49 protein-coding genes and 2 pseudogenes (1 of these 51 only partly in view) are annotated in these 55032 nt (G+C 71.5%); 32 read left to right on the forward strand and 19 right to left on the reverse strand.

From position 1 onward, the window contains the following. Positions 1-149: 149 nt before the first annotated feature. Both PSEJ35_RS16035 and PSEJ35_RS0110705 read right to left on the reverse strand, forming a co-directional pair. Complete coding sequence (locus PSEJ35_RS16035; RefSeq protein ID WP_084635518.1) at positions 150-527, reverse strand: helix-turn-helix domain-containing protein; 378 nt, start codon at positions 525-527, stop codon at positions 150-152. Between the two features lie 48 nt (positions 528-575). Next, positions 576-1802 (reverse strand): citrate synthase family protein, encoded by a 1227-nt coding sequence (locus tag PSEJ35_RS0110705; protein WP_037083094.1) that lies wholly within the window; start codon positions 1800-1802, stop codon positions 576-578. Between the two features lie 101 nt (positions 1803-1903). Between PSEJ35_RS0110705 and prpB the strand changes: the two genes are divergently transcribed. The 3 genes from prpB to PSEJ35_RS16040 all read left to right on the forward strand — a co-directional run bounded on the left by prpB (position 1904) and on the right by PSEJ35_RS16040 (position 4608). Next, positions 1904-2788, forward strand: coding sequence for a methylisocitrate lyase (gene prpB, locus PSEJ35_RS0110710; protein ID WP_028917786.1), 885 nt, complete (start codon positions 1904-1906; stop codon positions 2786-2788). 52 nt (positions 2789-2840) lie between these two features. Then, a complete protein-coding gene (prpC, locus tag PSEJ35_RS0110715; protein ID WP_028917787.1) occupies positions 2841-4001 on the forward strand; it encodes a 2-methylcitrate synthase in 1161 nt (386 codons plus the stop codon). Between the two features lie 175 nt (positions 4002-4176). Continuing rightward, a complete protein-coding gene (locus tag PSEJ35_RS16040) occupies positions 4177-4608 on the forward strand; it encodes a hypothetical protein (protein WP_232207637.1) in 432 nt (143 codons plus the stop codon). Between the two features lie 52 nt (positions 4609-4660). Here the strand turns inward: PSEJ35_RS16040 and PSEJ35_RS0110725 are convergent, their stop codons facing one another. From PSEJ35_RS0110725 to PSEJ35_RS0110740, 4 genes are all read right to left on the reverse strand, one after another. After that, complete coding sequence (locus tag PSEJ35_RS0110725; RefSeq protein WP_028917788.1) at positions 4661-5272, reverse strand: glutathione S-transferase N-terminal domain-containing protein; 612 nt, start codon at positions 5270-5272, stop codon at positions 4661-4663. 114 nt (positions 5273-5386) lie between these two features. Continuing rightward, positions 5387-5851, reverse strand: coding sequence for a cell wall hydrolase (locus PSEJ35_RS0110730; RefSeq protein WP_028917789.1), 465 nt, complete (start codon positions 5849-5851; stop codon positions 5387-5389). 491 nt (positions 5852-6342) lie between these two features. Next, the gene (locus PSEJ35_RS0110735) at positions 6343-8391 is read right to left on the reverse strand and encodes an NADPH-dependent 2,4-dienoyl-CoA reductase (RefSeq protein ID WP_028917790.1); all 2049 of its coding nucleotides are present in this window, start codon (positions 8389-8391) and stop codon (positions 6343-6345) included. A 378-nt stretch (positions 8392-8769) separates the two neighbouring features. After that, on the reverse strand, positions 8770-9798 hold the full coding sequence (locus PSEJ35_RS0110740) for a zinc-binding alcohol dehydrogenase family protein (protein WP_028917791.1): 1029 nt from the start codon (positions 9796-9798) through the stop codon (positions 8770-8772). A gap of 351 nt (positions 9799-10149) precedes the next feature. Here PSEJ35_RS0110740 and PSEJ35_RS0110745 point away from each other — a divergent pair. From PSEJ35_RS0110745 to PSEJ35_RS16045, 5 genes and pseudogenes are all read left to right on the forward strand, one after another. After that, positions 10150-11169, forward strand: a pseudogene (locus tag PSEJ35_RS0110745) (OmpA family protein); the annotation flags it as partial. 256 nt (positions 11170-11425) lie between these two features. Further along, a complete protein-coding gene (locus PSEJ35_RS0110750; protein WP_028917793.1) occupies positions 11426-11893 on the forward strand; it encodes a hypothetical protein in 468 nt (155 codons plus the stop codon). A 16-nt stretch (positions 11894-11909) separates the two neighbouring features. After that, positions 11910-12728, forward strand: a complete 819-nt coding sequence (locus PSEJ35_RS0110755; protein ID WP_028917794.1) for a pseudouridine synthase — start codon at positions 11910-11912, stop codon at positions 12726-12728. A gap of 235 nt (positions 12729-12963) precedes the next feature. Further along, positions 12964-13278: a hypothetical protein gene (locus tag PSEJ35_RS0110760; protein ID WP_028917795.1), complete on the forward strand. Its 315-nt coding sequence runs from the start codon at positions 12964-12966 to the stop codon at positions 13276-13278. A 133-nt stretch (positions 13279-13411) separates the two neighbouring features. After that, on the forward strand, positions 13412-13750 hold the full coding sequence (locus tag PSEJ35_RS16045) for a hypothetical protein (protein ID WP_051412650.1): 339 nt from the start codon (positions 13412-13414) through the stop codon (positions 13748-13750). A gap of 50 nt (positions 13751-13800) precedes the next feature. On the opposite strand, the gene kbl is transcribed toward PSEJ35_RS16045, so the two are convergent. Next, positions 13801-15000 carry a glycine C-acetyltransferase gene (gene kbl, locus PSEJ35_RS0110770; protein WP_028917796.1) on the reverse strand — a complete coding sequence of 400 codons (1200 nt, stop codon included), beginning with the start codon at positions 14998-15000 and terminating at the stop codon, positions 13801-13803. Positions 15001-15171: 171 nt separating this feature from the next. On the opposite strand from kbl, the gene PSEJ35_RS0110775 reads away from it, so the two are divergent. From PSEJ35_RS0110775 to PSEJ35_RS0110805, 7 genes are all read left to right on the forward strand, one after another. After that, positions 15172-16623 carry a porin gene (locus PSEJ35_RS0110775; RefSeq protein ID WP_028917797.1) on the forward strand — a complete coding sequence of 484 codons (1452 nt, stop codon included), beginning with the start codon at positions 15172-15174 and terminating at the stop codon, positions 16621-16623. 26 nt (positions 16624-16649) lie between these two features. Further along, positions 16650-17675: a sulfate ABC transporter substrate-binding protein gene (locus tag PSEJ35_RS0110780; RefSeq protein ID WP_037083097.1), complete on the forward strand. Its 1026-nt coding sequence runs from the start codon at positions 16650-16652 to the stop codon at positions 17673-17675. Between the two features lie 34 nt (positions 17676-17709). After that, positions 17710-18609, forward strand: coding sequence for a sulfate ABC transporter permease subunit CysT (cysT, locus tag PSEJ35_RS0110785; protein ID WP_232207638.1), 900 nt, complete (start codon positions 17710-17712; stop codon positions 18607-18609). Between the two features lie 49 nt (positions 18610-18658). Next, positions 18659-19576 (forward strand): sulfate ABC transporter permease subunit CysW, encoded by a 918-nt coding sequence (gene cysW, locus PSEJ35_RS0110790; RefSeq protein ID WP_028917800.1) that lies wholly within the window; start codon positions 18659-18661, stop codon positions 19574-19576. 10 nt (positions 19577-19586) lie between these two features. Next, a complete protein-coding gene (locus PSEJ35_RS0110795; protein WP_028917801.1) occupies positions 19587-20630 on the forward strand; it encodes a sulfate/molybdate ABC transporter ATP-binding protein in 1044 nt (347 codons plus the stop codon). Positions 20631-20830: 200 nt separating this feature from the next. Next, complete coding sequence (locus PSEJ35_RS16050) at positions 20831-22396, forward strand: FAD/NAD(P)-binding protein (RefSeq protein WP_232207639.1); 1566 nt, start codon at positions 20831-20833, stop codon at positions 22394-22396. Between the two features lie 82 nt (positions 22397-22478). Beyond that, complete coding sequence (locus tag PSEJ35_RS0110805; protein WP_028917802.1) at positions 22479-23180, forward strand: TorF family putative porin; 702 nt, start codon at positions 22479-22481, stop codon at positions 23178-23180. A gap of 78 nt (positions 23181-23258) precedes the next feature. Here PSEJ35_RS0110805 and tdh read toward each other — a convergent pair whose 3' ends face one another. Further along, positions 23259-24293: an L-threonine 3-dehydrogenase gene (gene tdh, locus PSEJ35_RS0110810; RefSeq protein WP_028917803.1), complete on the reverse strand. Its 1035-nt coding sequence runs from the start codon at positions 24291-24293 to the stop codon at positions 23259-23261. 172 nt (positions 24294-24465) lie between these two features. On the opposite strand from tdh, the gene PSEJ35_RS0110815 reads away from it, so the two are divergent. The 7 genes from PSEJ35_RS0110815 to PSEJ35_RS0110845 all read left to right on the forward strand — a co-directional run bounded on the left by PSEJ35_RS0110815 (position 24466) and on the right by PSEJ35_RS0110845 (position 32926). Beyond that, positions 24466-26628: a S46 family peptidase gene (locus PSEJ35_RS0110815; protein WP_028917804.1), complete on the forward strand. Its 2163-nt coding sequence runs from the start codon at positions 24466-24468 to the stop codon at positions 26626-26628. Between the two features lie 157 nt (positions 26629-26785). Beyond that, positions 26786-27430: a histidine phosphatase family protein gene (locus PSEJ35_RS0110820; RefSeq protein WP_028917805.1), complete on the forward strand. Its 645-nt coding sequence runs from the start codon at positions 26786-26788 to the stop codon at positions 27428-27430. A gap of 137 nt (positions 27431-27567) precedes the next feature. Continuing rightward, on the forward strand, positions 27568-28824 hold the full coding sequence (gene folC / locus PSEJ35_RS0110825; protein WP_028917806.1) for a bifunctional tetrahydrofolate synthase/dihydrofolate synthase: 1257 nt from the start codon (positions 27568-27570) through the stop codon (positions 28822-28824). Positions 28825-28885: 61 nt separating this feature from the next. After that, positions 28886-29914, forward strand: coding sequence for an SPOR domain-containing protein (locus PSEJ35_RS0110830; protein WP_028917807.1), 1029 nt, complete (start codon positions 28886-28888; stop codon positions 29912-29914). 34 nt (positions 29915-29948) lie between these two features. Next, on the forward strand, positions 29949-30590 hold the full coding sequence (locus PSEJ35_RS16055) for a CvpA family protein (RefSeq protein WP_028917808.1): 642 nt from the start codon (positions 29949-29951) through the stop codon (positions 30588-30590). A gap of 23 nt (positions 30591-30613) precedes the next feature. Further along, positions 30614-32083 (forward strand): amidophosphoribosyltransferase, encoded by a 1470-nt coding sequence (gene purF, locus PSEJ35_RS0110840; RefSeq protein WP_028917809.1) that lies wholly within the window; start codon positions 30614-30616, stop codon positions 32081-32083. Between the two features lie 39 nt (positions 32084-32122). After that, positions 32123-32926, forward strand: coding sequence for a ferritin-like domain-containing protein (locus PSEJ35_RS0110845; protein ID WP_028917810.1), 804 nt, complete (start codon positions 32123-32125; stop codon positions 32924-32926). 7 nt (positions 32927-32933) lie between these two features. On the opposite strand, the gene PSEJ35_RS17630 is transcribed toward PSEJ35_RS0110845, so the two are convergent. From PSEJ35_RS17630 to PSEJ35_RS17495, 6 genes and pseudogenes are all read right to left on the reverse strand, one after another. Continuing rightward, entirely contained in the window at positions 32934-33626 is a 693-nt protein-coding gene (locus tag PSEJ35_RS17630) for an EAL domain-containing protein (RefSeq protein WP_028917811.1), read from the reverse strand. Positions 33627-33754: 128 nt separating this feature from the next. Continuing rightward, a pseudogene (locus PSEJ35_RS17850) lies at positions 33755-36064 on the reverse strand (diguanylate cyclase); the annotation flags it as partial. Further along, complete coding sequence (gene lpxH / locus PSEJ35_RS0110860; protein ID WP_028917812.1) at positions 35952-36689, reverse strand: UDP-2,3-diacylglucosamine diphosphatase; 738 nt, start codon at positions 36687-36689, stop codon at positions 35952-35954. The gene lpxH and the pseudogene PSEJ35_RS17850, both read right to left, overlap by 113 nt. 40 nt (positions 36690-36729) lie before the next feature. Further along, positions 36730-37605 (reverse strand): hypothetical protein, encoded by an 876-nt coding sequence (locus PSEJ35_RS17485; protein ID WP_028917813.1) that lies wholly within the window; start codon positions 37603-37605, stop codon positions 36730-36732. Continuing rightward, positions 37506-38438 (reverse strand): serine/threonine-protein kinase, encoded by a 933-nt coding sequence (locus PSEJ35_RS17490; protein WP_028917814.1) that lies wholly within the window; start codon positions 38436-38438, stop codon positions 37506-37508. Before PSEJ35_RS17490 ends, PSEJ35_RS17485 begins: the two co-directional genes overlap by 100 nt. A 68-nt stretch (positions 38439-38506) precedes the next feature. Further along, positions 38507-38839 carry a hypothetical protein gene (locus PSEJ35_RS17495; RefSeq protein WP_028917815.1) on the reverse strand — a complete coding sequence of 111 codons (333 nt, stop codon included), beginning with the start codon at positions 38837-38839 and terminating at the stop codon, positions 38507-38509. A 137-nt stretch (positions 38840-38976) separates the two neighbouring features. Here PSEJ35_RS17495 and gltX point away from each other — a divergent pair, with 137 nt between their 5' ends. Both gltX and PSEJ35_RS0110885 read left to right on the forward strand, forming a co-directional pair. Further along, positions 38977-40380 (forward strand): glutamate--tRNA ligase, encoded by a 1404-nt coding sequence (gltX, locus tag PSEJ35_RS0110880; RefSeq protein WP_028917816.1) that lies wholly within the window; start codon positions 38977-38979, stop codon positions 40378-40380. Positions 40381-40393: 13 nt separating this feature from the next. Next, on the forward strand, positions 40394-40879 hold the full coding sequence (locus tag PSEJ35_RS0110885) for a transcriptional repressor (protein ID WP_028917817.1): 486 nt from the start codon (positions 40394-40396) through the stop codon (positions 40877-40879). Between the two features lie 32 nt (positions 40880-40911). Here PSEJ35_RS0110885 and PSEJ35_RS0110890 read toward each other — a convergent pair whose 3' ends face one another. The 3 genes from PSEJ35_RS0110890 to PSEJ35_RS0110900 form a co-directional block, all read right to left on the reverse strand. After that, positions 40912-42123 (reverse strand): MFS transporter, encoded by a 1212-nt coding sequence (locus PSEJ35_RS0110890; RefSeq protein WP_028917818.1) that lies wholly within the window; start codon positions 42121-42123, stop codon positions 40912-40914. After that, positions 42120-42554, reverse strand: a complete 435-nt coding sequence (locus tag PSEJ35_RS0110895) for a MarR family winged helix-turn-helix transcriptional regulator (protein ID WP_028917819.1) — start codon at positions 42552-42554, stop codon at positions 42120-42122. The genes PSEJ35_RS0110890 and PSEJ35_RS0110895 overlap by 4 nt, the downstream gene beginning before the upstream one ends. Positions 42555-42655: 101 nt before the next feature. Next, on the reverse strand, positions 42656-44818 hold the full coding sequence (locus tag PSEJ35_RS0110900) for a TonB-dependent receptor (protein WP_037083101.1): 2163 nt from the start codon (positions 44816-44818) through the stop codon (positions 42656-42658). A gap of 46 nt (positions 44819-44864) precedes the next feature. Between PSEJ35_RS0110900 and PSEJ35_RS0110905 the strand changes: the two genes are divergently transcribed. Next, the gene (locus PSEJ35_RS0110905) at positions 44865-45314 is read left to right on the forward strand and encodes a MerC domain-containing protein (RefSeq protein WP_051412652.1); all 450 of its coding nucleotides are present in this window, start codon (positions 44865-44867) and stop codon (positions 45312-45314) included. Positions 45315-45388: 74 nt separating this feature from the next. Continuing rightward, positions 45389-45571 (forward strand): 30S ribosomal protein THX, encoded by a 183-nt coding sequence (locus PSEJ35_RS0110910; protein WP_028917822.1) that lies wholly within the window; start codon positions 45389-45391, stop codon positions 45569-45571. Between the two features lie 67 nt (positions 45572-45638). Here PSEJ35_RS0110910 and hutI read toward each other — a convergent pair whose 3' ends face one another. Next, positions 45639-46868 (reverse strand): imidazolonepropionase, encoded by a 1230-nt coding sequence (gene hutI, locus PSEJ35_RS0110915; RefSeq protein WP_028917823.1) that lies wholly within the window; start codon positions 46866-46868, stop codon positions 45639-45641. A 100-nt stretch (positions 46869-46968) separates the two neighbouring features. On the opposite strand from hutI, the gene PSEJ35_RS0110920 reads away from it, so the two are divergent. From PSEJ35_RS0110920 to PSEJ35_RS0110940, 4 genes are all read left to right on the forward strand, one after another. Then, on the forward strand, positions 46969-48312 hold the full coding sequence (locus tag PSEJ35_RS0110920; RefSeq protein WP_028917824.1) for a formimidoylglutamate deiminase: 1344 nt from the start codon (positions 46969-46971) through the stop codon (positions 48310-48312). Positions 48313-48696: 384 nt separating this feature from the next. Beyond that, positions 48697-50358 carry a serine hydrolase gene (locus PSEJ35_RS0110925; protein WP_028917825.1) on the forward strand — a complete coding sequence of 554 codons (1662 nt, stop codon included), beginning with the start codon at positions 48697-48699 and terminating at the stop codon, positions 50356-50358. A 109-nt stretch (positions 50359-50467) separates the two neighbouring features. After that, positions 50468-51694, forward strand: coding sequence for a histidine kinase (locus tag PSEJ35_RS0110935; RefSeq protein ID WP_028917826.1), 1227 nt, complete (start codon positions 50468-50470; stop codon positions 51692-51694). After that, positions 51691-52479 carry a LytTR family DNA-binding domain-containing protein gene (locus PSEJ35_RS0110940; protein ID WP_028917827.1) on the forward strand — a complete coding sequence of 263 codons (789 nt, stop codon included), beginning with the start codon at positions 51691-51693 and terminating at the stop codon, positions 52477-52479. The genes PSEJ35_RS0110935 and PSEJ35_RS0110940 overlap by 4 nt, the downstream gene beginning before the upstream one ends. Before the next feature lie 729 nt (positions 52480-53208). Here PSEJ35_RS0110940 and trxA read toward each other — a convergent pair. Next, the gene (gene trxA, locus PSEJ35_RS0110945; RefSeq protein WP_028917828.1) at positions 53209-54066 is read right to left on the reverse strand and encodes a thioredoxin; all 858 of its coding nucleotides are present in this window, start codon (positions 54064-54066) and stop codon (positions 53209-53211) included. Positions 54067-54208: 142 nt separating this feature from the next. On the opposite strand from trxA, the gene PSEJ35_RS0110950 reads away from it, so the two are divergent. Together PSEJ35_RS0110950 and PSEJ35_RS0110955 are read left to right on the forward strand one after the other, a co-directional pair. Beyond that, positions 54209-54433, forward strand: coding sequence for a helix-turn-helix transcriptional regulator (locus PSEJ35_RS0110950; RefSeq protein ID WP_028917829.1), 225 nt, complete (start codon positions 54209-54211; stop codon positions 54431-54433). After that, positions 54430-55032: the 5' portion of a DUF998 domain-containing protein gene (locus tag PSEJ35_RS0110955; RefSeq protein WP_028917830.1), read on the forward strand. It continues 21 nt past the right edge of the window; the window shows 603 of its 624 coding nt (coding positions 1-603); the start codon lies at positions 54430-54432; the stop codon falls past the right edge of the window. Before PSEJ35_RS0110950 ends, PSEJ35_RS0110955 begins: the two co-directional genes overlap by 4 nt.

A 55032-nucleotide genomic window follows, 5' to 3' on the forward strand; every position in this document is an offset into this window, starting at 1 on the left:
ACCAACTGAGATGGTTGCCGCCTAACAGTTCCGTGGGGAGCTTCCCGTCAACCCGGGGTGCATGACGTCCTTGCCTTGAGCTTCAGGCATTGCTGCTTCCTCGTTGTGGTGTTGTTGCTCTGCTGCTCTGCTGCGGTGCTGCTGTTCGCTCAGTGGTCGGTGGCAACGAAAGCCAGACTGCATTTCCGTGGACGGTCTTGTTGGATCGATGTCGCCGATCCGGACCAGGGCAAAAACCGCACCCGAAGGCCTCTCTCATTCATCGGGTCGCGAACCCGGGTGTAGAGCGCGCTGCCCTCGACCAGCTTGCAGGCCCGTCCGCAGGCCTCGCGGCGCTCGCGGTAGGCCCTGCCGGCGAGCGTCGCATCGTAACGCCCGCCCTGCGCATTGCGCCGCAGCTCGCGCGCCACCGTCGACGGGAAACGACCCAGCATCCGGGCAATCGCCGCCCCGGTGCTCCCTCGGAGCGTCTCGGCCATGATCAAGCCGCGCTCCTCGGCTGACAGGTGTGTGTATGCTCGAGCCATGCCTGAACCTTAAGGGTTAGGCGTTGCACTTGGAAGTTGAGACTAGCCTCAATCGTGCGGCACGTCCGCGTCCGCGTCCGGCTGCAGGCCGGTGTAGCGGGCGCGCGGCCGGATCAGGCGGCCCAGGCTCTGCTGCTCCAGCGCATGCGCGAGCCAGCCGGCAAGACGTCCGGCGGCGAACATCGACAGCGCCGGCGCCGGTCCGAGGTCGTGGGTCCAGCAGATCGCGGCGAGCAGGAAATCGACGTTCGGCTTGCGCCCGCTGGCCTTGGCCGCCGCTTCGATCACCGCTTCGAGCAGGCACATCTTCCCCGGGTCCACCGGCGCCTCGCGCAGCATCGCCAGCAGCGCGCCGGCGCGCGGGTCGCCGTGCGGGTACAGCGCGTGGCCGAAGCCGGGCAGGTCCTCCCCGCGCTGCCAGCGGCTGGCGATGAAGCGCTCGAGGACGTGGCTGGCGCTGGCGTCCTCGACCAGGGCGAATGCGCGCGCAGTGGCGCCACCATGGCGCGGGCCGGACAGCGCGGCCAGGCCGGCGCAGACGGTGGCATGCAGGTGCGCGCCGGTGGAGGCGACCACGCGCGCGGCGAATGCGGACACGTTGAGCTCGTGGTCGGCGCACAGCACCAGCGCCGCGCGGACCAGGTTGGCGAAGGCCGCGTCGCCGGGGCGCCAGGCTTCGCCAAGCAGGTGGTGCACCGGGCCGGCCGGGCGCTGCGCGACCAGCAGCGCGGCGTTCTGCCGGAGCAGCGTCGCGGCCACCGCGCGGCGGGTGGGCTGGTCGGCCTGGAAGGAGTGGGGCACGTGCAGGGCCAGCAGCGGGATCGCCGCCATGGCCCGGCTCAGCGGCGGCAGCGAGGTGTCGCCGGCCAGCGGAGCGACCCGCGCCGGCCAGTCGCCGGGCGGGCTGGCGAACGGGTCCTGGCTGCCGCAGTCCCACAGCAGGCGGGCGGTGTCCTCGAGGGTGGCGCCGGCGTGGGCGGCGGCCACCGCCGAGCGGCCGCGGTAGTAGGGGCCGTCAGGGCGGATCAGCGAGATCCGGGTCTCCAGCACCGGCAGGCCGCGGTCCAGGCTCTGCGCGGCGCCGCGCGCCGGACCGCGGCCCAGGCGCTTGCGCTGGGCCAGCCGCTCGACGTCCTGGCGCCGGTACACCCGGCTGCGGTGGTCGTGTCCTGGGCGCGACTCGAGCAGGCCGCGGCTCACGTAGGCGTAGAGCGTGGCCGGGCTGATGCCGAGGATCCGGCAGGCTTCGCGGGCCGGGATCAGGTCGCTGTCCATACCGGAATCATTGATTGGAACGATCAAGATTGATCAACCGGTGACAGGGTGACACATTGCCGGCGTCGCGTGCACTCCCCGCGCGCGCTGGAAATCCTCCGATGGCCATCTCTTCCCCGGGCGCGAAGTTCCGCGCCGCCCTCGCCGCCGAATCCCCGCTGCAGGTGATCGGCGCGATCAACGCCAACCACGCCCTGCTGGCCAGGCGCGCCGGCTACAGGGCGATCTACCTGTCCGGTGGCGGCGTCGCCGCCGGTTCGCTCGGCCTGCCGGACCTGGGCATCAACACGCTCGAGGACGTGCTGGTCGACACCCGCCGCATCACCGACGTGTGCGACCTGCCGCTGATGGTCGACATCGACACCGGCTTCGGCCCGAGCGCGTTCAACATCGAGCGCACGATCAAGTCGCTGATCAAGGCCGGCGCCGCGGCATGCCACATCGAGGACCAGGTCGGCGCCAAGCGCTGCGGCCACCGCCCGGGCAAGGAGATCGTGAGCCAGGGCGAGATGGTCGACCGGGTCAAGGCCGCCGCCGACGCCAAGACCGATCCGGACTTCTTCCTGGTCGCGCGCACCGACGCGATCCAGGTCGACGGCGTGGACGCGGCGATCGAGCGCGCCATCGCCTGCGTCGAGGCCGGCGCCGACGGCATCTTCGCCGAGGCCGCCTACGACCTGGACACCTACCGCCGCTTCGTCGACGCGGTGAAGGTGCCGGTGCTGGCCAACATCACCGAGTTCGGCAAGACCCCGCTGTTCTCGCGCGAGGAACTGGCTTCGGCCGGCGTGGCCATCCAGCTGTTCCCGCTGTCGGCGTTCCGCGCCGCCAACAAGGCCGCCGAGAACGTGTACGAATCGATCCGCCGCGACGGCCACCAGAAGAACGTGGTCGACACGATGCAGACCCGCGAGGAGCTGTACGAGCGCATCGGCTACCACGCCTTCGAACAGAAGCTCGACGCGCTGTTCGCCGCGAAGAAGTAACGCATCCAGCCCGACGCCGAGGCGGCCGGGCCCCCGAGCCAGGAGCATGAAGATGAGCGAGACCACCGCCACCGCCACGCCGTTCAAGCCGAAGAAGTCCGTGGCCCTGTCCGGCACCGCCGCCGGCAACACCGCGCTGTGCACCGTCGGCCGCAGCGGCAACGACCTGCATTACCGTGGCTACGACATCCTCGACCTGGCCCGCGCCTGCGAATTCGAGGAAATCGCCTACCTGCTGGTCCACGGCAAGCTGCCCAACCGCGCAGAACTGGCCGGCTACAAGGCCAAGCTGAAGTCGCTGCGCGGCGTGCCGGCCGGCGTGCGCGCCGCGCTGGAACAGCTGCCGCCGTCGGCGCACCCGATGGACGTGATGCGCACCGGCGTGTCGGTGCTCGGCTGCCTGGCGCCGGAGAAGGACGACCACAACCATCCCGGCGCGCGCGACATCGCCGACAAGCTGATGGCCTCGCTGGGCCCGATGCTGCTGTACTGGTACCACTACAGCCACAACGGCGTGCGCATCGGACTGGACAGCGACGAGGATTCGATCGGCGGCCACTTCCTGTACCTGCTGCACGGCGAGAAGCCGCCCGAGTCGTGGATCAAGGCGATGCACACCTCGCTGATCCTGTACGCCGAGCACGAGTTCAACGCCTCGACCTTCACCTCGCGCGTCATCGCCGGCACCGGCTCGGACATGTACAGCTGCATCGCCGGCGCGATCGGCGCGCTGCGCGGTCCCAAGCACGGCGGCGCCAACGAGGTCGCGTTCGAGGTGCAGAAGCGCTACGAGACCCCGGACGAGGCCGAAGCCGACATACGCGCCCGTGTGGAACGCAAGGAAGTGGTGATCGGCTTCGGCCACCCGGTGTACACCGTTTCCGATCCGCGCAACGAGGTCATCAAGCAGGTCGCCCGGGAACTGTCCGCCGAGCAGTCGAACATGAAGATGTACGACATTGCCGAGCGGTTGGAGGCGGTTATGTGGGAGATCAAGAAGATGTTCCCCAACCTCGACTGGTTCAGCGCGGTCAGCTACCACATGATGGGCGTACCCACGAGCATGTTTACCCCGCTTTTCGTGATCGCCCGTACTGCCGGCTGGAGCGCCCATGTGATCGAGCAACGGATCGATGGCAAGATCATCCGGCCCAGTGCCAACTACACCGGGCCCGAGGACCAGGAATTCGTTCCGTTGGATCGGCGGGGATGAAGAGGATCACGGCAATGCGCAGACGCCTTAGGGGGGCCATGCGCGAGGTGATGTATCGAAAGACAGAGGCCGGTAGGGAAGAAATCAGCCAGAGAACGCGCAAGCTGCCGACGCAGCTGCGCACGATTTTGTTGATGGTCGATGGCCAGCGCAGCTGCGTGCGCTCATCAACGACATGAAGGCTCCACCGGATGCGCTGGAGCAGCTGGCCCTAGAGGGCCTGATCGAACTGGTGCCGGCCGGCTTCAATGCCGCCGGCGTGCTGGACGTGGTGACGCCGCGCGGGGGCGCGGCGGCGGCACCGGAGCCTGCGGAAGCGGCGGCCGTCGCCGCCCTCGAGGCGCAGGCGGTCGTCGACGCGGAGGCGACCGACGACGCCTCGGCGGCGCAGTCGGGCAAGTACATCCTGCTCTACGAGAAGATGAGCGAGGCCGTGCGCGCCCACCTCGGCCTGCGCGGCTACTTCATGCAGCTGAAGATCGAACGCTGCACGACCGCCGACGAACTGGAAGCGCTGCTGCCGGAATTCCGCGAGGCCCTGGCCAAGGGCAAGGGCGAAACCTTCGCGGCGGACTGGCTGCGCGCGTTGTCGCCGGTCGCCTCGTAGCGTCCGCGGCCGGCGCGCGCCGGCCGCGGGGTCTTTGCCGGGGCCGGCCCGCTCAGGCCAGGCCTTCGGCCTTCAACGCCTGCTGCACGCCGGCGTCGGCATCCATGCGCGCGCGGAACGCGGCCAGGTTGTCCAGGCCGGACAGGTCGACGCCGGTGCGCTCGGCCCAGCGCGTGGTGACGTACAGGTACGGATCGGCGTAGCTGCGGAAGCCGGCCAGCCAGGTGCGGCCGGCCAGCTGGCGGTCGGCCACTTCGAACAGGCTGCGCACGCGCTTGCGCGCGGCGGCCCTGAGCGCGTCGTGCTGGGCCGCGTCCTCGATGTAGTTGCCGGGGCCGAAGATCGGCTTGAACGCCGGATGCAGGTCCGAATTGACGAAGGCCAGCCAGCGGGCCGCCTCGGCGCGCTGGCGCACGCTGCCATCGCCGGCCAGGCCTGCCTGCGGGAAGCTGTCGGCCACGTAGCCGACGATGGCGGCGTTCTGGGTCAGGACGAAGTCGCCGTCGACCAGGACCGGCACCGCGCCGGACGGGTTGAGCGCGCGGAACTCCGGCGACTTCATGTAGTCGGCGTCGACCACCTGGAGTTCGAACGCCTGGCCGGTCCAGCACAGGTCGATGTGGACGGCGGTGGAGCAGGCGCCGGGCTTGGTGTAGAGCTTCATGTGTTCCCCTGCACTTGGGATGGACAAGGACCCGCGATTATCGCGGGCCGGCCATCGTTCGTGCATGGCGGGGCGGCGCAACGGCCCGTTGCACGGGCCCGGCTTGCGCGGCCGTCAGGTGCGGGGGGGCTGGGGCTTGAGGCGCTGCACCCGGTAGAAGGTGTGGTCGCCGATCGTGGCCACCTGGTAGGCATTGCTCCACGCCGGGCTCGCGATGGCATGCGCGGCGAAGTGGCTGGCGCCGGGCACGATCTCGCGGCGCTGGCCCACCGGCAGGGCCCAGTTGCGCTCGGCGCGCAGGGCCACGTCCACGGACCGGTCCCAGGCCTTGAGGTTGGCCAGGCGGGTGTTGGGCGAGACGATGGTCGGCGCGAACTGCTTGCGCGCGGTGACCACGTCGCACATCGAATTGCCCCACAGGCCGCTGTCGCGGCGACGCAGGGCGACCTCGGCGACCGCTTCCTGGCCGCGCACGCTCTGGTCGCGCGCTTCCAGGTACACGGTGGTGCTCAGGCACAACGAGTCGGCGGCCGGCTGGGGCAGGAGCTGCGACAGCCAGAGGATCCACGCCAGTTTCATATTGTCTCCTTGCTCCGTCTGCGCGACGCCTTGCCGTGGACACGGGGTCCGTGGCGGGGCGACGCGGGGCGTCATGGGGAGGCGGCCATTGGTTCCGGGGCCGCCCGGGTTGCCGGCGAATATGGAGGGCCGGCGTGGCCTGCCAGAAGGGGGGGGCAGGCCCGAGATGGCGCGCACGATAGGTGCCGGTTTCCCAACGGAAACTGAACGAGCCAGCTTGAAATGAGCTCCGGGCATGGGCTCCGGAAATGAGACGCGCGGAAAATCTCCTGCGTATTCAGTCGGTTGCGCAAAACGGATGCCGCCGCCCCCGGCGGCCATCACGGCTGAACGACGACGCCTTCACCCCGAACCCACGTGGAGGCGGGGCCGGGAAGCCCCTCTCCCGCCGGGAGAGGAGCCGGTGGAGAGGCCGGCGCCGAAACAGACCGCCCCGGTAGAGTCGGGCTTGCCCGACTGCCAGCGCATGAGCTCCCGCGCCCTCAGCGCCCTCAGAGCCTTGCCGCCAGCCGGCTCCCCTGGTCGATCGCGCGCTTGGCATCCAGCTCCGCGGCCACGTCCGCGCCGCCGATCAGGTGCACCGGGACCGTGGTGCCGGCGGCCTGCAGCGCGGCCTGCAGGTCGCGGCGCGGCTCCTGGCCGGCGCAGACGACCACCGTATCCACCGGCAGCCACTGCTCGGCGCCGTCCACCCGCAGGTGCAGGCCCTGGTCGTCCACGCCCAGGTACTCGACCCCGCCGAGCATTTTCACGCCCTTGGCCTTGAGCGTGGCGCGGTGGATCCAGCCGGTGGTCTTGCCCAGCCTGCGGCCGGGGCGGCCGGGGCTGCGCTGCAGCAGCCAGACCTCGCGTGCCGGCGGTTCCGGGCGCGGCGGGACCAGGCCGCCGCGGCTGCCACCGTCGAAATCCACGCCCCATTCGGCGCGCCAGCGTTCGCCGTCCAGGCTGGGCGACACCCCCTCGTGGACCAGGAACTCGGCCACGTCGAAGCCGATGCCGCCGGCGCCGATGATCGCCACCCGGCGGCCGGGCACGGTGCGGCCGGTGAGCACGTCGATGTAGCCGGCGACCTTGGGGTGGTCGGCGCCGGGGAAGTCGACCCGGCGCGGCACGATGCCGGTGGCCAGCACGATCTCGTCGAAGCCGGCCAGTTCCGCCGGGGTGGCGACGGTGCCCAGGCGCAGCTCCACCCCGGTTTCGGCGATGCGTTCGCCGAAGTAGCGCAGGGTCTCGTTGAATTCCTCCTTGCCCGGGATGCGCCGGGCGAGGTTGAACTGGCCGCCGATCGCGTCGGCCGCGTCGAACAGGGTCACCGCATGGCCGCGCTGCGCGGCGACGGTGGCGCAGGCCAGGCCGGCCGGGCCCGCACCGACCACCGCGATGCGCTTCTTATATGTAGTGGGCAGGTAGTTGAGTTCGGTCTCGGCGCCGGCCCGCGGGTTGACCAGGCAGCTGGCGACCTTGCCGACGAAGATGTGGTCCAGGCAGGCCTGGTTGCAGGCGATGCAGGTGTTGATCGCCCGCGCGCGGCCGGCGCGGGCCTTGTTCGGCCATTCCGGGTCGGCCAGCAGCGGGCGCGCCAGCGAGACCATGTCGGCCTGCCCGCCGGCGAGGATCGCCTCGGCCACGTGGGGCATGTTGATGCGGTTGACCGCCACCAGCGGAAGGGAGACGTGCGGCTTGAGCCTGGCGGTGATCCCGGCGAAGGCAGCGCGCGGCACCGAGGTGGCGATGGTCGGCACCCGCGCCTCGTGCCAGCCAATGCCGGAATTGATGATCGTTGCGCCGGCGGCCTCCACGGCCTTGGCCTGGGCGACGACCTCGTCCCAGGCGTTGCCGTCCTCGACCAGGTCCAGCAGCGACAGCCGGTAGATGAGGATGAAGTCCGGGCCGCAGGCCTCGCGCACCCGGCGCACCGTCTCCACCGCGAAGCGCATGCGCTTCTCCGCGCTGCCGCCCCAGGCGTCGTTGCGGCGGTTGGTGCGCGGCGCGGTGAACTGGTTGATCAGGTAGCCCTCCGAGCCCATCACCTCGACGCCGTCGTAGCCGGCCTCGCGGGCGCGGGCGGCGGCGCTGGCGAAGGCGCGGATCTGGCGTTCGACGCCGCGGGCGGTGAGGGCGCGCGGGGTGAAGGGGCTGATCGGTGCCTTCAGCTTCGACGGCGCCACCACCAGCGGGTGGAAGCCGTAGCGGCCCGAATGCAGCAGCTGCATGCAGATCTTGGCGCCGTGTCCGTGGACGACGGCGGTGACCTGGCGGTGGCGGGCCACTTCCCAGGGCCAGGACAGCTTGCCGCCGAACGGGGACAGCCAGCCTTCCACGTTCGGGGCGAAGCCGCCGGTGACGATCAGGCCGGCGCCGCCGGCGGCCCGCTCGGCGAAGTAGGCGGCCAGCTTCGGGAAGTCGCGGGCGCGGTCTTCCAGGCCGGTGTGCATGGAGCCCATCAGCACGCGGTTGCGCAGCGTGGTGAACCCCAGGTCCAGCGGCTGGAACAGGTGCGGGTACGGGGTGGCGGAAGCGGCGGTTGCAGCTGGCGTCATGGCGGATACGCATGCGTACGGATCGCGCATCCTCCCGCCAAACTTCTCCCATGGCAAGCGTCGACCCCCGTACCCTCTCTCCCCGCGGGAGAGGGGCAGGGGAGAGCGCCGGTTGTTACCTGTACTGCTGGAAGTCGCGCAGGAATTCGAAAGCCCGGTGTTTCCGCTGCCGGCCTGGGACACCAGCGCCCAGACCGGCGCAGGCACCTTTCCGATGGAAGCCTGCGCCGGTTTTCCCGTGCGGCCAGCGAATATCGCCGCTCAGGGAACCGGGCGATGGATTTCACGGCCTGTGAAAAATCCGCGCCGCAGAATCGCGGCGTCTCGCTCCGGTTATCCAGCCACGGTTCCGGCGTTCGGGCCAGCGGACTCCCGCCCTCAGTCCCACCCCACCAGCACCAGCTTGCCGATGGTGGCGCCGGATTCCATGCGGCGGTGGGCCTCGCGCAGGTTGGTTGCGTTGATCGGCCCCAGTACCTCGGTAAGGGTGGTGCGCAATTCGCCGGCCTCGACCAGGCTGCCGGCGCGGGACAGGATGCGGTGGTGGCAGATCATGTCGGCGGTGCGGAATTTCGGCCGGGCGAACATGAACTCCCAGTGGATGCCGATGCACTTGGCCTTGTACGGGTTGCCGATGCGCAGCGCGCCGGTGGGCTCCACGACCAGGCCGACATGGCCCTGCGGCGCCAGCAGTTCGCCCAGCGGCTCCCAGTAGCGGTCGGTGTCGGCCAGGTTGATCGCCGCCTCGACGTTGTCGAAGCCCAGCGCCTGCAGCTGCGGCGCCAGCGGCTGGCGGTGGTCGACCACGTGGTGCGCGCCCATCTGCTCGCACCACTGCCGCGTCTGCGGACGCGAGGCGGTGGCGATCACCTTGAAACCGGCGCGCCGGGCCAGCTGGATCGCGATCGAGCCGACCCCGCCGGCACCGGCGATGACCAGCAGGCTGCGCCCGTTTTCCTCGGCGTCGAAATCGAACGGCATGCGTTCGAACAGCAGTTCCCAGGCGGTGATGGTGGTCAGCGGCAGCGCCGCGGCCTCGGCGAAATCCAGGGTGGTGGGCTTCGGCCCGGCCAGGCGCTCGTCGACCAGCTGGTACTGCGCATTGCAGCCGGGACGGGTGACGTCGCCGGCGTAATAGACCTCGTCGCCGGGCTGGAACAGCTCCACTTCCCCGCCCACCGCCTCGACCACGCCGGCGGCGTCGAAACCGAGGATCCGCGGCGGATCCAGGATCGCCGGCGCGCCGGCCTTCGGCGCCCGCAGCTTGGCGTCGACCGGGTTGACCGAGACCGCCTCGACGCGGACCAGCAGGTCGCGCGGGCCGGGCTGGGGCCGCGGCAGGCGCAGGTCCTGCAGCGCGTCCGGGTCGTCGATCGGCAGGTGGCGGGTCAGGGCGACGGCTTTCATTTCCTCGGCCATGGCGGTGTCCGGTCTGGGGGAAGAAAGCGACCGAGTATGCGCCGGCCGGGCATAAAGGTGGCCGCCGGACTCCGCGCCATGCGTTTGCCCGTTTCCAGACCCCGGGGAAACCCTTGGAACGCTTGCGCATCCGGGGCGCAATAAGCAGAGTGAGAACGGATCGACGGTTTTCACATGTTATGTTACTGTTAACACTGTCTTCACCTGGTCCCGAATAGGCTTCCGCGGGACGACGTGCAGCACGGCCGTCTGGATGTCTGCCGCAAAGATTCGTTTTCGTATTGATGCGTTAAATCGGCAATCCGGTTTCCAAACCCCGAATCAGCAAGGAGCTACACGATGAACAAGAAACTTCTGACCGCTGCGCTGCTCGGCGGCCTCGCCGTTGCGCAGGCTGCTTCCGCGCAGGAGTTCGACGACCGCTGGTACCTGACCGGTTCGGCGGGATTCAACTTCCAGGACAGCGACCGCGGCACCGAGGACGTTCCCTTCCTGACCCTGGGCATGGGCAAGTTCATCAGCCCGAACTGGTCGCTCGATGCCGAGCTGAACCACCAGAACCCGGGCCTGAACAGCAACAAGCACCTCAACTGGAGCCAGTACGGCGTCTCGCTGGATTTCCGCCGCCACCTGATCCAGGAAGGCCGCGCGTACAACCCGTACTTCCTGTTCGGCGTCGGCTACCAGCGCGCCGAGGAAGAGTGGGACGCGTTCCCGAGCCCGGATTCGCCGCAGCAGCGCGAGGAAGGCAACCTGGCCGCCAAGGTCGGCGTCGGCCTGCAGACCACCTTCGACAGCCGCGTCGCCGTGCGCGCTGAAGTCGCCTACCGCGCCGACTTCGACGACCGCAGCGTCAACGCCCCGAACGAAGACTGGTTCGGCGACGTCCTGGCCTCGATCGGCCTGGTGATCCCGCTGGGCCCGGCCCCGGTCGCCGCCCCGCCGCCGGCTCCGACCCCGGTCGCCCCGAGCTGTGCCGACCTGGACGACGACGGCGACGGCGTCAACAACTGCGACGACAAGTGCCCGGGCACCGCTGCCGGCACCATCGTCGGTCCGGACGGCTGCCCGGTCCCGGTCTCGATCGACCTGAAGGGCGTGAACTTCGACTTCGACAAGGCCACCCTGCGTCCGGACGCCCTGGCGATCCTGGGCGAGGCGACCGAGATCCTGCGTCGTTATCCGGAGCTGCGCGTTGAAGTCGCCGGCCACACCGACCTGTGCGGTCCGGACGCCTACAACCAGAAGCTGTCGGAGCGTCGCGCCAAGACCGTGTACGACTACCTGACCAGCAACGGCATCGACGCCTCGCGTCTGGCCGGTCCGGTTGGCTACGGCGAGAGCCGTCCGCTGGAGCCGACCCCGCAGACCCTGCCGGGCTGCAAGAGCGAGACCAACCGCCGTACCGAGCTGAACGTCCAGAACTGATCGGACGCCAAGCTGCAAGACCACAAGGCCCGGCATCGCCGGGCCTTGTTTTTTTCCGGGCGGCGGCGCGGCGCCGCGCGCGAAAACGTGCGCGCGCTGGCAACTGCACGCTCCGGCCTGCATTCGTCCTTGAATCGACCCCGGGCGCTGCCTACACTCGGTCGCATTCCTGTCCTGGAGCATCCCCATGCGCGCTCTTGCCGCCGCCTTCTTCGGCCTCGCCCTCATGCCGGCCGCCGCGATCGCCGCGCCGGACTGCTCCGGCTCCTCGCTGCAGCAGCCACTGCCGCTGGCGTCGACCGCGGTCGTGCCGGTGGCCATGGAACTGGGTTCGCGTACCTCGCAGCTGGGCATGCCCAGCGGCGTGCTGACCCCGGAGTTCGACAGCGCGCAGTCGCTGGACCGCGTGCTGCTGCGCCTGCGCATCGAGAACTGCCGCAACGTCGCCAAAGCGCTGCCGGCGGCCTACAAGCCGAAGACCGAGTTCGACAACACGCCGTGGCGCTTCAACATGACCCAGGACGGCAAGCGCATGACCGTCGACGAGTTCGAGGCGTGGATGAAGGCCCGCGGCGCGCGCGTGGCCACCGGCAAGCCGACCACCGCCACCCCGGCGGCCGCGCCTGCGGCAGCGACCGCGGCGCCGGCGAACTGAACCTTCCCGGTCTGCCATGAAGGGCGGGACGCGCTCCCGTCCGCCGGGGCCAAAGCCTTCGGGTAAACCCGCCGATGCACCGCGCCGGCATGGCCTGGCGCGGGTGCTGTCGAAGGCGGGCGTGTGTTCGCGCAGCGAGGCCGAGCGCTGGGTCCGTGCCGGGCGCGTGCGCGTTGGCGGCCGCGTGGTCCTCGATCCGGAGCATCCGATCGATGACGGCATGCGCCGGGTCCAGGTCGAAGGCCTCGACGCCCAGCCGCCGCGGCGACATTACCTGGTGCTCAACAAGCCGCGCGGCCTGGTCACCACCGCGCGCGACGAGCGTGGCCGCGACACGGTCTACCGCTGCCTCGACGGCAGCGGCCTGCCATGGCTGGCGCCGGTCGGGCGGCTGGACAAGGCCAGCGAAGGCCTGCTGCTCTTCAGTAACGATCCGGAGTGGGCGGCGCGGGTACTGGATCCGCAGCACGGCCCGGAGAAGACCTACCACGTGCAGGTCGACCAGGTGCCCGATGCGGCGCTGCTGGCGGCGCTGTGCGAGGGCGTGGGGGAAGAGGGCGAGCGGCTGCGTGCGAGGTCGGCGGTCTTGTTGCGCAGCGGCACGCGCAATGCATGGCTGGAGATCGTGCTCGACGAGGGCCGCAACCGGCAGATCCGCCGCCTGCTGGCGGCCTTCGGGGTTGGCGTGATGCGCCTGGTGCGGGTGGCCATCGGCGACCTGCAGCTGGGCACGCTGGGCAAGGGCCAGTGGCGGGAACTCGACGCGGGCGAACGCGATGCGCTGGCGCCGGCCTCCGCCGATGCCGGCGAATCCGCACGCGGCGCCGCGAACTGAATCCGCCGTCATTTCCCGCGTCCCCGGAAGCGGGGAGGGGACGGACTTTCCACCGCGCACGCTTGCCAGCTTTCTTCCGCATTAACGGCTTCCCGGCCCGCCATCGCCGCCGACGCTGGCGTCGCGCATCCAGCGCCTAGACTGCGGTATCGCCCGCGGCTCCCCCATGCGCCCACGCACATCCGGCGTGGGAGTCGGGCAAGCCCGACTCTACGGGCGCACCGCCGGAGCCGCCATGCCCACGACAATCGCGCCCGCACGCCTTCTGGCCACGCTTGCACTCGCCGCACTGGTGGCCGGCTGCGCCGGCAACCGTGTCCGCGAACCGGTGGTGGCCGAGGTCGTGGAGGAGGATCCGGAAGCGGTCATCCTGCTCGACCCGGACGACCCGTACGCCTACCGCTTCGACATGGAGCAGGAGGGGGTGCAGATGACCGCCGACGACTTCGATGCCTGGATGAAGCGCCATGGCATGAAGATCAGCAAGGGCGCGCCCGCCATGGCGCTGCCCGATCCGCCCCCGGCCCTGCCGGAACCGCCGGCGGACTGAGCGCGGGCGCACGCTTCGCGCGGGACGCCGGTGGCAAGCTGCGAATCCGCTTGGGCGCCGGGGCTTGCAGGCATGTTTTTCCGCTCCCGGACGAGGCTAGACTCGCCTCGCCGCATCTCCGGGGGAAGTCCGTATGTCCAGCACCGAACGCGTCGTCCGCGCCTGGCTGATCCTGTCCGCCACGGCCATGCTCGCCGCCTGCGCCAGCATCCGCGAACAGCCCGGCGCGCAGGCCGCACAGGCCGTGCCAGCGCCGGCCGCCAAGGCGGCCGATGCGAAGGACGCATACACCTACCGCTTCAACATGACCCAGAACGGCAAGGCCATGAGCGCCGACGACTTCGACGACTGGATGAAGGCCCGTGGCCTGCGCGTGTCCAAGGGCCCGGAAGAGGGCAAGAAGGACGGCAAGCTCGTCGCGCAGAACCCGGACAGGAACAAGTCGAAGAGCCGCGACAAGGGCTCCGACTGAACCGCGGCGCATGAGGGCGGGGCGCGCCGGAGTCCGGCACGCCCCTGTCGTCAGCCCTTGATGACGGCCAGCTCGCGGCCGATGCGGGTGAACGCGTCGATCGCCCGGTCCAGCTGCTCGCGCGTATGCGCGGCGCTCATCTGCGTGCGGATGCGCGCCTGGCCCTGCGGCACCACCGGGAAGAAGAAGCCGATCGCGTAGATGCCTTCCTCGAGCAGGCGCCCGGCGAAGCGCTGCGCCAGCGGCGCGTCGTACAGCATCACCGGGCAGATCGGGTGCACGCCCGGCTTGATGTCGAAGCCGGCGGCGGTCATGCGCTCGCGGAAGTACGCGGTGTTTTCCTGCAGGCGGGTGCGCAGCTCGCCGGCGGAGGACAGCATCTCGAACGCCTTGATGCCGGCGGCGACCACGTGCGGCGGCAGCGAGTTGGAGAACAGGTACGGGCGCGAGCGCTGGCGCAGCAGCTCGATCACTTCCCTGCGCGCGGTGGTGAAGCCGCCCAGCGCGCCGCCCATGGCCTTGCCCAGGGTGCCGGTGAAGATGTCGATCTTGTCCATCACGCCCTTGACCTCGGCCGAACCGCGGCCGGTGGCGCCGAGGAAGCCGGTGGCGTGGCATTCGTCGATGTGCACGAGGGCGTCGTACTTGCGCGCCAGCGCGGTGATCCCGTCGAGCGGGGCGATGAAACCGTCCATCGAGAACACGCCGTCGGTGGTGATCATGACCGTGCGCGCGCCGTCGGCGCGGGCCTGCTGCAGCTGCTTCTCCAGGTCGGCCATGTCGCAGTTGGCGTAGCGGTAGCGCTTCGCCTTGCACAGGCGCACGCCGTCGATGATCGAGGCGTGGTTGAGCGCGTCGGAGATGATCGCGTCGTTCTCGTCCAGCAGCGGCTCGAACAGGCCGCCGTTGGCGTCGAAGCAGGCCGCGTAGAGGATCGTGTCCTCGGTGCCGAAGAACTCCGCGATCTTCGCCTCCAGCTGCTTGTGCAGGTCCTGGGTGCCGCAGATGAAGCGCACCGAGGCCATGCCGAAGCCGTGGCTGTCGAGCGCCTCCTTGGCCGCCGCGATGATGCCCGGGTGGTCGGCCAGGCCCAGGTAGTTGTTGGCGCAGAAGTTGAGGACCTTGCGCCCGTCGGCCAGCTCGATCTCGGCCGACTGGGGGCTGGTGATGATCCGTTCGGCCTTGAACAGGCCCTGCTGGCGCAGGCCTTCGAGCTGGGTGGCGTAGCGGGCGAGGGCGGCCTCGGACATCACAGATCCTTGTTCGGAAAGGGAAAGCGCCCATTCTAAGCCGGCCGCCCGGGCCACGCCGGCTTAATGGCCATCGGCTATAAGGGGTGGCCCCTGATTCATTTCCCGTGGTCAAGCTGAATAGGGACTATCCTGTTACCGGCCATGGGCCATGACGCAGGGGCAAGGGCAATGCAGCGACACAATCGAGTGCAGGGTGCCGGCGGGAGGTCGCCGCTGTGGCTGACCGGGGCGCTGGCCTGCGCCTTGGCGGTGCCGGCGGCGGCCCAGCAGCAGGCGCCGACCCTGGAGGAGCTGGCGCGACGGCTCGCACAGCTGGAGCAGCGCTACGGCGCAGGCACTGCCGCAGCGGAAGGTGGGGAAGAGGGGCTCGACCTGGCCGCGCTGGACCAGCGCCTGCGCGCGCTGGAACGCAACCTCGAGCTGCAGGAGGAGGCGCGCCAGGCCAGGGAGAAGGAAGCCCCGGTAGTGGCGGTCGGCAGCCGTGGCGCCTCGCTGAAGTCGGCCAACGGCGACTACGAGTTCCGCTTCCGCGGTCTGCTGCAGGGCGACGGCCGCTTCTTCAACAGCGGCGCCCCCGGTGCCAACGACACCTTCCTGCTGCGCACCGCGCGCCCGACCATCGAGGGCACGCTGGGCAAGTGGATCGGCTACCGCTTCACCCCGGAATTCGCCGGCGACAGCGCCAGCATCGTCGACGCCTACGCCGACCTGAAGTTCTCGCCGGCCGCCACGGTGCGGCTGGGCAAGTTCACCTCGCCGGTCGGCCTGGAGCGGCTGCAGTCCTCGTCCGCGCTGTCGGCGGTGGAGCGCGGCATCGCCAGCGAGCTGGCGCCCAACCGCGACATCGGCGTGCAGCTGCAGGGCGAACTGGCGAAGGGCACGGTGTCCTATGCGGTCGGCGTGTTCAACGGCGCGGTCGACGGCCGCGACGCGGTCACCACCAACCCGGACGACGAGTTCGAGTACGGCACGCGCCTGTTCTTCGAGCCGTTCCGCAACGACCCGGGCTTCTGGTCCGGGCTGGGCTTCGGCATCGGCGGCAGCGTCGGCGACGTCAGCGGCAGCGGCAACAACTTCCTGCCGCGCTACCGCACCCCGGGCCAGCAGCAGTTCTTCGGCTACCGCGGCACGGTCGCCGCCGATGGCCGCCGCACGCGCTGGTCGCCGCAGGGCTACTTCTACCGCAACCGCTTCGGCGTGCTGGCCGAGTACATCGAGTCGGCGCAGGAAGTGGCGGTGGCCGGCACCCGCGCCGAGCTCGAGCACGACGCCTGGCAGGCCACGGTCAGCTGGGTCCTGACCGGCGAGGACGCCTCCTACCGCGGCGTGGCCAAGCCCGCCAGCCCGTTCAACCCGGGCAAGGGTGGCTGGGGCGCGTGGGAACTGGTCGGCCGCTACGGCGAGCTGGACGTCGACGCCGCCGCCTTCCCGCTGTTCGCCGATCCTGCGGTGTCGGCGCGCGGCGCCCAGACCTGGACGGTGGGCGTGAACTGGTACCTCAACAGCAACCTCAAACTGGTCGCCAACTACCTGCAGACGAGCTTCGACGGCGGCGCCGCCGGCGGCGCGGACCGCAGGGACGAGAAGGCGGTGTTCACCCGGCTGCAGGTCGCGTTCTGACCTGGCGCCACAACCGGAGCATGCACATGAAGAAGTCCAACCTGCGCAGGTCCGCGATCCGGATCGGTGCCGCCGTCTTCGGCCTGGTGCTGGCCGTGGGCGCGCTGGCCAAGGACGCGCAGCTGCTCAACGTCTCCTACGACCCGACCCGCGAGCTGTACCGCGAGTTCAACGCCGTCTTCGCCAGGCACTGGCAGGCGACCAAGGGCCAGAAGGTGGCGATCGAGGCCTCGCACGGCGGTTCGGGCAAGCAGGCCCGCGCGGTGATCGACGGCCTGGAGGCCGACGTGGTCACCCTGGCCCTGGCCTACGACATCGACTCGATCGCCGAGCGCTCGAAGCTGCTGCCGGCCAACTGGCAGCAGCGGCTGCCGGAGAACAGCGCGCCGTACACCTCGACCATCGTGTTCCTGGTGCGCAAGGGCAACCCGAAGAACATCAAGGACTGGCCGGACCTGCTGCGCTCCAACGTAAAGGTCATCACGCCCAACCCCAAGACCTCTGGCGGCGCGCGCTGGAACTACCTTGCCGCCTGGGCCTTCGGCCTGAAGATCTTCAAGGGCGACGAGGACAAGACCCGCAACTTCGTCGCCGCGCTGTTCCGCAACGTGCCGGTGCTGGATACCGGCGCGCGCGGCTCGACCACCACCTTCGTCCAGCGCGGCATCGGCGACGTGCTGCTGGCCTGGGAGAACGAGGCGTTCCTGTCGATCGAGGAGCTGGGCCCGGACAAGTTCGACATCGTCGTGCCCTCGCTGTCGATCCTGGCCGAGCCGCCGGTGGCGCTGGTCGACCGCAACGTCGACAAGCACGGCACCCGCGAGGTCGCGCAGGCCTACCTGCAGTACCTGTACTCGCCGGAAGGCCAGCGGATCGCGGCGAAGAACTACTACCGCCCGCGCTATCCGCAGCATGCCGACCCGGCCGACGTGGCGCGCTTCCCCAAGGTCGAGCTGGTGACCATCGACCAGGTGTTCGGCTCCTGGGCCGCGGCGCAGAAGAAGCACTTCGCCGACGGCGGCGTGTTCGACCAGATCCAGGCGAAGAAGTGACCGGCGGCCGCCACCCGATGCAGCGGAACGACCCATGAGTTCGAACCCGGCCCTCCCGCGCCGGGACGCCACGCCGCCGCCGGGCGGCGTGGCCGTGCGTGCGCGCCGCCGTCGCCGCGTCGTCCCGGGCTTCGGCCTGAGCCTGGGCTACACGCTCACCTGGCTGGGCCTGATCGTGCTGATCCCGCTGGCCGGCGTGTTCGTGTATTCCTCGCAGCTGGGCTGGGACGGCCTGTGGCGCGCCTGGACCGAGCCGCGGGTGCTGGCGGCGTTGAAGATCAGCTTCGGCACCGCGCTGGCGGCGGCGGCGTTCAACGCGGTGATGGGCACGCTGGTGGCGTGGGTGTTCGTGCGCTACCGCTTCCCGGGCCGGCGCCTGTTCGACGCGATGATCGATCTGCCGTTTGCCCTGCCCACCGCGGTGGCCGGCATCGCCCTGACCGCGCTGTACGGCCCAACCGGCTGGATCGGCCGCTGGCTGGAGGCGGCCGGGATCAAGGTCGCATACACCCCGCTGGGCATCACCGTGGCGCTGGTGTTCATCGGCCTGCCGTTCGTGGTCCGGGTGGTGCAGCCGGTGCTGGCCGAGGTCGAGCGCGAGCTGGAGGAGGCGGCGGCCACGCTCGGCGCCAGCCGTTGGCAGATCGTGCGCAAGGTGGTGCTGCCGGCGACCTGGCCGGCGGTGCTGGCCGGCTTCGCCCTGGCCTTCGCCCGCGGCGTGGGCGAGTACGGCTCGGTGATCTTCATCGCCGGCAACATCCCGCAGGTGTCGGAGATCGCGCCGCTGCTGATCACGATCAAGCTCGAGGAATTCGACTACGCCGGCGCGACCGCGATCGCGGTGGCGATGCTGCTGCTGTCGTTCGCGCTGCTGCTGGTGATCAACACCCTGCAGTCGCGGCTGGCCCGCCGCGAGCGCGGCAGGGGGAACTGACATGGGTGGTACAGTGCATGGCGTCCTTGCCGTAGACGCGGGTGAGCAGGTGCTGGAGCGCAGACACGGTCGCAGTTCCGCCAGGCCGGCCTCGCCGACCACCGAGCCGCGCTGGGTGCAGGTTCTGCTGATCCTGGCCGCGCTGGGCTTCCTGCTGGCCTTCCTGCTGCTGCCGCTGGTGCTGGTGTTCGCCGAGGCGCTGCGCGGCGGCGTGGAGGCGTTCGCCCGCGCCGTCACCGACCCGGACGCGATGGCGGCGATCCGCCTGACCCTGCTGGTGACCGCGATCGTGGTGCCGCTGAACCTGGTGTTCGGCGTGGCCGCGGCCTGGGTGGTGACCAAGCACGAATTCCCCGGCAAGCGCTGGCTGGTGACCCTGATCGACCTGCCGTTCGCGGTGTCGCCGGTGGTGGCCGGCCTGATCTTCGTGCTGATCTTCGGCGCGCAGGGCTGGGCCTGGCCGCTGATCGACGAGGGCTGGCGTGGCAGCCTGCCGCTGCTGGGCGAGGTCCACCTCCACCTGCCGAAGATCATCTTCGCCCTGCCGGGCATCGTCCTGGCCACGGTGTTCGTGACCTTCCCGTTCATCGCCCGCGAGCTGATGCCGCTGATGGAGCAGCAGGGCACCGACGAGGAGCTGGCCGCGCTGAGCCTGGGCGCCAGCGGCTGGCAGGCGTTCTGGCGGGTCACCCTGCCCAACATCCGCTGGGCGCTGCTGTACGGCGTGCTCCTGTGCGGGGCACGGGCGATGGGCGAGTTCGGGGCGGTGTCGGTGGTCTCCGGCCACATCCGCGGCCGCACCAACACGCTGCCGCTGCACGTGGAGATCCTCTACAACGAATACGCGTACAGCGCCGCCTTCGCCGCCGCTTCGCTGCTGGCCCTGAGCGCGCTGGTCACGCTGGTGCTGAAGACCTGGCTGGAGTGGCGCCACGGCGAATCGCTGGCCGCCAACCACCGCCATTGAGGACGACCCGATGACGATCAAGATCGAGAACCTGCGCAAGCGCTTCGACGCCTTCCCGGCGCTGGACGGGATCGACCTGGAGATCCGCCAGGGCGAACTGCTGGCGCTGCTGGGGCCGTCGGGTTCGGGCAAGACCACCCTGCTGCGGGTGATCGCCGGCCTCGAGCATCCGGACGCCGGCCGCGTGCTGTTCGGGGGCGAGGACGCCACCGGGCTGGGCGTGCAGGAGCGCCGGGTGGGCTTCGTGTTCCAGCACTACGCGCTGTTCCGCCACCTGACCGTGGCCGACAACATCGGCTTCGGCCTGAAGGTGCGGCGCGGCAGGGAGCGCTGGCCGAGGGCGAAGATCGACGCGCGGGTGGAGGAGCTGCTCTCGCTGGTGCAGCTGCAGGGCCTGGGCGGGCGCTATCCGGCGCAGCTGTCCGGTGGCCAGCGCCAGCGCGTGGCCCTGGCGCGCGCGCTGGCGATCGAGCCGCGCGTGCTGCTGCTGGACGAACCGTTCGGCGCGCTGGACGCGCAGGTGCGTCGTGACCTGCGCGGCTGGCTGCGCGAGCTGCACGAGCGCACCGGCCTGACCACGGTGTTCGTCACCCACGACCAGGAAGAAGCGCTGGAACTGGCCGACCGCGTCGCCATCCTCAACCATGGTCGCATCGAGCAGCTGGGCACGCCGGCGGACGCCTACGACCGCCCGGCCTCGCCGTTCGTGTACTCGTTCGTCGGCGCGGTGAACCGCCTGCGTGGACGCCGCCAGGGCGAGCGCATCGAGGTGGCGGGCCTGGCCCTGCCGGCGCCGGTGGACAACACGCCGGCCGAGGGCGAGCTGGACCTGTTCGTGCGTCCGGAGGACCTGCGCGTGGGCGAGGGCGGCTGGTCGGCGACGGTGGTGGCCGCGCAGCGCAGCGGTCCGCGCATGCGGGTCCGCGCGCGCCTGGACGAAGGCGAGGGCCAGGAGCTGGAGATCGAACTGCCGGTGGATGCCGGTCGCGTGCACACCCCGGGCAGCCGCGTCGGCCTGCTGCCGGTGCGCTTCGGCGCCTTCCCCGCGGGCTGAGCGCGGCCCGTCGTGGCCCGCGCGTCGCCGCCGCGACGCGCGCGCCTGGCATGAGGTGGCGCACGCGGCTGCGGTCATGACGTGTGGCGATGTGCTCGTGCCGAATCGTTCTCGCCGGCATGGCCGCAAATAACCCCGCCTTTACCTGCTGCGACGCGCGCGGCGCTTAACTGCCCTCCGGACTGGCGGAGGGCGAGGCGATGCGGATAGCGATCATCGGTGCGGGTTTCAGCGGCAGCGTGCTGGCCACGGAACTGGCGCGCAGCGCCCCGGCCAGCGTCGACCTGTGCCTGGTGGGCATGCCGGAGAGCTTCGGCCGCGGCGTGGCCTACGGCGAGGCGCGGCCGGAACACCTGCTCAACGTCCGTGCCCGCGACATGGGCGCCACCCAGGACAAGCCGGTGGAGTTCGCGCGCTGGCTCAACCTCACCCGCCGCGCGGAGGAAGGCTTCCTGCCGCGCCTGGTCTACGGCGAGTACCTGTATTCGAGGCTGCAGCCGGCCGCGCAGACTTCGCTGGCCAGCTTCACCCAGGTGCAGCAGGAGGTGGTGGCGATCGACCGCGAAGGCACGGCCTTCCGCGTCATGCTGGCCGACGGTTCGGACTTCATCGCCGACAAGGTGGTGCGGGCGGTGGGCGCACTGCCGCCGCAGCGGCTGCAGGGCGTCGGGCCGCGGTTGCTGGTCGATCCGGGCTACATCGCCTGGCCGTGGCAGCGCGACCTGCGCGGACGCGACGCGCTGGCCCAGGTGCCGGCCGAGGCGCGCGTGCTGGTGATCGGGAGCGGCCTGACCATGGCCGGCACCGTGGTCACCCTGCTGCGCCGCGGCCACCGCGGGCCGATCACCGCGCTGTCGCGGCACGGGCTGCTGCCGCGGCCGCACCTGGAGGAGCCGGGCCCGCCGGTGGCGCTGCCGCCGAACGTGCTGCACGTGCTCAACAGCGCCGACGTGCGCCTGCTGTTGCGCACCCTGCGCGCGCTGGCGCCGATCGTGCCGGACTGGCGCGGCCTGGTCGACGCGCTGCGTCCCTGCCTGCAGGGCTACTGGAAGACCCTCCCGGACGAGGAACGCAGCCGTTTCATGCGCCATCTGCGTTCCTACTGGGAAGTGTTCCGCCACCGCCTGGCGCCGAGCGTGCACCGCGAGCTGGAGGAGCTGCGCCGGCAGGGCCAGCTGAAGATCCGTGCCGGCCGCCTGCTGCGCGCGCGCCGCGGCGAGACCGCGATCGAGGTGGTGCTGCGCGAGCGCGGCCGGTCGCACGCGGAGTTCGAGCAGTACGACGTGCTGGTCCGCGCCACCGGCCTGGACACCGACATCGAACGGACCAGCCACCCGCTGGTCGGCCAGCTGCGCGACGCCGGCACGATCAGCGCCGATCCGTTCGGCCTGGGCCTGCGCGCCAACGCGCGCTACGAGGTCCTCGATCGGCACGGCGCGCCGGTACGCGGGCTGTACTGCCTGGGGCCGCTGCTGCGCGGGCAGCTGTGGGAGACCCCGCGGTCCCCGGGCTGCGGGTGGCCGCGTGCGAGCTGGCCGCGCAGCTGCTGCGGGCGGTGGAGGCCGCCGGGATCACGGCGGGGGCGGGGCCGAGGTTGGCCGCGTCCGCCGGTTAGGCGGAGGGGTTTCCGGGGAGCCTGCGGGCAGGCAAGCCTCGCAGGCCAGGGGCGCGGAGCGCAGGTGGGGCGGGGGTTCCCGTGCCGCCGACGCTCTCGCGCCCGGCACTTGACGCGGGAAATGTTGCATCGCAGTATCGGGCTGGGTTAATTATTCGTGAAACCGTGATCGCGACCGAGGTCGCGGCCCCGGCCCCGCCGCCCGCAACATCCCCACCGCCAGGAGATCCAGGATGAAGCCGTTCAAGCTTGCCGCCTCGCTTGCCCTCGCGCTGTCCGCACTGCCGTTCGTCGCCTTCGCCCAGGACGCGGAGGAAGAATCCTCGCCGCTGACCTGGTCGGTCGCCGCGACTTCGGACTACGTCTGGCGCGGTGTCTCGCAGAGCAACGAAACCTCGACCGGCCAGGCCGGCCTGACCTACAACTCGCCGGTGGGCCTGTACGTGGGTACCTGGGCCTCGGGCGTGGACTTCGGTCCCGGCGATCCGGACTTCGAAGTCGACTACTTCGTCGGCTACAACGTCGACTTCAGCGACTCGGTCAACTTCGACATCATGCTCAACCGCTACACCTACCCGGATGCGAGCGAGCTGAACTTCAACGAGCTGATCACCACCACCACCTTCGCCGAGAACTACAGCCTGACCGTCGCCTACAGCGACGACTTCGGCGGTTCCGACACCGACGCGTGGTACGTGGCCGGCGGCGCCAGCATCGGCCTGCCGAACGACTTCAGCCTGGACCTGGGCGTTGGCCGCAGCATGTTCGAGAAGGACTACGGCGAGGACTACACCGACTGGACCGTCGGCGTGAGCCGCAGCTGGGGCCTGGTCTCCGCCTCGCTGGCCTACGTCGGCACCGACGGCAACGGCCGCGATGCCTTCGGCGAGATCGCCGACAACCGCCTGGTCCTGACCCTCAGCGTGGGCAACTGATCGACGCCGGGCGGCCACGCCATCCACGAAAAAGGCGCCGCGAGGCGCCTTTTTCCTTTCCCGGGTTCGCCTGGTCGCTCAGTTCCAGCTGAGCACGACCTTGCCGGCCTTGCCCTGTTCCATCAGGTCGAAGCCGTGCTGGAACTCGTCCACGTGCAGCTGGTGGGTAAGCACCTTGCCCAGCGGGAAGCCGGACAGCACCAGCTGGGTCATCTTGTACCAGGTCTCGTACATCTTCCTGCCGTAGATGCCCTGCACGGTCAGGCCCTTGAAGATGATCTTGTCCCAGTCGCAGCCGGCGCCCTTGGGCATGATCCCGAGCATGGCGATCCTGCCGCCGTGGTACATGCACTCGAGCATGTCGTTGAAGGCGCGCGGGTTGCCGCTCATCTCCAGGCCGACGTCGAAGCCTTCCATGTGTAGGTCGGCCATCACCTCGCGCAGCGAGGTGTTGGCGACGTTGACCACGCGGGTGGCGCCCATGTCGGCGGCCAGCTTCAGGCGGAAGTCGTTGACGTCGGTGACGACGACGTTGCGCGCGCCGATGTGCTTGCAGATGCCGGCGGCGATGATGCCTATCGGGCCGGCGCCGGTGATCAGCACGTCCTCGCCGACCACGTCGAACTCCAGCGCGCAGTGCGCGGCGTTGCCGTAGGGATCGAAGAACGCGGCCAGCTCCGACGGGATCGGGTCCGGGATCGGCCACAGGTTGGTGGCCGGCATGACGATGTACTCGGCGAAGGCACCGTCGCGGTTCACGCCGATGCCCACGGTGTGCGGGCACAGGTGCGGACGGCCGCCGCGGCAGTTGCGGCAGTGGCCGCAGACGATGTGGCCTTCGGCCGAGACGCGCTGGCCGATCCTGTAGCCGGTCACGCCCGGGCCGAGCGCGGCGATGCGGCCGACGAACTCGTGGCCGATGACCAGGCCCGGCCTGATCGTGCGCTGGCTCCACTCGTCCCACAGGTAGATGTGCAGGTCGGTGCCGCAGATGGCGGTCTTCTCGACCTTGATCAGGACCTCGTTGGGGCCGGCCTCCGGCACGGGCACCTCTTCCATCCAGATGCCCTTGGTGGCTTCGCGCTTGACCAGCGCCTTCATGGTTGCGGACATCGATCGGCCTTGCGAGGGAAACAGGGGCGGACATTATAGGTTGCGGGGGTAACCATCGCCCGTGGTGGCATGGCCGCGACCGGGGAAGCCCGGAGCCCCTGCCGAAAGTCATGGGCCGGCGGGGTCCGGGCGGCCGCTAGAATCGGGAATCCTTTCAGCTGGAACCGTCCTGATGCGTCTTCGCCTGCTCTCCGCCTCCGTCCTGGCCGCCCTGGCCGCCGCTCCCGCCGCCTGGGCCGGGGAGGGCATGTGGGTGCCGCAACAGCTGCCGGAGATCGCCGGCCCGCTGAAGCAGGCCGGGCTCAAGCTCTCCCCCGAGCAGCTGGCGGACCTGACCGGCGACCCGATGGGCGCGGTGGTGGCGCTGGGCGGCTGCACCGCCAGCTTCGTGTCCCCGAACGGCCTGGTGGTGACCAACCACCACTGCGCCTACGGCGCGATCCAGCTCAACTCGACCGCCGAGAACAACCTGATCCGCAACGGCTTCAACGCGCCGACCACCGCCGACGAGCTCAGCGCCGGCCCCAACGCGCGCGTTTACGTGCTCGACGAGATCACCGACGTGACCGCCGAGGCCCGCGCCGCCATCGCCTCGGCCGGCAACGACCCGCTGGCCCGCACCCGGGCGCTGGAAGCCTTCGAGAAGAAGCTGGTCGCCGACTGCGAAGCCGAGGCCGGCTTCCGCTGCCGCCTGTACAGCTTCTCCGGCGGCAATGCCTACCGCCTGTTCAAGAACCTGGAAATCCGCGACGTGCGCCTGGCCTACGCGCCCCCGGGCAGCGTGGGCAAGTACGGCGGCGACGTCGACAACTGGATGTGGCCGCGCCACACCGGCGACTTCGCCTTCTACCGCGCCTACGTCGGCAAGGATGGCAAGCCGGCGGCGTTCTCCCCGGACAACGTGCCGTACCGGCCCAGGCACTGGCTGAAGATCGCCGACAAGCCGCTGGGCGAGGGCGACTTCGTGATGGTCGCCGGCTACCCGGGCTCGACCAACCGCTACGCGCTGGCCGCCGAGTTCGACCACACCGCGCAGACGGTGTACCCGGAGACCATCCGCCACTACCGCAACCTCATCGGCATGATCGAGGAAGCCGGCCGCAAGGATCCGGACATCCAGGTCAAATACGCCAGCAACATGGCCGGCTGGAACAACTACGCCAAGAACTACGCCGGCCAGCTGGAAGGCTTCAAGCGCATCGACGCCGCCGGCCAGAAGCACGCCGAGGAAGCGGCGGTCCTGGCCTGGCTGAAGGGCCAGGGCACGAAGGGCAGGGAGGCGCTCAAGGCGCACGCCACGCTGATGCAGCTGCTGGAGCAGAACAAGGCCACCCGCAGCCGCGACTACACCCTGGCGATGTTCAACGGCACCGGCGTGGTCGGCGCCGCCACCCAGCTGTACCGCCTGTCGCTGGAGAAGGCCAGGCCGGACGCCGAGCGCGAGCCGGGCTTCCAGCAGCGCGACCTGCCGACCATCGAAGGGGCGATGAAGCAGCTCGAGCGCCGCTACGTGCCGGCCATGGACCGCCAGCTGCAGGCCTACTGGCTCAACGAGTACATCAAGCTGCCGGCCGCCCAGCGGGTGCCGGCCGTGGACCAGTGGCTGGGCGGCAGCGACGCCGCCGCGGTGGAGCGCGCGCTCGACCGCCTGGCGGCGACGAAGCTGGGCAGCACCGAGGAGCGCCTGAAGTGGCTGTCCGCCGACCGCGCCGCGTTCGAGGCCAGCGACGACCCGGCGATCCAGTACGCGGTGTCGGTGATGCCGACCCTGCTCAAGCTCGAGCAGGAGCGCAAGGTCCGCGCCGGCGAGAACCTGGCCGCGCGCCCGGTGTTCCTGCAGGCGCTGGCCGACTACAAGAAGAGCCAGGGCCGCTTCGTCTACCCGGACGCGAACCTGTCGCTGCGCATCACCTTCGGCAACGTGATGGGCTACGCGCCGAAGGACGGCGTGGCCTACACCCCGTTCACCACGCTCGAGGGCCTGGTCGCCAAGGACACCGGCGAGGAGCCGTTCGACTCGCCGAAGGCCCTGCTCGACGCGGTCGCGGCCAAGCGCTACGGTGGCCTGGAAGACCCGCGCGTGGGCTCGGTGCCGGTCAACTTCCTCTCCGACCTGGACATCACCGGTGGCAACTCCGGTTCGCCGGTGCTGGACGCCGAGGGCAAGCTGGTCGGCCTGGCCTTCGACGGCAACTGGGAGTCGGTCAGCTCCAACTGGGTGTTCGACCCGAAGATGACCCGCATGATCGCGGTCGACCAGCGCTACATGCGCTGGGTGATGCAGGAAGTGTTCCCGGCGCCGCAGCTGCTGCAGGAACTCAACGTCGCCAGGTGACCGGCGGGCCGGGGCGTGAGGCATTCCCGCCCCGGAGACCCTGGCCAGTGCGGCCCACGGGACGGGAGCGGGTATCATCCGCTCCCGTCCTCGCGTCCGGACCCCGGCAACGGGCAGGTCCAGGCCGGGTCGCCACCCCTACCGGAAACACTGCTGCATGCGCATCCTGCTTGCCCGCCACGGCGAAACCCCGTGGAACGCCGAAGGCCGCTACCAGGGCCAGATCGACATCCCGCTTTCGCCCGTCGGCGAAGCCCAGGCCCGCGCGCTGGGCGAGCGCCTGCGCGACGTCCCGGTCAGCCGCGCCGTCGCCTCGCCGCTGTCGCGCGCGCGCCGCACCGCCGAACTGGCGCTGGGCGAAGAGCGTGCCGGCCTGCTGCAGCTGGATCCGGACGTGCAGGAAATCGCCCACGGCGAATGGGAAGGCCTGCTGGCCGCCGAGATCGGCGAGAAGGACCCGGCCCGCCTGCGCGCCTGGCGCGAGGAGCCGGACACGGTGCTGATGCCCGGCGGCGAATCGCTGCGCCAGGTGCTGGACCGTTCCTGGCGCGGCCTGGTGCGCGCCACCGAGGGCCTGGGCGAGGACGACACCCTGCTGCTGGTGGCGCACGACGCGGTCAACCGCGTGCTGCTGTGCCGGATCCTCGGCCTGCCGATCGGCAAGCTGTGGACCTTCCGCCAGGCCCCGACGACGCTCAACCTGCTCGAAGGCCCGGACGTGGACCGCCTGGAAGTCGTGCGCCTGAACGACTGCTCGCACCACACCCCGTTCTTCGGCGAAGCGAAGCACCGCGCGCTGTAAGGCGCACCGGACCGCGGCGAAGTGGGACGCGGCGGGGACGCGGCGCGCCTGCGCGCGCGTGGCACGCCACGGGGCGTCGGCGGTATCGTCGCCGCGTGCCCGCACCGAAGGAATGACCTGGGCGGAAGTCCGAACCGATGAACCTGCAGCAGTGGCTCGACCATATCGAGCGCCAGCATCCCCGCAACATCGAACTGGGCCTGGATCGCGTGCGCGAGGTCGCCGGGCGGCTGGGCCTGCGGCGTCCGGCCGCGCAGGTGGTCACCGTCGCCGGCACCAACGGCAAGGGCTCGACCGTGGCCTTCATCGAGGCCATCGCCCGCGCCGGCGGCTGGAAAGTCGGCGCCTACACCTCGCCGCACCTGCTGCGCTACAACGAGCGGGTGCGCATCGACGGCGACGAGGCCGGCGACGAGGCGTTGGCGCAGGCCTTCGCCGCGGTCGACGCCGCGCGCGGCGATACGCCGCTGACCTATTTCGAGTACGGCACCCTGGCGGCGCTGTGGCTGTTCGATCGCAGCGGGCTGGACCTGGCCGTGCTGGAAGTCGGCCTGGGCGGCCGCCTGGATGCGGTGAACATCGTCGATCCGGACGTGGCGGTGATCACCACCGTCGACATCGACCACGTCGACTGGCTGGGCCATGACCGCGAGGCCATCGGCGCGGAGAAGGCTGGCATCGCCCGTGCCTGGAGGCCGCTGGTGCTGGGCGAGATCGATCCGCCGTCCAGCGTGCTGCGCCACGCCTACGCGATCGGCGCCAACGCCATCCGCCTGGGCAGCGACTTCTTCCACGAACCGGTGGACGCCACGCAATGGCGCTGGCGCGAGGTCGGCGCCGAACTGCTGCTGCCGATGCCGCGCCTGCCGGCGCCGGCGCAGCTGGCCAACGCCGCCACCGCGATCGCCGCGCTGCGCGCGCTGCCGCGCGAACTGCCGGAGGACGCCTTCGCCGCCGGCGTGGCCGCGGCGACCCTGCCCGGTCGCCTGCAGCGCTTCGAACGCGACGGCGTCGAGGTGGTGCTCGACGTCGCCCACAACCCGCAGGCCGCCCGCGAGCTGGCCGCCTGGCTGGCGCTGCAGCCGGCGGCGTCCACCGCGGCGGTGTTCGCGGCGCTGGCGGACAAGGACGTGGCCGGCGTGGTCGCGGCGGTGGCCGGCGCGGTCGCGCGCTGGCACCTGGCCGGGCTGGACGGCATCGCCCGCGGCGAGGCGGTGGACGCCTTCGCCGCGCGCCTGGCCGGCACCGCGGCGGCCGCTGGCAGCCGCGACGCGGTCGTGGCCGATGCGCTGCAGCGTGCGCTGGAGGCTTCGGCGCCGGGGGACCGGGTGCTGGTGTTCGGTTCCTTCCACACCGTGGCCCAGGCGCTGGAAACGCTGCGTTCAGGCCGCTGACGGCAGTCCGGGGGCCTGCAGCCTATAATCGCCCGGCATTCCCGGCGCGCTGCGAGGCCCAGTGGATACCACCCTGAAACAACGCCTGATCGGCGGCGCGGTCCTGGTCGCGCTGGCGGTCATCTTCCTGCCCATGCTCGTGCAGGGGCCGGCCCCCGACAGCGGCGTGGCCGACGTCTCGACCCGCGTGCCGCCGACGCCCGGCGGCGAATACGAAACCCGCGAACTGCCGCTGGTGCCCGGTGCCGCGGATCCGGCGTTGCCGGCGCCGGCGAGCGAAGCGGCGCCCGCTCCGGCCGAAACCACGGCCCAGGACGCGGTCGCGCCTGCGGCAGCCGGCAAGCCCGATCCGGCGGAAGCCGCCGGCCAGTGGGCGGTGACCTTCGGTGCCTACGCCAGTGCCCGCGACGCCGACACCGTGCTGTCGCGGCTGCGCCAGGCCGGCCTGGAAGGCTTCAAGGAAGAGGCCGAACTCAACGGCCGCAAGGCCTGGCGCGTGCGCGTGGGGCCGTACCCGGACCGTGCGCTGGCCGAGGCGGGCCGCCTGCAGGCGGTGCGCATCCGCAGCGACGTCAACGCGCAGGTGATCGCGCTGGATGCCGGCAACGCCGCCACCGGCACGGCGTCCGCGCCCGCCACCGCGGCCGCAACCCCCGCTGCCAGCCAGCCGGCGCCGGCTTCGAGCCAGCCGGCCGCCACGGCACAGGCGTCGGCGACGAAGACCGAAGCCTTGCCGGCGGAAAGCAAGCCAAAGCCCGCCACCCCGCCCGCGCAGCCGGCGCCGGCGCCGGCGAAGGCCACCACGGCCACCACGGCCACCACGCAGGCACCGCCGCCCACCGCGCCGGCGGCGTCCGGCGTCGGCTTCGCCGTGCAGCTGGGCGCGTTCTCCAGCGCCACCGAAGCCGACGCGTTGCGCGACCGCCTGCGCGGCGCCGGCTACAGCGCCATCGTGCAGCCGGTGCGCACCGACAAGGGCACCCTGCATCGCGTGCGCGTCGGCCCGGTGGCCAGCCGCGCCGAGGCCGAGCAGCTGAAGTCGCGCCTGGCCCCGGGCTTCGGCGCCGGCATGGTGGTGCCGCACCCGTGACCGCAGGGGCCGACGCACGGGAGGGGTGCGCCGCGTGAATCCGATCGACCTGGTCCTGTGCGTGCTGGTCCTCGCTTCGGCGCTGTTCGGCGCGATGCGCGGGCTGGTCGGCGTGGTCGCCTCGCTGGTGGCCTGGATCGGCGCCGCCTGGTTCGCGTTCCGCTACGGCGCCGAGCTGGCTTTCTGGTTCAGCGACGACGGCCAGCCGGGCGCCACCGAACTGCTGGCCGGCTACGTGGCCGCCTTCATCGGCGTGCTGGTGCTGGTCGGCGTGGTCGGCTGGATCGTGCGCAAGCTGGTGCATGCGGTCGGCCTGTCCGGCGTGGACCGCTTCCTCGGACTGCTGCTGGGCCTGGCGCGTGGCGCGCTGGTCGCCTGCATCGCGATCGTGGTGCTGGCGTTCAGCCGCCTGCCGCAGGAGCCGGCATGGGCCGAATCCCGCGTCGTTGCGGTGTTGTTGCCCGGTGCGCAGTGGCTGGCGCGCTGGTTGCCGGACTGGGCCGTGCACGAACTGGACTTTGGCAACGGCCGTCCGAGCGGCGATAATGGCGTCCTTGATCGGGCCGGCGCAGTCGTCGGGACGATCACCGAGGCGCTGCCCACCCCCGTGGACGAGAACGGACCTCCTCCCCGCGGCGCGGAGCCGCCGCCCCCCCCGTCTTCCCCCGGTCGCTGAGACCGCAGCGAGTACCCCCGAACATGTGCGGCATCGTCGGAATCGTCGGCAACCAGAACGTTGCCGGTCAGCTTTATGACGGCTTGACCGTCCTCCAGCATCGCGGCCAGGACGCGGCGGGCATCGCCACCGCCGACGGCACCCGCCTGCGCGTGCACAAGGACAACGGCCTGGTCCGCGACGTGTTCAACGCCAAGGCGATGAGCGTGCTGGAAGGCCGCGTGGGCATCGCCCACTGCCGCTACCCGACCGCGGGCTCGGAAGGGATGGACGAGGCGCAGCCGTTCTACGTCAACTCGCCCTATGGCATCGCCCTGGCGCACAACGGCAACCTGATCAACACCGAGGCCCTGCGCCAGCAGGTGTTCGAGCAGGACCGCCGCAACATCAACACCGATTCGGACAGCGAGGTGCTGCTGAACGTGTTCGCCCACGAGCTGGACGTGCAGCGCACGCTGAGCCCGGAGGCGGCGCTGCGCGCGATCGCCGGCGTGCACAGGCGGGTGAAGGGCGGCTACGCGGTGGTCAGCGTGGTGCTGGGCCTGGGCCTGGTCGCGTTCCGCGACCCGCACGGCATCCGCCCGCTGGTGCTGGGCAAGCGCGAGCAGGGCGAGGGCACCGAGTACATCGTCGCCTCCGAATCGGCGGTGCTGGACATCCTCGGCTTCCAGCGCGTGCGCGACGTGCTGCCGGGCGAGGGCATCGTCATCACCGCCCGCGGCGAGATGTTCGCCGGGCAGTGCGCCGAGCCGGCCGAGCGCGCGCCGTGCATCTTCGAATACGTGTACTTCGCCCGCCCGGACTCGATGATCGACGACGTGTCGGTGCACAAGGCGCGCATGCGCATGGGCATCAAGCTCGGCGAGAAGATCCTGCGCCTGCGCCCGGACCACGACATCGACACGATCATCCCGATCCCGGACACCTCGCGCGACGCGGCGCTGGAGATCTCCAACGTGCTGGGCGTGAAGTACCGCGAGGGCTTCATCAAGAACCGCTACGTCGGCCGCACCTTCATCATGCCGGGGCAGGGCGAGCGGGTGAAGTCGGTGCGCCGCAAGCTCAACCCGATCCACCTGGAGTTCCGCAACCGCGTGGTGCTGCTGGTCGACGACTCGATCGTGCGCGGCACCACCAGCCAGCAGATCGTGCAGATGGCCCGCGACGCCGGCGCGCGCAAGGTGTACCTGGCCTCGGCCGCGCCGCCGGTGCGCTACCCGAACATCTACGGCATCGACATGCCGTCCTCGGACGAGCTGATCGCGCACGGCCGCAGCGTCGAAGAGATCGAGAAGCTGCTGGGCTGCGACTGGCTGATCTACCAGGACCTCGAGGACCTGGAGGCGGCGGTGCGCGAGGGCAACCCGCAGCTGACCCGCTTCGATTCCTCGTGCTTCGACGGCAACTACGTCACCGGCATCGAGCCGGGCTATTTCGAGCGCATCCAGCAGTTGCGCTCGGACGAGGCCAAGCGCAAGCGCCGCGCCGGCTGACGCGAGGGCGTGCCGCGCCCCCGCGGCCGCCGGTTCCCGATGGATTCGCTGTTCGACGCCGCCCGCCAGTGCCTGGATGCCGCCGATCCGGCGGAGAAGGTCGCGCTCACCCATCGCCACTTCGCCGCCCTGCAGCGCGGCGGGCTGGCGATCCCGCAGGATGCGCCGCCCCCGGAGCCGATCCGCATGCCAGGCCGCCCGCCGCGGCCGCGGCTGGTGCATCCGCGCGACCTGCCCAGGCGCGGGCTGGGCAGCGACGAGGGCAAGGCGGCGTTCCTGCACGCCATCGCCCACATCGAACTCAATGCCATCGACCTGGGCTGGGACGCGGTGTACCGCTTCCGCGGGCTGCCGGAGCAGTTCTACCTCGACTGGGCGCGGGTGGCCGACGACGAGGCGCGCCACTTCGCGATGCTGCGCCAGCGCCTGCAGGAATGCGGTTACGACTACGGCGACTTCGACGCGCACAACGGCCTGTGGGAGATGTGCGAGAAGACCGCGCAGGACGGCCTGGCGCGGATGGCGCTGGTGCCGCGCGTGCTGGAGGCGCGCGGGCTGGACGTGACCCCCGGCATGATCGAACGCCTGCGCACCATGGGTGACACGCGCACGGTGGCGGTGCTGGAGGTGATCCTGCGCGAGGAGGTCTCGCACGTGGCCGCCGGCTCGCGCTGGTACCGCTGGTACTGCGAGCAGCGCGGGGTGGAGCCGCGCCAGCGCTTCCGCGAGCTGCTGCACGAATACGCCGGCGGCTACCTGCGCGGCCCGTTCAACCTGGAGGCGCGGCTGCTGGCCGGCTTCGACGAGGACGAACTGCTGGCCCTGCAGCAGCAGGCCGGCTGAAGCCGCCTCAGCCGACGGCGGCTTCCTCCCCGCGGATCAGCTCCATTGCCGCCTCGGCCTGCAGCGGGCCGCCGAACAGCACGCCCTGGGCCTCGTCGCTGGCCGCGTCGCCCAGCAGCGCCAGCTGCTCCTCCCGCTCCACGCCCTCGATCACGGTGGCGATGCCCAGCCGCGCGCACAGCCCGGCGACCGCGTCGATCACCGCCGGGCCCTGGGCGTTGCGTTCCAGGTCGTCGAGGAAGGTGCGGTCGAGCTTGACCTTGTCGAAGACGAAGCTACGCAGGTAGGCCAGCGAGGAACTGCCGGCGCCGAAGCAGTCGATGACGATGGCTACGCCGGCCGCCTTCAGCTGCGCCAGGCTGGCCTCGGCGGCTTCGAAGTGCAGGAACAGCGTCTCCTCGGCGAACTCCAGTTCCAGCCGTTGCGGCGGCAGGCCGGCCGCGGCCAGTTCCTGCAGGACCCATTCGTGCAGGCCCGGGACGAGCTGGCGGCCGGCGAGGTTGACCGACAGGGTCAGCGGCGCCGGCCAGCGCAGCGCCTCGCGGACGGCACCGCGCAGCATCCAGCGGCCGACCTGGTCGACCAGGCCCAGTTCCTCCAGCAGCGGCAGGAACTGGTCCGGCGTCTGCAGGCCGCGCCCGGGATGGCGCCAGCGCAGCAGCGCTTCGAAGCCGCGCAGCCGCCGTTCCGGCAGGCGCACGCGCGGCTGGTAGTGGCCGGTGTCAATCGCCTCGCGCAGCTCCAGCTCCAGCCGGTGGCGTTCCTGCATGCGCCGGTCCATGGCCGGGTCGAAGAAGCAGAAATGGCCGCGGCCGTCGTTCTTGACTGGTACAGCGCCAGGTCGGCGTTCTGCAGCAGGCGCTCGGCGGTGCCGGCGTCCTCGCCGGTCAGGGCGATGCCGACGCTGGTGCCGACCACCACGCGGTGCCCGTCCAGGTCGTAGGGCGCCTGCACGGTCTCGACCAGGCGTTGCGCCAGCTTCGCCACTTCCTCCGCGGCGACCGGCGCTTCCAACAGCACGGCGAATTCGTCGCCGCCCATGCGCGCCACCAGGTCGCCGTCGCGCACCGCCTTGCGCAGGCGCACGGCCACGGTGCGCAGCAGGGCGTCGCCGAACGGATGGCCCAGGGTGTCGTTCACTTCCTTGAAGCGGTCCAGATCCAGACACAGCAGCGCGCACTGGCGGCCCTCGCGTCCCGCCTCGACCGCGGCGGCCAGGCGTTCCTTCAGCACGCCGCGGTTGGCCAGGCCGATGAGCGGGTCGTGCTGGGCCAGGTAGACGATGTGCGCCTGCGCCTGGTGGCGCGCGTCGACGTCTTCCAGCACGCCGACCCAGCCGCCGCCGTCGCCGGCCGGCAGGCGGTCGCCGCGGGCGCGGACCCAGCGCCACTGCCCGCGGGCGTCGCGCACCCGGAACTCGATGTCGAAGGGTTCCGGTCCGTGGATCACCGCGCTCCAGGAACGGTTGCGTGCGGGCAGGTCCTCCGGGTGCACGGCGCGCAGCCAGCCGCGGCCCAGCGCGGCCGGTTCCGGCTGGCCGGTCAGTTCGGGCCAGCCGGTGCCGGTGCTGATGGTGCCGTCCGGGCGCGCCTGCCAGAAGACCAGCGCGCCGGCCTCGGCGACCGTGCGGTAGATGCGCTGGCTGCGGTCCAGGCTGGCGGCGAGGGCGCGGGCGTCGTCGGCGCGCCGGCGCAGCGCGACCTCGGCGGCGGCAATGCCTTCCTGCAGGGTGGCCAGTTCGCGGATCGTCGGCGGCGTATCGGATTCCAGCGCAGGCCCCGCATCCTGGCCGTCGACGATCAGGCGCGCGCGCCGGGCCGCCAGGCCGCGCACCGGGCGCAGGATACGGTTGGCCAGGACGTGGCAGGCCAGCAGGCCCATGGTGCCGGCGAGCAGCGCGCCCAGCACGATGCCCACCAGTGGCCCCTGCCAGCGCGCCTGGAACGCCTCCAGCGGCTCGCCCACCACCAGCGCCCAGCCGGGCGCAGCGTCCAGCATCCGGAACGCGAACACCACTTCCTGGCCTTCCTTGGAGGTGGCCTCGAACACGCCGCTGCGGGTGCCCAGCGAGGTGAGGTTGGGCCAGTCCGGGACCGGCTGCCCGAGGTAACGTTCGGGGCTGCGCGAGCGCGCGGCGATGCGGCCTTCCGGATCGGCCACGGCCACCAGCAGGTGCTGGTCGGTGGCGGCGATGGCCACCGCGTCGATCAGGCGGTTGGAGCGCAGCACCACGGCCAGGCCCGGCGCTCCGGGCGTGGTGCCGGGAACGGCGATGGCCACCAGCGGCGCGTGCGGGTCGTCGCCGCCGAAGAACAGCCGCGAGACCTGCGCCCGGCCGCTGGCGCGCGCGGCCTCGATCAGCGGCGACAGGGTCGCGTCGGCTTCGCCGGCGGCGATCACCCGGGCATCCAGCCCGGAGGCCTTGCTCTGCCGCCACAGGCTGGTGGCGCCAGCGGCGTCGCCCGCGGTGGCGTCGTGCAGCATGCCCAGGCTGCCGATGTGGTCGCCGATGCTGCGGTCCACCGCGTGGGCCAGCAGCGCGGCGGTTTCGGCGAGGTGGCGGCGCGAGTCCTCGCGCAGCCGGGTGCCTGACTGCCACAGCGTGAGCAGGACGATGCCCAGCATCGGCAGCGGCGCCGAGGCGACCAGCAGGTAGAGGTGGTTGCGCAGGTCAAGCAGGGGCCGGGCCGTCGGGGATTGCCGTCCGTCGGGCTGCGCCAAGCCGGTCATTCCCCCTCCTGTCGTGCCGGGACCGCGTGGAGGCCCGTCCACGCCGCCCACGATTCCAGCTTGGGGGCCGCCTGCGCGCGCTGGCAACCGGGGTGCGGGCGCGGACTGGCCCGCGAACCTGGGGCAGCGGATGGACTGGCTCGCTGCTGCGGAACCGCAAGGCGGGCAGTCCGGGACGGCGGGGACGACGGCGAAGCCAGGGCAGGCGACGGCATTCCCGTCGGCATGGCGCGACGCACAGGCGCGGTCTCCGGCGGAGGCCCTCGCGCGTGCCGCGCCGGCGCGGCACGAACGGCTACAGCCGGTCCAGCTGCATTCCGGAGGCATCCACGCGCAGCACCGAACCCTGTTCGTACCAGTCGCCGAGCACGACGCGCCGGCACTCGCGGCCGCCGGCCCGCAGCGCATGGATCGCCGGCCTGTGGGTGTGGCCGTGGATGAGCGTGGCCACGCCGAAGCGGGCGAGGGTGGCTGCCACCGCCGCCGGGTTCACGTCGGTCACCGTCTCGAACGTGCCGCGGTCGCCAGCGAGCATCTGCTTCTGCCGGGCCATGCTTGCCTGTCGTGCCTGGTTGGCGAAGGCCAGGCGCGCCTGCAGCGGCTGGTCGAGGAAACGCTGCTGCCAGCCCGGGTCGCGGGTCTGCGCGCGGAACGCCTGGTAGGCGGTGTCGTCGGTGCACAGCAGGTCGCCGTGCATCAGCAGGACCGGTTCCCCGTACAGCGACACCACCGCCGGATCCGGGAGGATGCGCATGCCGGCGCGGCGCGCGTAGGCCTGGCCGACGAGGAAATCGCGGTTGCCGCGCATGAAATACACCGGCATGCCGGCATCGGCCACCGCGCGCAGGCCGTGCGCCACCTCCGCGCCGGCTTCGGACGGATCGTCGTCGCCCACCCAGGCCTCGAACAGGTCGCCGAGGATGTACAGCGCGTCGGCGCGCATGGCCTCCTCGCGCAGGAAGTCCAGGAACAGGGTGGTGATCGCCGGCCGGGCCGGGTCCAGGTGCAGGTCGGAGACGAACAGCGTGGTCATGCGGCGATTGTAGGACGGCGGCGCGGCGCGCGCCGGGGATTCATCCGGCCACGGCCTGTTCGCGCATCCGCTGCAGCGACCGCCGCCACGGCGAGTCGTCGGGGATGCCTTCGGCGTCGAGCAGGGCCTGGTAGCGTTCGAGTACCCGGCGCATGCCCGTGCTGCCGCCGGACTCACGCAACGCGCGGGCCAGGTGGCGCATGGCGTTGTCGTACACGACCATGAAGTCGCGCGCATGCGGCAGCACGGCCTGCTCGGCGCGGACCAGGACGGCGATCGCCTCGCGCCGGTCGCCGCCGGCTTCGAGCATGGCGAAGCCCAGCGCGCCGAGGGCATAGGCGTAGTTGACCGCGTCGATCCCGGGCGCCGCGCGCGCTTCCAGCGCCGGCAGGACGTCGCGCAGCAGCCGCGCCGATTCGTCGTGGCGGCCGGCACCGGTGAGCGCCTGCGCGGTGGTGACCGCGATCTGCAGGTAGAAGCGGTTCTCCGGCCCGCCGGCCTCGCGCGCCACCTGCGTCGCCAGCAGCAGCGTCTCCAGGTGGCGGGCCTTGTCGCCCAGCAGCTCGTAGCCGATACCGAGCTGGTTGAGCACCACCGCGCGCTGCACCGTGGCCTCGCCGACCAGGCGCACGTAGTCGTGGTCGACTTCCTCGAGCAGGGCCACGCCTTCCGCCGCGGCGTTGTCCGACAGCAGCATCGCGCCGAGGTTGGACCGGGCCAGCAGCCGCGTGGCCGGCTGCGAGGCGTAGTGGACCTCCATCAGCGCCACCACCTCGCGCTGCACGGCCAGCGCCTCGTCCACGCGCTCGGCGCGGTTCAGCGCCGAGGCCAGCGCTTCCAGCGCGGTGATCCGGACCCGGCCCATCGACTGGGTGGTCGCCAGCGGCTGCAGGCGGCCGTCGAGCTCGCGCAGCACTTCGATGATCCGCGCCGCGGGGACTTCGCCGAGCAGGTCCTCGTTGCGCAGTTCCTGCACGCGGCGCCGACCCGCCAGCGGTGCCGCCAGGCGAAGCGGCGCAGGCGGTACAGGTGCTGGCCGCGGCGGGCCGACACCGGGCGCGAGTCGAGGAAGCGGCGCAGTTCGTCGGCCAGGGCCGCGACCGAGGGATAGCGGTCGCCCGGATCGCGGCGCAGCGCCTTCAACACGATCGCATCCACGTCGGCGGGGATGCGGCCCACGCCGGCATCCGGCGAAGGCGCATGGCGCGCGCTGGCGCTGGGCGGGCGGATCTCGCCGGAGACGATCGCGCCGGGCAGCAGGTGGCCCGCTTCGACGCCGTGGTGGGGGCGCACGCCGGCCACCAGTTCGTACAGCACCACGCCCAGCGACCACACGTCGGCCGCGGTCGACAGCGGCCGGCCCTCGACGTGCTCGGGGCTGGCGTAGGCCAGGGTCAGGGCGCGGTGCGCGGTGGCCGTGGGGTCGGCGGTGTGGGCATCGCCGGTGGCGAGCCGGGCGATGCCGAAATCCAGCAGCTTCGGCTCGCCGTCGGCGCGCACCAGGATGTTGGCCGGCTTGAGGTCGCGGTGGATCACCAGGCGCTGGTGGGCATGCTCGACCGCGGCGCAGACCTTGAGGAACAGGCGGATGCGGGCGTTCAGCGGCAGCCGGCGGGTTTCGCACCAGCGGTCGATGCGTTCGCCTTCCACGTACTCCATCGCCAGGAAGGGCTGGCCGTCGGCGCTGAGACCGCCATCGATGAAGTGGGCGATGTTCGGGTGCTGCAGGTTGGCAAGGATGCGCGGCATTCGTCGGCCATCCGCGCCGCGGTGCGTCCGGCCTGCGGGCCGGTGCCGGCCAGCATCTTCAGCGCGACCTACTGGCGCAGGTCGCCTTCGCCGCGTTCGGCCAGGGAGACCCGGCCCATGCCGCCTTCGCCGGGCATGCGCAGGATCCGGTAGCGGCCCGGCTGCGCGGCGCCGATGGTGGTGTCCTGCGCCAGCGGTTCGGTCGGGGCGTCCCCGGCGGCCCAGCGCGGCACCATCACCTCGGTCATGTCGGCGCGCAGGACCTCGAGCAGCCAGTCGACCTCGGTGCGCAGCCCCGGGTCGCCTGCGCAGCGCTGTTCCAGCCAGGCCTGCCGCGATTCGGCGGGCAGCTCCATGGCTTCCATCGCGATGGACTTCGCTTGCAGGTACCGGTCCGACATGGCCTTGCTCCCCCGGGGTGCCATGGACGGGCCATGGTATCGGGGTCCGCGGCCGTCTGCGCGGGGCGGGCGGCGTTCCGCCGGGGGATGGGCGCGGCGGGGTAAAATCCCCGGATTCCATCGCTCCCCCCGCCTCCATGACCTGCCGCACCCGCTTCGCCCCCAGTCCCACCGGCTACCTGCACATCGGTGGCGCCCGCACCGCGCTGTACTGCTGGCTGGAGGCCCGCCACCACGGCGGCAAGTTCATCCTGCGCATCGAGGACACCGACCGCGAGCGCAGCACCCAGGCGGCGATCGACGCCATCCTCGAGGCCATGGACTGGCTGGGCCTGGACTACGACGAGGGCCCGATCTACCAGACCCATCGGATCGACCGCTACCGCGAGGTGGCCGAACAGCTGGTCGCCCAGGGCAAGGCCTACTACGCCTACGAGACGAAGGAAGAGCTCGAGGCCATGCGCGAGGCCGCGATGGCCCGGCAGGAGAAACCGCGCTACAACGGCGCCGCGCGCGAGCTGGGGCTGCCGTACCGCGACGACCCGAACCGGGTGATCCGCTTCAAGAACCCGCTCGATGGCGTGGTGGTGTTCGACGACCTGATCAAGGGCCGCATCGAGATCGCCAACAGCGAGCTGGACGACATGGTGATCTTCCGCCCGGACGGCTACCCCACCTACAACTTCGCGGTGGTGGTGGACGACTGGGACATGGGCATCACCGAGGTCATCCGCGGCGACGACCACATCAACAACACCCCGCGCCAGATCAACCTGTACCACGCCATCGGCGCGCCGGTGCCGAGGTTCGCCCACATCCCGATGATCCTGGACGAGGCCGGCGCCAAGCTGTCCAAGCGCACCGGTGCGGCCGACGTGATGCAGTACAGGGACATGGGCTACCTGCCCGACGCGCTGCTGTGCTACCTGGCGCGCCTGGGCTGGTCGCATGGCGACCAGGAGATCTTCAGCCGCCAGGAGCTGGTCGAGCTGTTCGACGTGCGCGACTGCAACTCCAAGGCCTCGCGACTGGACATGGCCAAGCTGGGCTGGGTCAACCAGCACTTCCTCAAGACCACCGACCCGGCCGCGATCGCGCCGCAGCTGGTCTACCAGCTGGAAAAGCTGGGCCTGGACCTGGCGAAGGGCCCGAAGCCGGAAGAGGTGGTCGTGGCCCTGCGCGAACGCGTGCAGACGCTGAAGGAAATGGCCGAGAAGTCGGTGGTATGGTACACGCCGCTGGACACCTACGACGAAGCCGCCGTCGCCAAGCACCTGAAGGCCGGGGCCGATGCGCCGCTGGCCAGGGCCCGCGAGCTGCTGGCCGCGCTGCCGGAATGGACCGTCGAGGCCGTCGGCCAGGCCCTGCACGACACCGCCGCCACGCTGGAACTGGGCATGGGCAAGGTCGCCCAGCCGCTGCGCGTGGCCATCACCGGCACCCAGGTCAGCCCGGACATTTCCTGGACGGTCTACCTGGCCGGCCGCGACGAGGCCTTGAAGCGCATCGATGCGGCCCTCACCAAGGTTCCGAAGGGCTGATTCCGGAGACGCCATGGGCAAGCCGCACGCCTGCACCGACCCGCACCACCACGTCGACAGCGCCGATGCGTTCGTCTCGGCGGTGGAACGCGCATGCGGCGAGCGTGGCCTGCGGCTGACCCCGATCCGCGCCAACGTGCTGCGCCTGATCGCCGACGCCGGCAAGCCGGTGAAGGCCTACGACCTGCTGGAGAAGGTGCGCGAGAGCAAGGGCGCAGGCGCGGACGCACCGCCGACCGTGTACCGCGCGCTGGATTTCCTGATGGCCAACGGCTTCGTGCACAAGCTGGCCTCGGTGAACGCCTTCGTCGCCTGCCACCACCCGGACAGCGCGCAGCACTCGGTGCCGTTCCTGATCTGCGACCGCTGCCATAACGCGGTCGAGCTGGAGGACCGCGAAGTGGTGGCCCAGCTCGATGCACGGGCCAAGGCGCTGGGCTTCCAGCCGCAGGCGCAGACCCTGGAGGTGCACGGCCTCTGCGCGCGTTGCGCGGGCTGAGCCGGAACCCGCCCGACTGACGCGGCGCGGGCTTATGCCGCCGCGGCCGCCAGCCGCCGCTCCCGGATCGGTACGTTGGCCGCCGCGGCCACCAGCGCCAGCGCCATGTCCGCGTACCACATCCACTGGTAGCTGCCGGTGGTTTCCAGCGCCATGCCGCCCAGCCACGCGCCGAAGAAGCCGCCGACCTGGTGCGAGAGCAGGGTCAGGCCGAACAGCGTGCCCAGGTAGCGCGGCCCGAACAGCTTGCCGACCAGGCCCGCGGTCGGCGGCACCGTTGCCAGCCAGGTGAAGCCAAGGCCCGCGGCGAACAGGTAGAACGTCCACGCGCTCGGCGGCGCCAGCAGGAACAGCGCGATCAGCACGGCGCGGCTGGCGTACATCGCCGCCAGGAGCCACTTCATCCGGAAGCGTTCGCCCAGCTTGCCGGCGGCCAGGCTGCCGGCGATGTTGAACAGGCCGATCAGCGCGATGGACACCGCCGAGACGCTGGCCGGCAGTCCGCACAGTGCGACCTCGCCGGGCAGGTGGGTGACCAGGAAGGCCACGTGCACGCCGCAGGTGAAGAAGCCCAGGTGCAGCAGCCAGTAGCTGCGGTCGCGCAGGGCCACGCCCAGCTGGTGGCGCAGGCCGCGGTCCTCGAAGCCTTCATGCGCGACCGGCGCCTGGCCTTCGCGGCGGCGGAAGCAGCGCGCCAGCGGCAAGGTCAGCAGCGAGGTGGCGGCCATGCCGAGCATCGCCACGGTCCAGCCGGCCGCGCCGATCACCAGCTGCAGCAGCGGCGCGAACACGAACTGGCCCAGCGAGCCGCCGGCGTTGATGATGCCTGCCGCCGACGAACGCTTTTCCGGCGGCAGGCGCCCGGCGGTGGCGCCGATCAGGATCGAGAAGCTGCCGGCGCCGGCGCCGGCAGCGGTCATCAGGCCCAGGGTCAGCATCAGGCCCGGCCCCGAAGGCAGGAACGGCACCAGCGCCAGGCCGGCGGCGAGCAGCAGGCCGCCGGCGACGAGCACCGGTTCGGGGCCATGGCGGTCGGCGATGGCGCCGAACACCGGCTGTACCGCGCCCCACACGAACTGGCCGATCGCCAGCGCCAGGCTGATGGTGGCGATGCCGATGCCGGTATCGAGGTGGATCGGCGCGACGAACAGGCCGGTGGTCTGCCGCGCGCCCATGGTCAACATCAGGATCACGCCAGCGGCAACGACCAAGCCGGTGGTGCCGCGGCCGCCGGCCGCGTTCATGCCTGCCGCTCCTGCGCCAGCGCCGCATGGAGCGCGTCGAGGCTGGCGTGGAGGCGGTCGCGGCCCCGTTCGCCGAGCAAGGCGTCGACGCGCTGCTGGGCCTTGCGCCACAGCGGCCGGGCCTGGGCGAGGCGTGCGCGGCCGGCATCGGTGAGCCGGACCAGCCGCTGGCGCGGATCCTCGCCGCGCGCGTCCTCGACCAGGCCATCGCGCAGCAGTGGCTGCAGGTTGCGGTTGAGGGTGGTGCGGTCCATGCCCAGGCGCGCGGCCAGTTCACCCAGCGCCAGCGGCGCGCGCGCATGGCGCAGCAGCGAGTACTGGTTGACGCCCAGGCCGGCCCCGGCGAGGGCATGGTCATAGACCTGGGAAACCTGCCGCGCCGCGCGGCGCAGCAGGAAGCAGGTGCAGGGCGAGGACGCGCGTTCGCTCATCGGCCGGGCCAGGGGAGGTGCGGGCCTTCACTATACGTGCATATGCACGTATGCGCGCCCCGGTCCGGCCGGCGCACCGGGCGCCGACCGTGGCCACGCCCTCAGAACCAGGCGCGGATACCGAACGCCAGCGCCCGCCCCGGCAGCGGCGCGTACTCGCGCAGCAGCGAGGTATGCGGACGCGCCTCGCGGTCGCCGAGGTTGCTGCCGTCCAGGAACAGTTCCCAGGCGCGGCCGCCGTCGCGGTCCCAGCGGTAGGCCAGGTGCGCGTCGACCAGGGTATACGCCGGGCTCGGCTCCTCGTGGCGGGCGACGTCGCGCTGTGCGTGGTACCGGACCGCACCCAGCGACGCACGCCAGCCGCCCAGTTCCCAGGAAAGGCCCGCGCCGACGCGCGCCGGCGCGATCCGCGGCAGGTGGCCGCCGTTGTCCAGCTCGGCCTCGTAGGCGTGGCCGTGGTCGCCGTGGGGCACCTCGAACGCGACCGTGCGCGTGCCGCGGCCGTCGAGGCGGCCATGGACGCGGTCGGCGAACAGGCGCAGGTCCCAGGCGCCGCTGCCGCCATCGGCCAGGTGCAGGACGGCCTCGGCCTCGGCGCCGGTGAACAGGGCGTCAGCCTGGGTCCACAGCCGCACCGGCGTGCCGTGTTCCTCGATGCCGGTGTCGGCCAGGTAGATGAAGTCGCTGAAGCCGTTGCGGTACACCGACAGCTTCAGGTCCACGCGCTCGTTGTGCGCGTGCAGGCCGATCTCGCCGCGCAGCGCGCGCTCGGTGTCCATGCTCGCGTCGCCGATCTCGATCGAGGCGGTGGCCACGTGCAGGCCGCCGGCGTACAGCTCCTCCTGGCTCGGCGCGCGCTCGGAGCGGTCCACGCCGAAGCGCAGGTCGACCCTTTCGTCGAGCTTCCAGATCGCCGCGGCGGACACGCTGGTGGTGTGGAAATGGCGCGTGGGGCGGGCGCCGTCCGGATCCAGCCGCACGCGGTCGTGGCGCGCACCCAGCTCCAGCTTCACCGGGCCGAAGGCCTTCTCCTGCAACACGAACAGGCCGTGGTTGCCGGTGACGGTGCCGGGGACGAAGGCTTCCTCGCCCACGGCCGAGAAATCCGTCTGTCCCAGCTGCAGACCGAACACGCCATCCCAGCCGGCGAGCGTCTGCTGCACCGCCTCGATCCGCGCCTCGTAGCCTTCTCTGGCGAAGCGCGTGCCGACCACGCCGTCCTCCAGCTCGGCGTGCGCGTAGTCGCTGTAGCTGCCATGCAGCTCCAGGCTCTGCAGGAACGGCAGGGGGTCGTAGACGCCGGCCTTCAGCTCGACGCGGTCCTGGACCATGTCGATGCGTACCGCCCCGGCGCCGTGCGCGGCGTGGCCGTCGTCGTCATCGTGGTCGTCGTGGCCGTGCGGATCGTGATCGTCGTCGCCATGCACGTGCGCGCCGGCGGGGATGCCGTAGTCGCTGCGCCAGGTGCTGGCCGCCAGGCCGAAGTAGCCGGCGCTGCCGAACCAGGTCGCGCCGACGGCCCCGGCGCGGGTCTGCAGTTCGCTGTTGGGCAGGGTGCCTCGCACCCGTTCCTCGCCGTCGTGGTCGCCCGGATGCGCCGCGGCGTACCCGGGAATGTCGTAGTCGCCGGTATCGCGCAGGAGGCCGTCCACGTGCAGGACCCAGTTCCCGTTGACGCCGTCGAACCGGAACATGCCGCTGCGCTCGTTGTTGACGGTGTTGCCGCGCAGTTCGGCGCGGCCGCTGAGCGGAGTTTCCGGCAGGGCCAGCGCGATGCGGCCGTTGGCGACGTTGACCGCGCCGCCGATCGCGCCACTGCCGAACAACAGGGTGGCCGGGCCCTTCAGCACTTCGATCTGGTCGGCCAGGAACGGTTCGACGCTGGTGGCGTGGTCGGCGCTGACCGTGGAGGCGTCCATCACCCCGAGGCCGCCGGCCAGGACCTGCACGCGCGGGCCGTCGAGGCCGCGCAGGATCGGGCGGCCGACGCCGGGGCCGAAGTAGCTGGTCTGCACGCCGGGCAGCCCGGCCACGGTTTCGCCGAGGGTGCCGGCCTTGGCCCGGTCCAGCGCGTCCCCGCGCAGGACCTCGACCGGGCGGGCGAGGGATTCGGCATCGCCGGCCAGCGGCGAGGCGGTGACCTGCACCGCATCCAGGTCGACCGGCTCGTGGGCCCCGGCGACGCCGGGAAGGGCGGCCAGGACGAGGATCAGGGCGGTGGAAAGGGGGGTGGGGCGGAGGTGATGCAGAGGGGTGTAAAGCATGGAGTCCACGAATGGAGGGCAATGACAACCGGTGCGGAATGTTATAATGTATCCAAATCAGGCAACACCCCCCAGGACCCGCGTCTTGTCGTTCGATCGCCACAAGGACCTCCTCGACCGCCTCGGCGCCACCGGCTCGCTGCTGTGCGCGGTCCACTGCGCGCTCACGCCGCTGCTGCTGGCCGCGGTGCCGGCGCTGGGGCTGGGCCTGTGGTTCGATCGCAGCGTGGAGTTGGCGCTGGTGGTGTTCGTCACCCTGCTGGGTGCGTCCAGCCTGGGCTGGAGCTACCGCCGGCACCGTTCCCTGCGTGCGCTCGGGCTGCTTGTTCCCGGGCTGGCGGCGCTGTGGGCGGGCCTGGTGTACGCGCCCCTGCACGAGTCGACGCTGCCGCACGCGCTGGTGATGGCACTCGGCGGCACCCTGGTCGGCGTGGCGCACCTGCTCAACCTGCGGCTCAACCACGGCCACGTCCACGACGCCAGCTGCGCCCACTGAGGGCTGCATGCTAGGCTTGCCGGCCTGCCGTGCGCCGCGCGGCCAGGACTTCATGCGAATCAAGGAGTTGAACAATGGGCAAGGGTGACCGCAAGACCGCCAAGGGCAAGCGCTACAACGCCAGCTACGGCAACGCGCGCCGCCATGGCGGTACCCGTGCCGCCGCGGGCGCTGCCGCGCCGGCTGCGAAGAAGACCGTGGCCAAGCCGGCCGCGAAGAAGGCCGTGGCCAAGAAGACCGTGGCGAAGGCCGGCTGATCCCAGCCCCACCACACGGTGTAGCGGAGAACGCGGCGCCTGGCGCCGCGTTTTCTTTGGGCGCCGCTCAGGCCCGGACCGGGCGGCCGCCGATCCAGCTGGCCAGGCGCAGGTTGCCGCCGAGCCAGTAGGCCAGTTCCGCCGGCTGGCCGATGTCCCACAGCACGAAGTCGGCGCGCAGGCCCGGCTGCAGGCGGCCGCGGTCGTCCAGGCCGAGGGCGCGGGCCGCATGCACGGTGGCCCCGCGCAGCGCCTCCTCCGGGGTCAGGCGGAAGTGGGTGCAGGCCAGCGACATGGCCAGGCGCAGCGACTGCAGCGGCGAAGTGCCGGGATTGCAGTCGGTGGCCACCGCCATCGGCACGCCATGGCGGCGGAATCCGTCCAGCGGCGGCAGCCGGGTCTCGCGCAGCACGTGGAAGGCGCCAGGCAGCAGCACCGCGACGGTGCCGGCGCGCGCCATCGCCTCCACGCCGGCAGGCGAGGTGTATTCGACATGGTCGGCCGACAGGCCGCCGAACTCCGCCACCAGCGCCGCGCCGTCGCCGTCGCCGAGCTGGTCGGCGTGCAGTTTCACCGGCAGGCCGAGCGCGCGCGCGGCCTCGAACACGCGCCGGGTCTGCGCGGCGTCGAAGCCGATCTTCTCGCAGAAGGCGTCGACCGCGTCGACCAGGCCTTCGGCGTGCAGTTGCGGCAGCCAGGCGCAGACCGCCTCGATATAGGCGTCGGGCCGCCCGGCAAACTCCGGCGGCAGCGCGTGCGCGCCGAGGAAGGTGGTGCGCACTTCCAGGCCCAGGGTCTCGCCGATGCGGCGCGCGACCTGCAGCATGCGCCGTTCGCTGTCCAGGTCCAGGCCGTAGCCGGACTTGATCTCGACCGTGGTCGCGCCGTCGGCCAGCAGGGCGCGGGCACGGGGCAGCGACTGCGCCAGCAGCGCCTCGGCACCGGCGGCGCGGGTGGCGCGCACGGTCGAGACGATGCCGCCGCCGGCGCGGGCGATCTCCTCGTAACTGGCGCCCTGCAGGCGCTGCTCGAACTCGCCGGCGCGGTCGCCGCCGAACACCAGATGGGTGTGGCAGTCGATGAGCCCGGGGGTGACCCAGCGGCCATGTGCGTGGGTGACCTGCGTGGCCAGCGTCTCCGGCGCACCGGGAAGGTCGGCCTGCACTCCGGCGAAGACGATGCGTCCGTCCTTCCAGCCCAGCGCGGCATCGGCGATGGCGCCATAGCCGGCCTCGCCCTGCAGCGTGGCGAGGTTCGCGTCGAGGATGAGGCCGTCCCAGCGGTGGGTGTTGTCCATGCGCCGATTCTATCGGGCCGTCCGCCGGGGCTGGGGGCCGGTGCGGGGTGCGGCGCGGCACCGGATCGCCAGCGCCACCGGTTCCGGCGAGAATGCGCGCATGCATATCCCGAGCGACGCTTCCCTGATGTGGACCCGCGCCGGCTGGCGCCGCGATGCCGCGCCGGCAGTGGAGGATGGCTGCGTGGCCGCGCCACCTGCGGCCGGCGGCAATGGCGGCTGGGTGCTGCCTGGCATCCCCAACCTGCATTCGCACGCCTTCCAGCGGGCGATGGCGGGGCTGGCCGAACGCCAGACCCATCCGCAGGACTCGTTCTGGACCTGGCGCGAGGCGATGTACCGGATCGCCGCGCGCTTCGATCCGGACAGCCTGTACGCGGTGGCTGCGCAGCTGTACGCAGAGATGCTCGAGGCCGGCTTCACCACGGTGTGCGAGTTCCACTACCTGCACCACGCGCCGGACGGCAGCGCCTATGCCGATCCGGCGGCGATGTCGCAGGCGCTGGTCGCCGCGGCGCGCGACACCGGCATCCGCCTGACCCTGTTGCCGGTGCTGTACATGACCGGTGGCTTCGACCGGCGCCCGCTGTCGGCGCGGCAGAGGCGCTTCGGCCACGACCTGGACGGTTTCCTGCGCCTGTTCGAAACGCTGCGCGCGCAGGAGCACGCGACCCTGCGCGTGGGCGTGGCCTTCCACAGCCTGCGCGCGGTGCCGGCCGAGGCGCTGTCGGCGGCGCTGGCCGCCCTGCCGGCGGACATCCCGTTGCACATCCACATCGCCGAGCAGGTAGGCGAGGTGCAGGACTGCCTGGCGGTGCGCAATGCGCGGCCGGTGGAATGGCTGCTGGCGAACGCGCCGGTCGACGCGGGCTGGACCCTGGTGCACGCCACCCACCTCACCGCCGACGAGGTCGCCGGCATCGCGCGCAGCGGCGCCACGGTGGCGCTGTGTCCGACCACCGAGGCCAACCTCGGCGATGGCCTGTTCCCGCTGCGCGACTACCTGGCCGCTGGCGGACGCTGGGGGGTCGGCTCGGATTCGCACATCTCGGTGTCGCCGGTCGAGGAACTGCGCTGGCTCGAGTACGGCCAGCGCCTGCAGGCGCGCCGCCGCAACATGGCCGCCGGCGGCGAGGGCGACAGCGTCGGCGAGGCGCTGCTGCGCGGGACGCTGGCCAGCGGCGCGCAGGCCACCGGCCAGCCGGTGGGCGAGCTGGCGCCGGGGATGGCCGCCGACTGGATCGTGCTCGACACGGCTTCGCCGGTGTTCGCCGGCGCGCGTGAGCAGGACGTGGTGGACCGCTGGCTGTTCTCCGGCAACCGGCCGCTGGTGCGCGACGTGTACGTGGCCGGGGAGCAGGTCGTGTCGGACGGCCGCCATCGCGACCGGGAGGCGATCGCGGCGCGCTACCGGGCAGCGGTCGGGCGGCTGCTGGCGGACTGAACCGCAGGTCCTTCCTCTGGCCTTCGTAGCCCGGATAAGCGCAGCGCATCCGGGAGCGAGGTGCGGCGGGCGCCGGGGGCGGGGAAAACAGCGTGGCTTCGTTCGCTGTTCCCTCTCCTCGGGGAGAGGGGCTGTGGCTCGCGTCTGTAGAGCGGGGCTTGCCCCGCTGTCTTTCACATGCGCTGGGACGTCAGGCGGGGAGTCGGGCAAGCCCGACTCTACGGGCGGGGGGAGTCGGGCAAGCCCGACTCTGCGGGCGCCTGGCGGGCTCGCCCGGGGATCCTCCCGCGCGGTTTGTCGCCCGCAGGCGGGTGTTCGTCGCAAGCCCGCACGCTTGCCGGCGGCTCCGGCAGCATGGCCCCATCACGACACAGGAGGTGCTGCATGAACATCCGTCCCGCCGTGCTGGCCGCCACCCTCGCCGCCGCGCTGTCCGTTCCCGGCTTCGCCCAGGCGACGACCGACGCCGAGCTGGCCGGCATCGTCCGCCAGCGCATCGATGGCGACCGCACCGGCGCCTGCATGGCCGTCGCCGTGGTCGAGAAGTCGCACGTCGCCCGCACCTTCCAGTGCGCCAACCCGGCCGACGCCGCGCGCATCGGCCCGGATTCGGCGTTCGAGATCGGCTCGGTCAGCAAGACCATGACCGCCGCGCTGCTCGCCGACCTGATCCTGCAGGGCAAGGGCTCGCTGGACGACACCCTGGCCTCGTGGCTGCCGGAAGGCACCAGGGTGCCCGACTATCAGGGCCAGCCGATCCTGCTGCGCCACGTGGTGACCCACACCTCGGGCCTGCCGGCGCTGCCGTCGCGGCTGGGCGCCACGACCATGGACGATCCCTACGCCAACCTCGACGAGGCGGCGCTGCTGGCCTCGTTGGGCGATGTGCAGCTGGCGGCCGCGCCGGGCACGAAGTTCGAGTACTCCAACTTCGCTTCGATGGTGCTGTCGTACGCGGTCACGCGCCGCGCCGGCACCGATTTCGAGAGCCTGCTGAAGGAGCGCCTGTTCGCGCCGTTGGGCATGGACCGCGCCCACGTCAACCAGCCGCCGGCGGGCGTGCGCGCGGCGACCGGGCACACGCCCGATACCCGCGCCACCTCGGCCTGGCACTTCGCCACCAACCTGGCCGGCGTCGGCGGCGTGCGCGCCACCCTGGACGACATGGTGAACTACGTGCAGGGCGGCCTGGGCTGGACCGGCGCGCCGATCACCGCGGCGCTGGCAAAGACCCACGAGCCGGTGTCGGAGAAGCCGGCGATGGGCATGAACTGGCTGATGATGCCGGTGGCCGGGCGCACCGTGCTGGCGCACGAAGGCGGCACCGGCGGCTTCTCCTCGTACGTCGCCATCGATCCGCAGCAGCAGCGCGGCGTGGTGATCCTGTCCGACACCGCGCTGCATTCGATCGGTGGGCTCGGCAGCCTGGGCAACCACCTGGTCGATGCCTCGCTGCCGCTGGGCAAGCCGCGCAAGGTGACCGCGGCCGACCCGGCGCTGCTGGAAGCGCTGGCCGGCGAATACCAGCTGCAGGGCGCGATGAAGATGACCCTCGGCCACCGCGACGGCAAGCTGTTCGTGCAGCCGGCCGGGCAGGGCGAGTTCGAGATGGGCCACGACGACGCCGGCGATTTCTTCCCGCTCAAGCTCGATGCAGTCCTGCGTCCGACGCGCAAGGCCGATGGCAGCTATACCTTCACCTGGCTGCAGATGGGCGGCGTCCTGCCGGCCACGCGGATCGACGCCGCCGCCGCGCCGGCACCCAGCGCCGCGGAGCTGTCCGCGTACGCCGGGGACTATCCGCTGATGCCCGGCTTCTCCCTCAACGTGCGCAGCGAAGGCGGCAAGCTGCTGGCGCAGGCGACCGGGCAGGGCGCGTTCGAGCTGGATGCCGCGGCGAAGGACCGCTTCGAGGCGCCGGCCTTCGGCATCGAGATCCGCTTCCTGCGCGGCGCCGATGGCCAGGTCGAATCGCTCGAACTGCACCAGGGCGGGAGGGTGCTGCGTGGTGCGCGCACGCCGGCCGCCGCCGGCGCCGGTCGCTGAGGGGATACGCCCATGGAGATGCTGACCACCCTGCTGGCGCCGGCCGCCGCCCTGCTCGCGCTGCTGCTTCCGGGCAGCAGCGGACGCCGTACAGCCTGAGGACTGATCGATGAGCGGACGTTCCGGTTATCCGTTGGGCCAGGTATTGCCTCCGGCCGTGCTGCTGGGCGGCAACGCGGTGTGGAGCCGCTACCGCCAGTACCCGGTGTTCAGCCTGCGCTGGCTGGCCGGACGCAGCCTGCTGGTGTGCAGCATCATCGCGCTGTTCTCGACGTTCACCGCCACCGGCATGGGTCTGGCGATGCAGGACTGGGGCGGCGGCCTGCGTGGCGGCCTGGCCCACTTCATCGCCTTCAGCCTGATGGCCACGCTTGGCCCGGCGATGGCCACGGCGGTGCGTCACCGCCGCTGGCCGGAAGCCACCGAGCGCCGCGCCGTGGTGCTGGCGGTCCTGGCCGGCATGGTGATCAGCTACGGCGTCGACAAGGTCGCTTCCGCCTACGTGGCCGAGCTGATGCAGCCCCACCTGGCGGCGATGGGCCTGAAGTCCACGCCGGGCCCGCAGCTGGGGCCGGTGGCCAAGGCGGTCGGCCTGGCCTTGAACGTGGCCGCGCTGGTGGTGATCTACGGACTGTTCGGCGGCGGCCTGGCGCTGCGTGCGTACTTCAGCGAGCGCCGCCGCTGGGAAGCCGACCAGCACGCGCGCGAGGTGGGTGAGCTCGAGTCGCGGGTACGCGAGGCCGACCTGCGCCTGGGCGTGCTGCAGGCGCAGGTGGAGCCGCATTTCCTGTTCAACACGCTGGCTTCGGTGCGCGCGCTGGTGCGGCAGGATCCGGCGCAGGCCGAGGCCACCCTCGACGCGCTGGTCGGCTTCCTGCGCGCGACCATTCCCAAGCTGCGCGATGGCCAGTGCCTGCATGCGACCCTTGGGCAGCAGCTGGACATCTGCGCCAGCTACCTTGAGCTGATGCGGGTGCGCATGGGCGGGCGGCTCACGTACACGATGTCGGTGGCGCCGGACCTGCGCGCGCATCCGTTCCCGCCGTCGCTGCTGATCACCCTGGTGGAGAACGCGATCAAGCACGGCATCGAGCCGCGCCCCGGCCCCGGCCGCATCGACGTGGTGGCCGAGCGCGAGGGTGGGCGGCTGCGCGTGCGGGTGGTCGATGATGGCGCTGGCCTCAAGCCGGGCGTCGGCGGCGGCATGGGCCTGGCGAACGTGCGCGAGCAGCTGGCGCATCGTTTCGGCGAGCAGGCCAGCCTGTCGCTGCAGCCCGGGCCCGATGGCGGGGTGGTGGCGCAGGTGGAAGTGCCGTACACGATGGGGGACGCATGACGGACAACGGGGAAGCGCGCGTCACCGCGCTGGTCGCCGAGGACGAGGCGCCGCAGCGCCGCGCACTGCACGAGCAGCTGCTGCAGGCGTGGCCGGGGCTGGAGGTGGTGGCGGTCTGCGAGGACGGGATCTCGGCGCTGGAAGCGGTGCAGGAGCGGTGTCCGGACGTGGCCTTCCTCGACATCCGCATGCCCGGCGTCAGCGGGCTGGACGTGGCGCGGGAGGTGGTAGCGCGCGGCGGGCTGGTGGTGTTCACCACGGCCTACGACGACTATGCGGTGAAGGCGTTCGAGGCTGGTGCCGCCGACTACCTGCTCAAGCCGGTGCAGATGGGGCGCCTGGAGCAGGCGGTGGAGCGCCTGCGCGAGCGGCTGGCGGGACGCCAGGCGCGCGACGGTGGCGCGGACCTGCGTTCGCTGATCGACGACCTGGATGCGCGGCTGCGTCCGCAGGGCGAGCGGCTGATCCGCTGGATCACCGCCAGCGCCGGCGACAGCGTGCGCATGATCGGCATCGACGAGGTGCTGTTCTTCCAGGCCAGCGAGAAGTACGTGCGGGTGGTGACGGCCAGCGGCGAGGGCGTGATCCGCACGCCGCTGAAGGAGCTGCTGGCGGGGCTGGATCCGGACGAATTCTGGCAGGTGCACCGGGGGACGGTGGTGCGGGTGCAGGCGATCGACCGGGTGACGCGCAACGAGCTGGGCCGCTACGTGCTGAGCCTGAAGAACCACGGGGAACGCCTGGTGGTCAGCGCGGCGTTCGTGCACAGGTTCCGGGGGATGTAGCGGCGGCGCGGCCGGTGCTGCGGCGAAGGTGATGGTGGGTGGCCACGGCGGCTGCAACTGCGTTTGCGACTGCGGCTGCGGCTGCAACTGCAACTGCAACTGCAACTGCAACTGCAACTGCAACTGCAAAGGCGTTGGCGTGCGCCAGCTCCGGACGGAGCCGCGGCAGCGCGGGGGTATCGCGCATCGCGCGGTTCCGCGTCCTGCTCCAACACGCGAACGCAGCACATCCATGTGCTGCTTGCGCGATACCCCCGCGCTACCGCGTCTTCGAGCGCGTCGAGGGCGTGGCTTCGTTCTTTGCCCGAAGGAAGAGCGGCTATCGGCGAGGCTGTTGTAGAGCGGGGCTTGCCCCGCTGCTTTGTCGCGCGAGGTCGGGTATCAGGCGGGGGAGTCGGGCGAGCCCGACTCTACGAGGTTGCCCTCGGTTCCATGGCACCGCGCCTTCCGGCGGGGCGGGGCCTCGATGGGTCTGTAGAGCGGGGCTTGCCCCGCTGCTTTGTCGCGCGAAGTCGGGCATCAGGCGGGGGAGTCGGGCAAGCCCGACTCTACGAGGTTGCGTTCCGTTCCGTGGCACCGCGCCTTCCGGTGGGAGCGGTGCCTCGATGCGTCTGTAGAGCGGGGCTTGCCCCGCTGCTCTTGGCGTGTGCGGGGACATCAGGCGGGAGAGTCGGGCAGGCCCGACTCTACGGCGCGCCTCACGGCGGGGAGGGCCGCTGCCGGCGGGGCTCAGAACAGCAGCGACGCCATCCGGCGGCGGTACTGGCCGACCAGGTCTTCGTCCTCGACCACGCGGAAAGCGTCGATGAGGGCCTTCTTGGGCAGGCCGTCCTCGTAGGCGCGGTCGCGGCGCAGCATCTCCAGCAGCTGCTCCAGGCCGGCGGCGGCGTCGCCGCCGACCAGGTGGTGCACGGCCAGGAGATGGCGGGCCTTGAGGTCGTCGGGGTTGGCGGCGATGGCCTGTTCCAGCACCGGCACCGGCGGGGCATCCTTGAGCAGGGCGGCGAAGCCGAGGCGGGCGCGGGCGCGCACGGCGCGGTCGTCGGTGGAGAGGTTGGCCGGCAGGCCGTCGAGCAGCTGGGTGGCTTCGGCGGTGCCGCCGATCTTCAGCAGGGCCAGGGCCAGGTCGAGCTTGAGACCGTCGTTGTCCGGTGCGGCTTCGACTTCGCGGCGCAGGCGCACGACTTCGGCGTGCGGGTCGATCGGCGCGGCCTCGTCGGGTGCCTGTTCGGCGGCGGCGAGGGGTTCGATGCCGTGCTGCTGCAGGAACTGGCGCAGCTGGCCTTCCGGCAGGGCGCCCTGGAAGGCGTCGACCGGCTGGCCGCCGACGAGCAGGAACACGGTCGGCACCGAGCGGATCTGGAACGCGGCGGCGATCTGCTGCTGCTGGTCCACGTCGACCTTGGCGAGGACGAAGGCGCCGCCGTACTCGGCGGCCAGTTTCTCCAGGATCGGAGTCAGCGACTTGCACGGACCGCACCAGGTCGCCCAGAAGTCGACCAGCACCGGCGTCTGCAGCGACTGCTGCAGGACCGCGCTTTCGAAGGTGTCGGTGGTGACGTCGATGACGTGGGGCAGGTCGGCCATGAAGGGTTCCGTGGGGGAGTGGGCGAATGGCGCCGAGATGGAGCCTGGGGGCGCAGCTTACAAGCCGATGTAAGGTCGACTTGACATCACAGGGCGCGGATGTAAGGTGGATTTTACATCCTGTCCACCATGGACGACGTCGATGGCCTCCACGCCCGGCACTCCCGTCGGCAACGACATCCGCCGCTGGCGCGCCGAGCGCGGCGGGATGACCCAGCAGGCGCTGGCCGAGGCCTGCGGGGTCACCCGGCAGACCATCATCGCGCTGGAAGCGGGGCGTTACGCGCCGTCGCTGGAACTGGCCTTCCGCATCGCACGCGCGCTCGGGGCCGGCATCGAGGACGTATTCCACTGGAGGGACGCATGAACACCATCGACCGGTTGCGCCTGCCGCTGGCCCTGGCCGCGCTGGCCAGCGCCGTGGTGGCGGCGCTGGTCGCCGGACTGGCGACCGAGGGCTTCTCGCACCTGCGCCATCCGCTGGCCGTCCTTGGCGCGCAGCAGCTGGAATGGCGCGGCAGCCTGTTCGGCCTGTTCGGCTTCGTCGTGCCGGGGCTGGTCGGCGCCTGGCTGGCGCTGGACCTGCGCCGGCGGCTGCCGCAGGGCAGCGGCTGGCCGGCGCGGATCGGTGCGCAGCTGCTGTTGCTGGCGGCGCTGGCTTTCGCCGCGCAGAGTGTGCTGCCGCTGGACCTGGAATCGCTGGACGGCGGCATCGGCCGCTACCACGCCACCGCCTGGCTGCTGTGGGCGCTGGCCTTCCCGCTGGGCGGGCTGCTGCTGGCCGGCGGCTTGTGGCACGCGCCGGGCTGGCGTGGCTTCGCGCTGGCCAGCCTGGTGGCCGCGATCGTGGTCGTCGCCTGCGGCTTCCTCGGCAGCGGCTGGATCGGCGCGGCGCTGGCGCAGCGCATCGCCTTTTTCGCGTGGCTGGCGTGGGGCGTGCTGGCGGCCACCGCGCCGGTGCCCCCG

It is taken from the genome of Pseudoxanthomonas sp. J35 (assembly GCF_000513995.1).
Classification (GTDB): Bacteria; Pseudomonadota; Gammaproteobacteria; order Xanthomonadales; family Xanthomonadaceae; genus Pseudoxanthomonas.

What these genes read in the sequence shown, in the direction of transcription:
- cysT (WP_232207638.1), top strand. Translation starts at nt 17,710, where the DNA reads ATGAGTTCGAACCCGGCCCTCCCGCGCCGGGACGCCACGCCGCCGCCG.
- hutI (WP_028917823.1), bottom strand. Translation starts at nt 46,868, where the DNA reads ATGGACAACACCCACCGCTGGGACGGCCTCATCCTCGACGCGAACCTC.
- PSEJ35_RS0110920 (WP_028917824.1), top strand. Translation starts at nt 46,969, where the DNA reads ATGCATATCCCGAGCGACGCTTCCCTGATGTGGACCCGCGCCGGCTGG.
- PSEJ35_RS16045 (WP_051412650.1), top strand. Translation starts at nt 13,412, where the DNA reads ATGTCCAGCACCGAACGCGTCGTCCGCGCCTGGCTGATCCTGTCCGCC.
- PSEJ35_RS0110905 (WP_051412652.1), top strand. Translation starts at nt 44,865, where the DNA reads ATGTATCCAAATCAGGCAACACCCCCCAGGACCCGCGTCTTGTCGTTC.
- PSEJ35_RS0110705 (WP_037083094.1), bottom strand. Translation starts at nt 1,802, where the DNA reads ATGGACAGCGACCTGATCCCGGCCCGCGAAGCCTGCCGGATCCTCGGC.
- prpB (WP_028917786.1), top strand. Translation starts at nt 1,904, where the DNA reads ATGGCCATCTCTTCCCCGGGCGCGAAGTTCCGCGCCGCCCTCGCCGCC.
- PSEJ35_RS0110740 (WP_028917791.1), bottom strand. Translation starts at nt 9,798, where the DNA reads ATGAAAGCCGTCGCCCTGACCCGCCACCTGCCGATCGACGACCCGGAC.
- PSEJ35_RS0110730 (WP_028917789.1), bottom strand. Translation starts at nt 5,851, where the DNA reads ATGAAACTGGCGTGGATCCTCTGGCTGTCGCAGCTCCTGCCCCAGCCG.
- PSEJ35_RS0110735 (WP_028917790.1), bottom strand. Translation starts at nt 8,391, where the DNA reads ATGACGCCAGCTGCAACCGCCGCTTCCGCCACCCCGTACCCGCACCTG.
- PSEJ35_RS0110795 (WP_028917801.1), top strand. Translation starts at nt 19,587, where the DNA reads ATGACGATCAAGATCGAGAACCTGCGCAAGCGCTTCGACGCCTTCCCG.
- lpxH (WP_028917812.1), bottom strand. Translation starts at nt 36,689, where the DNA reads ATGACCACGCTGTTCGTCTCCGACCTGCACCTGGACCCGGCCCGGCCG.
- PSEJ35_RS17490 (WP_028917814.1), bottom strand. Translation starts at nt 38,438, where the DNA reads ATGCCGCGCATCCTTGCCAACCTGCAGCACCCGAACATCGCCCACTTC.
- PSEJ35_RS0110725 (WP_028917788.1), bottom strand. Translation starts at nt 5,272, where the DNA reads ATGAAGCTCTACACCAAGCCCGGCGCCTGCTCCACCGCCGTCCACATC.
- PSEJ35_RS16040 (WP_232207637.1), top strand. Translation starts at nt 4,177, where the DNA reads ATGAAGGCTCCACCGGATGCGCTGGAGCAGCTGGCCCTAGAGGGCCTG.
- PSEJ35_RS0110755 (WP_028917794.1), top strand. Translation starts at nt 11,910, where the DNA reads ATGAAGGGCGGGACGCGCTCCCGTCCGCCGGGGCCAAAGCCTTCGGGT.
- PSEJ35_RS0110900 (WP_037083101.1), bottom strand. Translation starts at nt 44,818, where the DNA reads ATGCTTTACACCCCTCTGCATCACCTCCGCCCCACCCCCCTTTCCACC.
- PSEJ35_RS16035 (WP_084635518.1), bottom strand. Translation starts at nt 527, where the DNA reads ATGGCTCGAGCATACACACACCTGTCAGCCGAGGAGCGCGGCTTGATC.
- PSEJ35_RS0110895 (WP_028917819.1), bottom strand. Translation starts at nt 42,554, where the DNA reads ATGAGCGAACGCGCGTCCTCGCCCTGCACCTGCTTCCTGCTGCGCCGC.
- PSEJ35_RS0110885 (WP_028917817.1), top strand. Translation starts at nt 40,394, where the DNA reads ATGGGCAAGCCGCACGCCTGCACCGACCCGCACCACCACGTCGACAGC.
- PSEJ35_RS0110815 (WP_028917804.1), top strand. Translation starts at nt 24,466, where the DNA reads ATGCGTCTTCGCCTGCTCTCCGCCTCCGTCCTGGCCGCCCTGGCCGCC.
- prpC (WP_028917787.1), top strand. Translation starts at nt 2,841, where the DNA reads ATGAGCGAGACCACCGCCACCGCCACGCCGTTCAAGCCGAAGAAGTCC.
- PSEJ35_RS0110925 (WP_028917825.1), top strand. Translation starts at nt 48,697, where the DNA reads ATGAACATCCGTCCCGCCGTGCTGGCCGCCACCCTCGCCGCCGCGCTG.
- PSEJ35_RS0110775 (WP_028917797.1), top strand. Translation starts at nt 15,172, where the DNA reads ATGCAGCGACACAATCGAGTGCAGGGTGCCGGCGGGAGGTCGCCGCTG.
- PSEJ35_RS0110940 (WP_028917827.1), top strand. Translation starts at nt 51,691, where the DNA reads ATGACGGACAACGGGGAAGCGCGCGTCACCGCGCTGGTCGCCGAGGAC.
- PSEJ35_RS0110820 (WP_028917805.1), top strand. Translation starts at nt 26,786, where the DNA reads ATGCGCATCCTGCTTGCCCGCCACGGCGAAACCCCGTGGAACGCCGAA.
- PSEJ35_RS0110890 (WP_028917818.1), bottom strand. Translation starts at nt 42,123, where the DNA reads ATGAACGCGGCCGGCGGCCGCGGCACCACCGGCTTGGTCGTTGCCGCT.
- PSEJ35_RS0110845 (WP_028917810.1), top strand. Translation starts at nt 32,123, where the DNA reads ATGGATTCGCTGTTCGACGCCGCCCGCCAGTGCCTGGATGCCGCCGAT.
- folC (WP_028917806.1), top strand. Translation starts at nt 27,568, where the DNA reads ATGAACCTGCAGCAGTGGCTCGACCATATCGAGCGCCAGCATCCCCGC.
- PSEJ35_RS0110750 (WP_028917793.1), top strand. Translation starts at nt 11,426, where the DNA reads ATGCGCGCTCTTGCCGCCGCCTTCTTCGGCCTCGCCCTCATGCCGGCC.
- PSEJ35_RS0110910 (WP_028917822.1), top strand. Translation starts at nt 45,389, where the DNA reads ATGGGCAAGGGTGACCGCAAGACCGCCAAGGGCAAGCGCTACAACGCC.
- tdh (WP_028917803.1), bottom strand. Translation starts at nt 24,293, where the DNA reads ATGTCCGCAACCATGAAGGCGCTGGTCAAGCGCGAAGCCACCAAGGGC.
- purF (WP_028917809.1), top strand. Translation starts at nt 30,614, where the DNA reads ATGTGCGGCATCGTCGGAATCGTCGGCAACCAGAACGTTGCCGGTCAG.
- PSEJ35_RS17495 (WP_028917815.1), bottom strand. Translation starts at nt 38,839, where the DNA reads ATGTCGGACCGGTACCTGCAAGCGAAGTCCATCGCGATGGAAGCCATG.
- trxA (WP_028917828.1), bottom strand. Translation starts at nt 54,066, where the DNA reads ATGGCCGACCTGCCCCACGTCATCGACGTCACCACCGACACCTTCGAA.
- PSEJ35_RS0110935 (WP_028917826.1), top strand. Translation starts at nt 50,468, where the DNA reads ATGAGCGGACGTTCCGGTTATCCGTTGGGCCAGGTATTGCCTCCGGCC.
- PSEJ35_RS0110780 (WP_037083097.1), top strand. Translation starts at nt 16,650, where the DNA reads ATGAAGAAGTCCAACCTGCGCAGGTCCGCGATCCGGATCGGTGCCGCC.
- gltX (WP_028917816.1), top strand. Translation starts at nt 38,977, where the DNA reads ATGACCTGCCGCACCCGCTTCGCCCCCAGTCCCACCGGCTACCTGCAC.
- PSEJ35_RS0110805 (WP_028917802.1), top strand. Translation starts at nt 22,479, where the DNA reads ATGAAGCCGTTCAAGCTTGCCGCCTCGCTTGCCCTCGCGCTGTCCGCA.
- PSEJ35_RS0110950 (WP_028917829.1), top strand. Translation starts at nt 54,209, where the DNA reads ATGGCCTCCACGCCCGGCACTCCCGTCGGCAACGACATCCGCCGCTGG.
- PSEJ35_RS16050 (WP_232207639.1), top strand. Translation starts at nt 20,831, where the DNA reads ATGCGGATAGCGATCATCGGTGCGGGTTTCAGCGGCAGCGTGCTGGCC.
- kbl (WP_028917796.1), bottom strand. Translation starts at nt 15,000, where the DNA reads ATGTCCGAGGCCGCCCTCGCCCGCTACGCCACCCAGCTCGAAGGCCTG.
- PSEJ35_RS0110760 (WP_028917795.1), top strand. Translation starts at nt 12,964, where the DNA reads ATGCCCACGACAATCGCGCCCGCACGCCTTCTGGCCACGCTTGCACTC.